Here is a 57,671-nt window from a genome sequence, read left to right as displayed (position 1 = left end):
CTCACCCAGGCCCTGGTCGCCGACCGCGACGAGTCGGGCGCCATCCGCCTGGCCCTCGGTGCGGGCTCCGCGCCGACCATGCACGACACCCATCTCCTCGCCGCGGTCGACGGACTCGAACTCGCCGGCGCGATGAAGACGCGGACCAGACTCGCCGAGCAGCCGTCGGTCGTCGCCGGCAAGGTCACCGACCTGGTGGGTGAGTGGCTGGGCGAGATCGAGATCGACGCCGACCGCGCCACCCTCTCACTCGACATGCGACCGGCGATCGTCCTCCGACGCCGCAGTGTCGAGAACTCCCTGGCCTTTTACGACGCGATCATCGACGACCTGCGCGACGAGGATGCGAGCGTGCCCGTCGGCCTGGCCCAGCTGGTCAAACCGATCGACGCCGAGGATCGTCTGGCCGCGCTCGACGGCCCCGACGTGCTCTCACCCGAACGTCTCATCGCCGACGCACTCTTCCCGCTTCCCTCGAACGTCGAACAACGAGACGTGCTCGTACGGCTGGGCCACGACACCGGCGTCGTGGTCGAGGGGCCGCCCGGTACGGGCAAGACGCACACCATCGCGAACGTCACGTCCGCGCTGCTCGCCAAGGGGCAACGCGTGCTGGTCGTCAGCGAGAAGGCACACGCCCTCCACGTGCTGCGCGACATGCTCCCGCCCGCGCTGCGCGAACTCACGGTGTCCATCGCCGACATCTCCCAGGACCATGCCGAGACGATCGTGTCCGTGGTGGAGAACCTCGCCGCGCGCAAGGCGGCGTTCTCCGTGTCCGTCGCCGACGCCGAGATCGCCGATCTCGAGGCCCGCCGCGACCACGCCCTCACCCGGCGCGACCAGCTCATGCGCGAGCTGTGGGACCTGCGCGCAGGCGAGACCGAGGTCCACGAGTGGGTGGCGGGGGACTATCGGGGTACCCCGGCGGAGATCGTGCGTCAGGTCAAGCGCGACGCCGAGCGCTTCGACTGGATGCCGCCCGGACTCGAGGGTGCCGTCCCGCCTCTGGACTCCTCGGAGTTCGCCCGGCTCGTCGAACTCCTGCAGGTGACCGGTGGCGACCGTGGCCGTCTCACCCAGCGGTTCCCCGATCTCGCCGACCATCTGCCGGAGCCCGCGGCCATGGACACGATCTGTGCCCGGATCGCCGCGCGGCCCGAGGAAACCCATGGCGCCACCGGAGCGCTGCTCCCGTCGCTCGATGGCGTCGACAGCGAACGTCTCCTCGCCATCAAGGGCATCTGCGAACAGCTGGGCGTGGCCGCAGGCGAGGTGTCGTCCTTCCCGGCCCCGATGGTCGCCATGGCCGACCGGTTGCTGGCGGGCCACGACTCCCATCTGTGGTCGCGCGTGACGACCCTGTCCCCGGTGATCGCCGAGGCCGCCCGACGCGACCGCGACCTGGGTGCCCACACGGTTCTCGTCGAGGGCGACCGCCCGGGCGATGCGGCGCTGTTCGACGCGGCCGCCGACCATCTGGCCGAGGGCGGTCAGTGGCGTGGCCGGTTGCGGCGGTCCCCGCAACAGCGTGCGGTCGAGGAGTCTCCGGTACGGGCGACCGTCGACGGTCGGGTCCCGACCGACGAGGCGTCGTTGCGACGGGTGGCCGACCACCTGACGGTCGTCGACGCCGTCCATCAGGTCCATCGCATCCTGGCCGACCTCCATGTTCCGATCGACGCCTCCGGATCCCGTTCCGCGCAAGTCGATCAGCTCGTCCGCCTCGACGCGCAACTCGCGTGGATCTCGCGGCTGGTCACCGGGCGCGACCACCTCCTCCACGAACTCGAGGCCATCAGCCCCGGCGGCCCGCGTCCGCGCAGCGTCGCCGAGATCGCCGAGGTCGCCCAGCAGGCGGGTTCGATCGCCGCCGCCAACGACGCGGCCCTCGCCGAACGTGAACTGGCCGAGTGCACCTACGGGCTGGCCGCCGAACTCGAGAAGGGCCCGTCCCCCGAAGGCGATGCACTGCTGGACGCGCTCGGCACCGCCGACGCCGCCGCGATCCGCACGGCCCGCCGCGCCTTTCTCAGAGCCCAGGAACAGGCGAACGCGGAGAACGCACTCGACCTTCTCGAACTGCGGCTCAGAAGTCGCGCCCCGGAACTGGTCCGGACCATCTGGGCGACGCCGCGCGATCCGATCTGGTCCGAGCGCGCCCGGGAGATGACCGCCGCCTGGGCCTGGCGGTACGCCAACACGTGGGTGTCCGAACGCAGCGACGTGCATTCGGAGACGCGGATCTCGGCCGACCTCGATGCCATCGAGGTCGACGTCGCGCAGGTGACCACCCGTCTCGCCTCTGCCCGTGCCTGGCGAGAGTTGTTGGTGCGCACCACGACCGGCGAGATCCAGGCGCTGCAGTCCTACCGCGACCACATGATCAACCTCGGCAAGGGTTCGGGTAAGCACGCCAACCGGTTCCGCCGTGCCGCGCGCGAGGCGATGGCCGTGGCGCAGAACGCGATCCCGGCATGGATCATGTCGATCAGCCAGGTCGCCGAGACGCTCCCGCCCCGCCGGCACTCCTTCGACGTAGTCATCGTCGACGAGGCGTCGCAGGCGGACATCACCAGTTCCTTCCTGCTGTGGCTCGCGCCCCGGATCATCGTCGTGGGCGACGACAAGCAGTGTGCGCCTATCGGACTCGCCGGGACCACGCTCGACGACGCCTTCGCCGAGCTCGACGCCGCACTGCCGGACCTCCCGACCTACCTTCGCGACGGACTGACCCCGCGGTCGAGTCTGTTCTCGTTGCTGCGCAGCAGGTTCGGCAATGTCGTCGGGCTGCGTGAGCATTTCCGGTCGATGCCGGAGATCATCGAGTTCTCGTCGCGGCAGTTCTACGGCAAGGCGCCGCTGATCCCGGTGCGGCAGTACGGCTCCGATCGCCTCGAACCGTTGCGGACGGTGGCGGTCGACGGCGAGGCGACCGGCAGTGGGTCGGGTCTCGTCAACGACGCCGAGGTGGAGGCCATCCTCGGGGCCCTGCGCGACTGTCTCGCCGATCCCGCCTACGAGGGACGCGATTTCGGCGTGATCGCGCTACAGGGCACCAAGCAGGCGGAGACGCTGGAACGAGCCCTGCTCGACGGGCTCGACGCCGAGGTGTGGCGCACCCGTCGTATCCGGGTGGGCACCCCGCCGGATTTCCAGGGCGACGAACGCCGCGTCGTCTTCCTGTCGATGGTCGTCTCCGATCCGACAGCCATCTCGGCTCTGACCCGTGCGGAATCGCAACGGCGGATCAACGTCGCGGCCACCCGCGCGATGGATCAGGTCTGGCTGTTCCATTCGATCGGTCTGGAAGACTTGCGGCACAACGATCTCCGGTATTCGTTGCTGTCGTACTTCACCGCCAACGAGGGCATCACGATCAGCCCGATGCCGACCGACGTGCCCGACGACCGCCGCGTCGAACCGTTCGACAACCTGCTCGAACAGCGGGTGTTCAACCGTCTCGCGGCACTCGGTTACCACGTGACCCCGAAGGTCACCGTCAACAACCGGGTCATCGACCTGGTGGTCCTCGGTGCCGATGCCCGGATGGCCGTTGAATGCGACCCCGACGCGTTCCCCGGAACCGGCCGCCAGGCCCGCTCCGACCTCGAGCGCGAGCGCGAATTGCGCCGTTGCGGTTGGGAGTTCGCCCGGGTCCGGGAGTCGGAGTTCGAACTCGACCCGGATCGCGTGATCGACGCGGTCGCCGCCGCGCTCGAAGCGCGCGGCTGCAAGGCCGGGTCGATCACGGCACGTCCGGCCGCAGAGGACGCCCCCGCGTGGATGCCGATCGACCTGACGGCCGGGGAGTGACGCACGGGGTAGTGGCGAGTGGGCGATCAGCCCAGCGCGCGGAGCAGGGCCGGTAGCCCCTCGGCGGCCGGCACCCGCAGGCTGTGGGTAGCGAAGTCGGTCACCGACGACTCGGCAGGGTTGAACTCGATCACCGGAATGCCTTCGCGCACAGCGCGTTCGGGTAGTGATGCGGCTGGGTACACGATGCCGCTGGTGCCGACGACGATGACCACCTCGCCGGCGCGGAACGCCTGATCGGCCCGCTGCCAATCGTCGGCGGGCAGCGCCTCACCGAACCAGACGACGCCGGGACGGACGTCCCCGCCGCACCTCGGGCAGGTCGGGGGAGTGACCCGTGTCTCGACATGTTCGGTGTCCGGATCGGTGGCCGAGGGTCGCGCATCGGGACCGTCGTACGGGGTGTCGCACACCGAGCAGCGCGGCGCGAAGAGGCTGCCGTGGAGGTGGCTGACCACGTCACTGCCGGCACGCTCGTGCAGGTCGTCGACGTTCTGGGTGACCACCATGACGGTGCGCGAGGCGCCGAGTTCGGCCAGTGCGCGGTGTCCGGCGTTCGGTTCGGCGGCGAGCACCTCGCGGGCGCGCCACCGGTACCAGCCCCAGACCAGGGCGGGGTCGCGTTCCCACGCCTCAGGGGTGGCGAGTTCCGCGGGATCGAATGTCTCCCACAGCCCGGTCTGGGCGTCGCGGAAGGTCGCTATACCGCTCTCGGCCGACATGCCGGCCCCGCTGAAGACGGTGATCCAGTCCGCGTCTCGGACGAGGTCGATCACGGCCTCGGGGATGGTCGGCCCGGTCACCCCGCGGCCTCGAGGGAAGCGCGGACCAGGTCGGCGGTCTCGTCGGGGTCAGGATCGCGACGCACGACCAGGCCCTTGGCAAAACTGAGCTTGTCGCCTGCGTGGCGGGGCACGACGTGCAGATGGGTGTGGAAGACGGTCTGGAACGCGGCGCGGCCGTCGTTGAGGGCGAGGTTGACCCCGTCCGCGGCCATCGGTCCGGCCTTCAGCGCCGATCCGACACGCTGTCCGGCGGCGAAGAGGGCCGCACCGACGGCCGGGTCGAGGTCGTCGAGACCGGATGAGTGGACGCGGGGGACGAGCAAGGTGTGCCCGCGGGTGACCGGTCGGATGTCGAGGAAGCCGACGACGTCGTCGTCGGAGTAGACGATCCGGCCCGGAGCGGTGCCCGCGACGATGGCGCAGAAGATGCAACTGCTCATGGGCCCGACTCTAGGGCACGGACGGGGTTCATCCGGGCATCACGCGACCGACGCGAATCGCCGCCGGGTCGGGGCGTGGCCCGGATCACATCACGGTTTCATAACGGTTGACCGAGCGCGTGATCGGGGGTCGACATACCTTCGGGTACGTTGCCTGGCCAGCGCGTTTCGCAACCCTTCGGATGGTCGTTGACATGGTCTTTCAAGTTACCCGCGGGGTTACTGGTCGGTATACCGACAGGTCACCCAGAAACATGAGGAATCCCTCACTTTCGTGTGTCATCATGGGTGTCACGTTCACGTCGTAGGCGACTCCTCCATGAACTGGGGAGCGTCAATGTCCTTGTGTGGCAGGCGTGTTCACCAGTTGTACCAGTCAGTTCGAATCAGGCAGGGCGGCCGCCCTCGTTTTCGCCTGCGATGCCCCGGGCGTCGTGGACGACCCCCGTTCTCATCGACGAGGAATCGCCGGCGCCCGCGCCTGCACCCGAGACACGTCGCCGACGCCCGCGCCGGCACCAAGACACTCCGCCGACCACCGAGACCGACCACCACAGAGGAGTACTCGTGACCGTCGACCAGTTCCGCACCGGCTCGCAGGGCGCCGCCAACGCAGAGCGCCCCACAGCCACGCTCATCGACCGCCTCGCCCAGGGGGAGCCCTACGCGATCAGTTTCGGCGGTCAGGGCGGCGCGTGGCTGCCGACGCTGGCCGAGCTGGTCGTCGACGCCGACCTCGAACACCGCATCGCCGGGATCGTGGAGGCCGCGGAGCGGCTCGTCGCACCCGTCGCCGACGACCTCGTCGTCGCGCGCGCCGACGGCTTTCACCCGCTCGCATGGGTCCACGCGCACGACGCGGGCGAAGAGGTGCCCACCGAGACCGCGCTCGCCGACTTCACCCTCTCGGGTCCCGGGGTCCTGCTGACCCAGCTGGCCGCCGTCGAGGCGCTGCGCAAGCAAGGGCTCGACACCGCGAGCATCCCGCCGAGTGCCGTCATCGGACATTCGCAGGGCTCGCTGGCCACCGACGCGGTAGGAGCCGAGGGCAACGCCGCGGAGGCCGGTCAGGGTCTGCTGCTCGCCGTCGCCCATCTCATCGGTGCCGCCGGTTCGCTCATCGCGCGTCGCCGCGGCCTCGGGATCACCACCGACGGCACGCCGATGCTGGCCGTCAACAACGTCACCCCGGCACGGGTGGACGAGGTCCTCGCCCAGTACCGCGCGAGCCTTCCCGAGAGCGACCTGGCCACCGCGCCGGTGGTCTCGATCAAGAACAGCCGCAACGCCCTCGTGCTCTCCGGCGCCCCGCGTCACCTCGCCGGCTTCGTCGCGCTCTGCGAGCGGATCGCCGCCGCCGAGGCCGACGAGCGCAAACGCAAGCTGACCGGCGGCGCACCGTTCGCCCCGAAGTTCGACCACCTCCAGGTGTCCGTCGCCTTCCATCACCCCAACATGGCCGAGGCCGTCGAACTCGTCGGCGAGTGGGCCGACCGGTGCGGCATCGACCGTGAGCTCGCGACCCGCCACGCCCATGACATCCTCGTCGCACACGTCGACTGGGTCTCCTCGGTCGACGAGGTCGTCGCCGGTGGCGCCAGGTGGATCCTCGACTTCGGTCCCGGCGACATCGCCACCCGTCTCTCCGCATCGCTCGTCCGCGGCCAGGGGGTGGGCCTCGTCCCCGCCGCACTGCGCGTCGGTCAGCGCAACCTCTTCAGCCCGGGCGGCGTGCCGGAGGTCGGCACCCCGTGGTCCCAGTTCGCCCCGACCCTCGTCGAGTTGCCCGACGGCCGGACCGTTGTCGAGACCGCGTTCACACGTCTCACCGGACGTTCGCCGATGCTGCTCGCGGGCATGACCCCGACCACCGTCGACCCGGCGATCGTCGCCGCCGCGGCCAACGCAGGCCACTGGGCCGAGCTCGCCGGCGGTGGCCAGGTCACCGAGGACATCTTCGCCCGTAACATCGCCACCCTCACCGACCTGCTCGAGCCGGGTCGCGAGGCGCAGTTCAACGCGCTGTTCCTCGACCCCTACCTGTGGAAGCTGCAGCTCGGCGGCAAGCGCCTCGTGCAGAAGGCCCGCGCCCAGGGTGCGCCGCTCGACGGCGTGATCGTCTCGGCCGGAATCCCCGAACTCGAGGACGCGGTCGCACTGGTCGACGAGTTCGTCGAGGCCGGGCTCCGCTTCGTCGCCTTCAAGCCGGGCACCGTCGAGCAGATCCGCTCGGTCGTACGGATCGCCAACGAGGTCCCGCAGCATCCGATCATCGTCCAGATCGAGGGCGGCCGCGCCGGTGGCCACCACTCGTGGGAGGACCTCGACGACCTGCTGCTCGCCACCTACGGCGAACTCCGCGCCCGACCCAACGTGGTCATCTGCGTCGGCGGCGGTGTCGGCACCCCGGAGCGTGCCAGCGAGTACCTGACCGGCGTCTGGTCGACCGGCTACGGCTACCCGATGATGCCGCTCGACGGCATCCTCATCGGCACCGCGGCGATGGCCACCAAGGAGGCCACCACCACCCCCGAGGTCAAGCAGCTCCTCGTCGACACCGCCGGTATCGACGAGTGGATCGGTGCGGGTCACGCGACCGCCGGAATGGCTTCGGGCCGTTCGCAGCTCGGCGCCGACATCCACGAGGTCGACAACACCGCGTCCCGCTGCGGCCGTCTGCTCGACGAGGTCGCCGGTGACGCCGAGGCCGTCGCCGCACGTCGCGACGAGATCATCGCGGCGATGGCGAACACCGCCAAGCCGTACTTCGGCGACGTCGCCGAGATGACCTACCGCGAATGGCTCGACCGTTACGCGACCCTCGCCGTCGGCGACGCCAACGGCGATCAGCACCCGTGGGCCGACATCACCTGGCAGCAGCGTTTCGTGGAGATGCTGCAGCGCACCGAGGCCCGCATGCACCCGCAGGACTCGGGCCCCATCCCGACGATGTTCGCCGAGCTGTCGGCCACCGACGACCCGCACGCCGCGATCGACGCGCTGGGCAGCGTCTACCGCGAGATCGACACCGACATCCTGCATCCCGCGGACGTCGCGTTCTTCCTCGAGCTGTGCCGCACCCCGGGCAAGCCGGTCAACTTCGTGCCGGTCATCGACAAGGACGTGCGCCGCTGGTGGCGCAGTGACTCCCTGTGGCAGGCCCATGACGCGCGCTACGGCGCCGACGCCGTCTGCGTCATCCCCGGCCCGGTCGCCGTGGCCGGCATCACCCGCGTCGACGAGCCGGTCGGCGAGCTGCTGGACCGCTTCGAGGCGCAGGTCGTCACCGACCTGCTCACCGCCGGTGTGCGCTCGGTCGAGGTCGCCTCGCGCCATCGTGCCGGACTCGTCGAGGACGCCGGCGTCCTGTCCGCCGTCCTGGAATCCGACGACGTGAGCTGGGCGGGACGCATCGTCCCGAGCCCGGTCGCCCTCCTCGGCGACCGCGCCGCCTGGTCGGTCGTCGCACCCGAGCGTGCCGAGCACAAGCCCACCGGCGCCGTCATCGAGCAGGTCGGCAGCGAGAACGGCGTGGCCCGTTTCGATCTCGTCGTCCCGATCTCCGGTGCGGCCGTGCGTATCCCGCTCCTCGCCGGTCTCGGTGTGCGCGACGGTGGATCGCCGGTCGTCGGACTCGACGAGGCCGCCGGGGCGATGACCGAGATCCTCACGGTCGCCGCGGGCGGCGCGCTCGCCGAGGTGACCGACGGCACCGCGACCACCAACATCACCTGGCAGCCCGACTCGGTGGCCGACCACGCGTCGGTGACCGGCTTCTCCCTGCCCGCGCACCTGCGTCCGACCACCCCGACCGAGCCTTTCGGCCTCGCCGTCCCCGACACCCTGGTCGGCGCCTGCTGGCCCAGCGTGTTCAGTGTCATCGGTGCCGCCCGTACCGAGACCGGTGCGCCGGTCGTCGAGGGTCTGCTCGACCTGGTCCACCTCGACCACGCGATCGCCCTCACCGGTGAGATCCCCACGGAGACCGCCGAACTGACGGTGACCGCCCGTACCGGTGCGGTGCGCGACTCCGACGTGGGCCGTGTCGTCGAGGTCTCGGTCGAGATCGCCGGACCCGCCGGACCGATCGCCACCCTCGAGGAGCGCTTCGCGATCCGCGGACGCCTCGGTGCCGCCGAGCTCACCGACCCGCTCCGTGCGGGCGGCGCCCCGAAGGACGAGCAGTCGGCCACCCGCAAGCTGCTCCGTTCGGCCACCATCACCGCGCCGAACCGGATGCACGGCTTCGCCGTCGTCTCCGGAGACCGCAACCCGATCCACACCGACGCCTCGGCGGCCAAGCTCGCCGGACTCGGTGACCCGATCGTGCACGGCATGTGGCTGTCGGCCGCCGCGCAGCAGGTCGTCACCGCGACCGACTCGAAGAACCCGACCCCGTCGCCGCGACCGCTGATCGGCTGGACCGCACGCTATCTGGGCATGGTCCGCCTCGGCGAGGCCATCACCGTGCGCGTCGACCGCGTCGGCCTCGACAACGGTCGCGAGGTCGTCGAGGTGAGCGCCAAGGTCGGCGACAACCTCGTCATGAGCGCCACCGGCCTCCTGGCCGCCCCGCGCACCGTCTACGCGTTCCCGGGCCAGGGCATCCAGTCCAAGGGCATGGGCCTCGACGCCCGGTCGCGCTCCAAGGCCGCCCGCAAGATCTGGGACCGCGCCGACAAGCACACCCGCAAGGCGCTCGGCTTCTCGATCCTGGCCGTCGTGCGGGACAACCCGACGACCCTCGTCGCCAACGGCACCACCTACAACCACCCCGACGGCGTGCTCTACCTGACGCAGTTCACCCAGGTCGCCATGGCGACCCTCGGTGTCGCGCAGATCGCCGAACTCAAGGAGGCCGGCGGTTTCGTCGAGGGCGCCATCACCTGTGGCCACTCGGTCGGTGAGTACAACGCCCTCGCCGCCTGCGCCGGTGTCCTGCCGCTCGAGGCCGTCCTCGAGGTCGTGTTCCAGCGCGGCGAGGCCATGCACCACCTGGTCCCGCGAGATGAGCTGGGCCGCAGCGACTACCGCATGGCCGCGATTCGGCCGAGCCAATTCGGTCTCGCCGACGCCGACGTCACCGGGTTCGTCGCCGACCTCGGTGCGGAGATCGGCGAGTTCCTCGAAGTCGTCAACCTCAACCTGCTCGGCTCGCAGTACGCGATCGCCGGCACGGTCCGCGGCCTGGAGCACCTCGAGGCCGAGATCGACCGCCGCCGTGCCGAGTTCGGGGGCAAGCGGGCGTTCATCCTCATCCCGGGCATCGACGTCCCGTTCCACTCCAGCGTCCTGCGCGCCGGTGTGCCGGAGTTCCGCGGCAAGCTCGAGGAGCTGCTGCCCGCCGACATCGACATCGACATCCTGATCGGGCGGTACATCCCGAACCTGGTGCCGCGCCTGTTCAACCTCGGACGTGACTTCGTCGAGGAGATCGCGGCGCTCGTGCCGTCCGATCCGCTCAACGAGGTTCTCGCCGACTGGGACACCTGGACCGCCAAGCCGACCGAGCTGGCCCGCGTGCTCCTGATCGAGCTCCTCGCCTGGCAATTCGCGAGCCCGGTGCGCTGGATCGAGACCCAGGACCTGCTGTTCGGCGGCCCGGAGCGCGGCGGCCTCGCCGTGCAGCGCTTCGTCGAGATCGGTCTGAAGGGTGCCCCGACCCTGACCGGTCTGGCCAACAACACCCTCAAGCTCGACGACTACGCCTCGGCCACCACCGAGGTGGTGAACGTCGAACGCGATTCCGACGTGATTCTGGCCAAGGACGCCGGCCACGAGCCGGAAGAGGACGAGATCCCCGCTCCCGCAGAGTCGGCCGCCGCCCCGGCGGAGGCTGCTCCCGCGGCGGCACCGGCTCCGGCTGCCGCTCCGGCGGCTCCCGCGGGCGGCCCGCGTCCCGACGACATCGCGTTCACCCCGTCGGATGCGGTGAAGTCCGTTATCGCTCTGTGGACCAAGATGCGCGTCGACCAGATCGGCGCGGCCGACACCATCGAGGCGCTGTGTGACGGTGTGTCCTCACGCCGGAACCAGCTGCTGCTCGACATCGGCGGCGAGCTCGGACTCGGCGCCATCGACGGTGCGGCGGAGGCCGACATGGTCGCGCTGTCGTCGACGGTCGAGACCCTCGCCCGCGGCTACCGTCCGCTGGGTGCGGTGCTCACCGACGCGGTCAGCGACCAGGTCCGCAAGGTCCTCGGCCCGCTGGGCAAGCGCCAGAACTACATCACCGACCGCGTCAGCTCCGTCTGGCAGCTCGGCCCCGGCTGGGGACTTCACACGACCGTCGCGCTCGCCCTGGGTACCCGGGACGGTGCCTCGGTCCGCGGTGAGGCATTGGGCAACCTGCTCGACGGCCCGGTCGCCAACGCCGACGCGCTCGACGCGCTGATCGACAAGGCGGTCACCGCCGTGGGTGCCGAGAAGGGCATCGCGGTCGGCAAGCCCGCCGCCGAATCCGGCGGTGGCGCAACGGTCGACGCGGCTGCCCTCGGTGAGTTCACCGAACAGATCACCGGCCGGTCGGGTGCGCTCGCCTCGGCGGCGTACACCGTGCTGGAGAAGCTGGGACTCAGCGAGGTCGCCGACCTCGCCGAGGCCGCGGCCGACCCCAACGCCGAGCTGGCCGAACTGGTCAGCGCCGAACTCGGATCGGACTGGGCGCGCACCGTCGCACCGGCGTTCGACGACGCCAAGGTCGTCCTCATCGACGACCGGTGGGCAACCGCCCGTGAGGATCTCGTCCGTCTCTGGCTGACCGACGAGGACGAGCTCGACGCCGGCTTCGAGAAGCTCGTCGGCGGGTTCGCCGGCGCAGGGGACACCGTCGCCGAGCACGCCACCTGGTGGCAGGGCAAGGCCCTCGCGAACGGCAACGCCGTGCACGGCCGCGTCTTCGGCGCGATCGCACACGCCGCCGAGAACCCCGAGAAGGGGATCTACAGCCGCGAGATCGCCGTCGTCACCGGCGCTTCGAAGGGCTCGATCGCCGCAGGTGTGGTGGCCGGACTCCTCGCCGGCGGTGCGACCGTCATCGCGACCACCTCGCGCCTGAACTCCGAGCGCCTCGCCTTCTACAAGAAGCTCTACCGCGAGAACGCGCGCACCGGAGCCGCGCTGTGGATCGCCCCGGCGAACATGGCGTCGTACACCGACGTCGACGACCTGGTCGAATGGGTGGCCACGGAGCAGACCGAGAACCTCGGCGGCACAACGGCGGTGGTGAAGCCGGCCATGAAGCCGACGATGCTGTTCCCGTTCGCAGCACCGCGGGTGGCCGGTGACCTCACCGACGCCGGCGCTCGCGCCGAGCTGGAGATGAAGGTCCTGCTCTGGTCGGTCGAGAGACTGATCGCCGGTCTGGCGGAGGTCCACTCCGACCACGACATCGCGGCCCGCCTGCACGTCGTCCTGCCGGGTTCCCCCAACCGCGGCATGTTCGGTGGCGACGGCGCCTACGGCGAGAGCAAGGCCGCCCTCGACGCGCTCGTGACCCGCTGGTCGGCCGAGGAGTCGTGGGGTTCGAAGACCACGCTGGCCCACGCCCTCATCGGCTGGGTGCGAGGCACCGGACTGATGGGCCACAACGACGGCATGGTCGATGCGGTCGAGGCCGCGGGTGTCCGCACCTGGAGCACCGAGGAGATGGCCGCCAACCTGCTGACGCTCTGTACCCCCGAGCAGCGTGTGTCCGCGGCGACCGCTCCGGTCCTGGCCGACTTCACCGGCGGGCTCGACGCCTCGACCGACCTCAAGGCGCTCGCGGCCACCGCCGCAGCGGCTGCCGAGGCCGCCGAGGAGGCCGACGAGGCATCGGAGACGACCACCGTGGCCGCACTCCCGGCGCCCGCCCGCGCACCGCGCAGCATGCGTCCGGAATGGCCGTCGATCGACGCGCGTCCCGAGGACCTGGTGGTCATCGTGGGTGCCGGCGAGCTCGGCCCCTACGGTTCGGCGCGTACCCGCTTCGAGATGGAGGTCGACGAGAAGCTCTCGGCGGCAGGCGTTCTCGAGCTGGCCTGGAACACCGGTCTGATCCATTGGGATTCGGCCCCGAAGCCGGGCTGGTACGACACCGAGTCCGGTGATCCGGTGCCGGAGAGCGAGATCGCCGAGCGCTACCACGACGAGGTCGTGTCGCGGTGCGGCATCCGTCGCTACGCCGACGACGGCGCGATGGTCGACAACACCTCGCCGCTGCTCACCTCGGTGTTCCTCGACGAGGACCTGACCTTCACGGTCAACTCCGAGGCCGAGGCCCGTGCCTTCGCAAGTGCCAACCCCGAGAAGACGCGGGTGACGCAGAACCCCGACGGCGACTGGCAGGTCACGCGCCTGGCCGGCACGGAGATCCGTGTGCCGCGCAAGTTCTCGCTGACCCGCACCGTCGGCGGCCAGATCCCGACCGGCTTCGACCCGACCCGCTGGGGTGTCAGCCCCGACATGGTCGAGGCGATCGACCGGGTCGCACTGTGGAACCTGGTCGCGACCGTCGACGCGTTCCTGTCGTCCGGCTTCACGCCGAGCGAACTGATGCGTTGGGTGCATCCGGGCCTCGTCGCCAACACCCAGGGCACCGGTATGGGTGGCATGGCCTCGATGCGAGACCTGTACATCAACACCCTGCTCGGTGAGGCCAACGCCAACGACATCCTGCAGGAGGCCCTGCCGAACATCGTTGCCGCACACGTCGTCCAGTCGTACGTGGGCTCCTACGGTGCGATGATCCACCCGGTCGCGGCCTGCGCCACGGCAGCGGTGTCGGTCGAGGAGGGCGTCGACAAGATCCGTCTCGGCAAGGCGCTCTTCGCGGTGGCCGGCGGCTTCGACGACCTCGGCATCGAGGGCATCGTCGGCTTCGGCGCGATGTCGGCGACCGCGGACTCGGCGAAGATGACCGCACGCGGCATCGACGACCGCCGGTTCTCGCGGGCCAACGACCGTCGACGCGGCGGGTTCGTCGAGTCGGCCGGCGGTGGCACGATCCTCCTCGCCCGCGGCGACGTCGCGGCGGAGATGGGTCTGCCGGTCCTCGGTGTGGTGGCGTGGGCGCAGAGCTTCGGCGACGGCGTGCACACCTCGATCCCGGCTCCGGGTCTCGGCGCCCTGGGCGCAGCCCGCGGTGCGCTGTACTCGCCGCTGGCCAACGCTCTGAACTCGCTCGGTGTCACCGCCGACGACGTCGCGCTGGTGTCCAAGCACGACACGTCGACGAAGGCCAACGACCCCAACGAGTCCGAGCTGCACGAGCGCCTCGCGGAGGCGATCGGACGCAACACGGGCGCCCCGCTGTTCGTGGTGTCGCAGAAGTCGCTCACCGGTCACGCCAAGGGTGGTGCCGCGGCCTTCCAGCTGATCGGCCTGTGCCAGATGCTCCGCGACGGCGTCATCCCGCCGAACCGCAGCCTCGACTGCGTCGACGAAAAGATGAAGGAGTACCCGCACCTGGTGTGGCCGCGCGAGACGCTGCAGCTGGGGGAGCGGTTCCCGCTCAAGGCCGGCCTGCTGACCAGCCTCGGCTTCGGTCACGTCTCCGGTCTCATCGCGGTCGTCCACCCGGAGGCCTTCATCGCCTCCCTGGCGCCCGAGGAGCGAGCGACCTACCGCAAGCGTGCCGACGAGCGTGCGCGTCTGGGCAGCCAGCGCTACCTGCAGTCGATCTGCGGTGGCGAACCGGCCTACCAGCGTCCGCCGAACCGTCGCTTCGACGAGTCGGTCGACGAGCACGACGCCGAGGCGGGCATGCTCCTCGATCCGTCGGTGCGCCTCGACGAAGCGGACGTGTACGGCTCCGCGCCGGTTCCGGGAACCCGGTGACGGCAGCGGATTCGAGCGGTGAGGCGAAACCGGAAGAGATGAGCGTTCTCGGAGTGGGCATCGACATCGTGTCGATCCCGGAGTTCGCCGAGCAGCTCCGGCAGCCGGGTACGACGTTCGCCGACCGGTTCACGGTCGGCGAACGGCGGGACTCGGCTGCCGGAACCGGCGACGACGCACGGCATCTCGCTGCGCGCTGGGCGGCGAAGGAAGCCGTCGTGAAAGCGTGGTCGGTGAGCCGGTTCTCACGTTCCCCGCTGCTGCCGCTGATCCGGCACAGCGACATCGAGGTCGTTACCGACAACTGGGGCAGGCCGGCGATCCGGCTGTCCGGTGAGATCGGTGACCACCTGCGCGACACCGTCGTCCACGTGTCCCTGACGCACGATGGGGACACCGCGGCGGCGGTCGCGATCCTCGAGGGCCGATAACCCCTCAGGGCCTCTCAGGCCGCCATGACCCTCGAACCGCCACGGCCCTCAGACCGTCGTCGACTCCTCTAGCAGCAGATAGCCCGCGAGCATCCGCTTGAGTTCGGCGACGGTCTCGTCGTGGTCGTGGCCGTCCTGCACCGAGAAACTGAGCAACGAGTACGCCGTGTGCACCAGCACCTGCGACATCATCTCGCGCCGTTCACGTTGAGAAGGCGTGAGCGGCGCGATGATCCGTGCGACCTGCTCGGCGAGGACGCGTTCGTTCTCCGATGCCGTCGCACGCGTGGCGGGTGTCGACTGCACCGCCAGCCACACCGCACGACGCGACGGGTCGGTGCGCCACAGTGCTGCGAGATGGTCGAGGAACTTCTCGAGCAGGCTGGGCCATTCGAGGGACGGCACCTCGGTGGCGAACGCGGTCAGCTCCTCGCGGACGTCGACGGTGTCCTGGCGGTCGAGTTCGCAGACGATGACGTACTTGTTCGCGAAGTACTGGTACAGCGTCCCGATTGGGACCTCGGCGCGCGCCGCGATCTCCTCACACGTCAGCGATTCGAAACCGACGTCGATCAACAGCTCGCGGGCCGCCTCGAGCATCGCCTGGAACTTGCGCTTGCTTCGTTCCTGCGTGGGCCGCTTGCGCGGCATCAGCGGTTCGGCGGACTCGGCCATCGGCGGGAGATCTCAGACGGACAGGTCGCGGCGCAGCTTGGCCACGTGACCGGTGGCGCGGACGTTGTACTGCGCGAGCGCGATGGTCCCGTCGGTGTCGACGAGGAACGTGGAGCGGATGACGCCGGTGACGGTCTTGCCGTACATCTTCTTCTCGCCGAAGGCGCCCCACTCGGTGAGCACCTTCTTCTCGGGGTCGCTCAGCAGCGGGAAGGTGAGCCCTTCCTTCTCGACGAACTTGGCCAGCTTGGCCGGCTTGTCGGGTGAGATGCCCAGCACCGTCAGGCCGGCGTCGTTCAGCTCGGCGAGATTGTCGCGAAAATCACACGCCTGCTTGGTGCAGCCGGGCGTCGACGCCGCCGGGTAGAAGTAGACGATGACCTTCTGGCCGGCGTAGTCGGACAATGACACCGGATTCTCGTTCGCGTCGGGCAGGGTGAACGCTGGTGCGCGATCACCGACGGACAAACGCTGTGCCTCCACCGAGGGAGTGACCTCTGCCATGAGAGCAAGGCTAGTGCATGGTCACCTGCCGCGAGGCGAGGATGTCGTAGCATCGAACCGCCGCCGTCTGGCGGTGATCTGACAGTCGATGACTACGCGTGAGCAGTGACGACGCGTAACCAGAGCGAGAAGCGCCGGAAGGATGCAACGTGGCCGGAGACACCGAACGTATCGAGCAGGAGATCGCCAAGGCCCGTGAGGACCTTGCCAGCACGCTCGACGCGCTCGCCGAACGTGCCAACCCGCAGCGCCTCGCCGACGACGCGAAGTCCAAGGCACTGGCGACGCTGCAGAAACCTCCGGTCATGTACTCCATCGCCGGCGTGGGGGCACTCGTGCTGGTCCTCGTGGTTCGCAAGATCACCAGCTGACCCACGCCGCTGCCGGCACCGGCGGGACGCAACGGCTCACAAACCCGCGCAAACCCGCTCCGACCAGGCGATTTCACAACTGGCGATGGTGTCGGGTAATGTTCCTTCTCGCCGCCGGGAGGTACTCCGGAGGCGACAAAGGCAAGCGCCATTAGCTCAATTGGCAGAGCAGCTGACTCTTAATCAGCGGGTTCGGGGTTCGAGTCCCTGATGGCGCACAACAGCTCACAAGACGTCTCGCAAAAAGCGAGGCGTCTTGTGGCATATCAGGGTTTGTGACGAAGAGGCATTCAGGCCGGTGTGCGGGCGGTGCAGCGGACACGCCGCCGAACGGACGACACACAGCGGAACTCACAGACCGAGTTCTCGTACACTGGTGCGAGATTCGGGGAGGCATTCGGCCGACCAGTCATCAGAGTCGGTCGGGACAGGTGGGAGAGAGATGGGGATCGGTCGTTCTTCACGACGGATGTCACTGATCATCAGTGGTGTGTTGCTCGCGATCATCGCGCTCGTGACGTCGTGCTCGCAGGCGCCGTCGTACTCCGACAACGTGACGAGCTCGAGTCTGTTCGACGATCTGCTCAAGCCCGCGGTCGACATCACCGAGCTGAACGATCAGCCGCTGAGCGACAACACGGTCGGCGTGCAGCCGGGTGCCCCCATCAAGGTCACGACGAGCGAGGGCACGCTGAGCCGGGTCCTTATCACCAAGTCGGACGGGACCCCACTCAAGGGCACCTTCTCCGACAACGACACCGTCTGGGTCAGCAACGAGGCGCTCGGCTACAACCGCACCTACACGCTGGAGACCGACGCGGTCGGCATCGGCGGCGCGGTCACCAAGAAGGTCACCTTCACGACCAGCAGCCCCAACAACCTGACGCAGGCCTACCTGACCCCCAACTCGGGTGAGACCGTCGGCGTCGGACAGCCGATCGCGGTGAAGTTCGACGAGCCGATCCCGAACCGTCGGGCCGCGCAGAAGGCCATCCGGGTCGTCACCGATCCGCCGGTCGAGGGCGCGTTCTACTGGATCAGCGACAGCGAGGTCCGGTGGCGTCCCAAGGAGTACTGGAAGCCCGGCACCAAGGTCCGGGTCGCCGTCAACACCTACGGCATCGACCTCGGCGACGGTCTATTCGGCCAGGAGAATGTCCGCACCAACTTCACGGTCGGCCGCCGGATGGTGATCACCGCCGACGACAACACCAAGCAGGTGGTCTTCGAGCGTGACGGCAAGGTCATCAAGACCATGCCGACGTCGATGGGCAAGCCGGGCGACGAGACCGACAACGGCATCTACCTGATCGCCGACAAGCATGACCACATCATCATGGACTCGTCGACGTACGGCGTCCCGATCAACTCGTCCAACGGTTACCGCACACCTGTCGATTACGCGACGCGGATGTCCTACAGCGGTATCTTCTTCCATTCGGCGCCGTGGTCGGTATGGGCACAGGGCAACACCAACACCAGCCACGGCTGCCTCAACCTCAGCCCGGAGAACGCGCTCTGGGTCATGAACAACACGCTGCGAGGCGACCCGGTGGTCGTCAAGAACACCACGGGCGGCACGCTCTCCGGCACCGACGGCCTCGGTGACTGGAACATCCCGTGGTCGGAGTGGCGCAAGGGCAACGCGGACAACTCCTGATCCATGAACCGTCCGTCCGAGAGTCGAAGATCTGGTTCTCGTACGGACTCGTCCCGGATCGGCGGGCTGCGCTGGTTCGTCCCGGTCTGCGCGATCGTGGTCGCCGGCACCGCACTCGGGGGCTCCGCCGCGGTGGTGCACGCAGCACCGTCGGTCGTGTTGCCGAGTTCGGGGTGTGAGACGGATCTGCCGCCGAAACCGAAGAAGGGTCCGGTCGACCCGCGAGACCTGATCCCCCGGCTGCCCGACCGCTTCAGCATCCCGCTGCCGTATCCGCGGATCCTGCCGGTGCCCGAACCGGCTCCGGAGAAGCCGGTGGTCCGCATCCCGTCGGAGAAGCCGCCGAAGGACCCGTGCTCGGACCCGTGCCCGGACATCACCGACCCGCCCAAGACGAAACCCGACGCCGGCGGTCCCGCGTTGAGCATCGAGTTCCCGAAGATCACCTTCGATCCGGCTCCCAAGAACATCCCTGTTCCGGTGCCCAACCCGAACCCGCCGGAGCTTCCACCGCCACCTGCGGCCGTCGCCCCGGGTGTCGACGCCGGACCGGTGGCATCCAAGCCGACGCGTCCGCGGGTGTCGGGCGTCGACCTCGTCAGCACACTCACCGGCAAGGGGTCGACGAGCCGCACCGACAAGCGCTGGCAGATCCACGGCACCGACCTCGGGATCATGTGGGAGTCCTCGCCCGGGAAGGTCGCGGTCGTCTTCGGCGACACCTTCGGCAAGGGGTTCCGCCCGCCGGGAGCCAACGGTCGGGATTGGCGTTCCAACGTGCTCGGGTTCTCGAGCGATGCGAAGCTGTCCGACGGCATGAGCATCGACACGATGATCCAGGACAGCCGTTGCCACGCCGCGGAGTTGTTGAGCGCACGCCGCGTCGACCACTACGAGATCACCGTCATCCCGACCTCCGGTTTCGCGATCGGGGACCGGCAGTTCATGACGTACATGTCGGTGCGGACCTGGGGCAAGATCCCCGGCACGTGGTTGACCAACCACGGTGGGCTCGCGTACTCCGACGACGGCGGGTCGACGTGGACTAAGGACCCGTACGCCCGGTGGGACAACATCTTCGGTGTCAGCCAGTTCCAGGTGTCGTCGATGGTGCCGCACGGCGAGTACGTCTACATGTTCGGCACACCCAACTCCCGGATCGGCTCGGTCGGCCTTGCGCGAGTTCACCGCGACCACGTCCTGAACAAGACCGCCTACCAGTACTGGCGCGACGGTCGATGGGTGCCGGCCCGCGACGGCAACGTCGCGTCGGTGATCTTCGCCGGGCCTGCCGGCGAGGTGTCGGCCCGCTACGACGAGAAGTCGAAACGCTGGCAGCTGACCTACCTCGACGCCCTCCGCGGCGGGATCGTGATCCGCAAGGCCCGCGAACCTCAAGGACTCTGGTCCGAGCCCAGCGAACTCGTCCACTCGTCGAAGTACAACCAGCTCTACGGCGGCTTCATGCACCCCTGGTCCAGCGGTGAGGACCTGTACTTCACCATGTCGACCTGGACCGACTACAACGTCTCACTCATGCGGGCACGGATCCGCTGAGCTGCTGCCCCTCGCTGCCTGAGGAGCGAAAGCGACGAGGCCTGGTGACCGGTCGACGTCAACTCGACTGCCAGACTTCGATCGAAGTCTGCAAGTCGGATCGAGGTTCGCCGGTCGGGAGCGTTTTTCATCGATGCCCGAGCGCAGCCGTAGACAGCGCCTCTGCGCCCTGGACACCCCTCTGTCCAGGGCGCAGAGGGCGGCTCAGCGCACCTCGAACGTTCTCGAGGTTCCGCTGATCGGCCGGATCTTGCCGCTGCTGTCGCGGCTGTTGCCGTTGTACTTGATCCGGTAGGTTCCCGACGTCCCGGCGGGTGGGCGCCAGGTGACCGTGATGCGTGAGGTGTCGGTGCTGCCCGGCGGACGTGCCCAGCGGAATTCGGTGGACCAGTCGTTGTCGTCGGCGACCGTCGTCCATGAACTGCCCTCGCGGCGCTGGACCTCGAGATACGTTCCGCCATGGCGGAAGTCGTTGTTGGGGTGCGCCCCGACGAAGTCGACGGTCACGGTCTGCCCGGTACGGTACGACCCGCCCGGTTGTCGCAGGACGTCGCCGTAGGCGTGCCCCGGGATGGGGCTGTCGGCGGGGACCGGCGGGAGCAGGTCCGGCTGGAAACCGGACTTGTCGACGGGCGCCGGACCGCGACCCGGGTTGCGCCCCGATGCCATCGCGGCGGCGAGCTTCGCGAACTCCTGCATGTACGCGGGCAATGTGTAACGCCCGTACTGGGTTTCTCCGCCCTCATACTGCTGGAGGTCGTACTCCTCCGGGGTGGTGACGTACTGGGTGTACGAGTTCGCGTAACCCTGGATGAGCACGTTGTCGATGTCGACGCGCAGTTCGTCGGCGACGACCTGACGGAGTCGGAGTCCGGCGACGACGGTCACCTCGGCCGGCACCGCCACAAGCACCAGCTCACCGATCCGCATGATCTGCAGCGGCACCACCGACGGAATCCAACCCGACGGCGGCATGAGCCCGAGCGGGAAGAGAATCAGCTTGGGCGCCTGCATGTCCCGCATCCACGGGGCGATCGGCGGCTTCTTGTTGCCTCCGAGTGCCTCGAACAGCGGGTTGGTCATACCCTCGACGAGCAGGGGGAGCGGTTGTTCGTAGTTGTCCTCGCTGCTTGTCGCGGCCGCGGCGGCACCCATCATCGCCGGCGTCGTCGACGCCGGTTTCCCGTCAGGCGTGTAAGTTCCGGCGACCCGCACCGCGGACATGTCGACGTAGCGCGTGATCGAGTCCACCCCACCGCGAGTCATCGGGCGGGTGGCGTCGAACGCGCGTCGTCCGGCGACGTACTGGCGTTCGCCGATGAGTTCGCAGTTGCGCTTGTTGTCCGTGGTCGGCCCACTCGGTTCGAACCACTTCAGGGAGAGGTTGGGGGGTCATGTCGCCGGCGTTGGTCTGCGGGAAGGCGGCGACGAAGCCCGGTTGGGTGCGCTCCCAGAGATAGCTGGCGTACCCCTTGTTGTCGCCGGCGATCAGGACGTTGTGGTCGGCGAGTGACGTCCCGTGGGTCGAGAACCAGGTGATGGCCCCGACATCCCTGCCGCCGGCGTGCCGTAGGCGGAGGACGGTGACCTGCGGATCGATCGCGTTGGGGAACAGCTTCTTCTCCGACGACGGGTTGGCGTCGAAGGCGACCCTGGAGCGGTTCGCGCTGGCGTTGTGCAGTTCCTCGCGGCCGATGGTGATCGTGCCGGGTGCCAGGTTCTCGTGTGCCCGCACGATGGCGGCGAACATGCCGTCGACCTCGGCGTCGTAGGAATTCTTCTTGAAGCCGAACGCGGCGAGCGAATACGCGTAGTCCCAGGCGGTTCCGCCGCAGGACGCGTGCGAGTGCTGCGCGTTGAGGTTGACGTTCGACTCCGTGTACAGCGAGCCGAAACGCCTGCGCAGCTTCTCCATCAGTCCCATGTGGTGCGAGGAGAACAGGCACGCGATGTCGGCCGTCAAGAAGACCACGCGCTTGCCGGTCGCCCGGTCGACGACGATGTAGGCACGCGCCCAGCATCGTTGCAGCAATCCGGCCGCGACCTGCTCGGGGTTGGAGTAGCCCATCATGCCCTGTCCGGCAACGGCTCCCGTGACATCACCGATGCCGCAACCGACGAGGTAGTCCGTCGAGTCGCCGGGCGCGGCCGATGCCCGGCCGGCCTGGCTCGTGCCGAGCGCCAGCCCGGCACCTGCCGCGGTCACCGCCGCACCGGCGATCAGTTGTCTCCGTGTCACGTCCACGTGGTGTGTCCCTTTCAGACTTTCTCTGGGGTGTTCTCGGGGCGATCGGTGTCCTCGGCGTCGACGATGTGCGTCGACAGGGTGGTCACCACGGCGTCGGCTATGAGGTCGCAGACGGCGCGGTCCCCGATGTTGAGGTACGACAGGGTGATTCCGTCGGTGGCCGCGAGGACGAGCGGTGCCAGTTCGGTGGTCGGTCGGTTCCAGCCGGTGCCGGTGGCCGCGGCGACACCGTCGAGTGCTTCGGCGATCGCCGCGTAGTAGCGGAGGTACATCTGGGCGCCGAGGTCGCTGAGTCCGTCTGTCTGCCTTGCGTATTGGTTGAGCGAGATCATCGCCTGCTCGCGGTCGGGGTCGGCCTCGACCCCGTCGATGTAGGCGGAGAGCGCGGTCCGCAGGATCGTCACCACACCGGTTCGTCCGTGCGAGATGTTCTGGGTGCCCTCGCCGAGCGCGGCTCCCACCGCGGTCAGTTCCTTCTCGGTTCCGCGTTCGACGAGTGCGGCGAGGAGTTCGTCGCGGGTGGCGAACACGTAATGGAAGGTCGACAGGGTCACCCCGGCCTCCGCGCAGATCGCGCGCGTGGTCGCGCCGTCGACCCCGTGTCGGGCTATCACCCGAAATGCGGACTCCAACAACAGTTCTCGACGTTCTTCGACGGGCATCCTGGATCTCATGGTCGTGCCGCTCACCTCAGATCGCCGAGGATCTCGCCCGCGGCACGACGCCCCGAGCGCACCGCGCCGTCCATGTAGCCGGTCCAGTGGTCCGAGGTCTCCGTGCCGGCCCAGTGGATGGGGCCGACGGGCTCGCGAAGGGCGGTGCCGTACCTGGTGAGAGTTCCCGGCCTGCTGACGGCGACGGGACCGCCGCGCGACCACGGTTCGAGGTCCCACTTGAACACGCCGTGGTCGATGAAGTCCCGCGCCTCGGGTCCGAAGTACTCGACGAAGTTGGCGATGCACTCCTTGACCAGCGTCGACTCGGGGGCGTGGTCGAGGCGGCGCATGGCGTCGGCCGAGATGAAGCCCATCAGGATGTGGTTGCCTTCCGCGTAGCTCTCGAAGGTGACGTCGATGGGTCGTCCGGCGCCGTACACCTGCCCGGACAGGCCGTTGTCGCGCCAGAACGGCCGCTTGTAGAGCGCTGCGAACTTGCTGACCGCACCCATGCGGTAGCCGCGATGGATGCCGGTGCGCGCGGCGGGAAGCCCTGGCCGGTAGTCGATCTGGCCGGCGATGGCGGGGGACATGGCGACGATGACGCGGCGTGCGCGGTGGGTCCCGGCGTCGCTGGTGACGGTCGCGATGCCGTCGGCGTACGAGATCGCCCGGACGGGCGCGTTGTAGACCATGTCGGCGGAGAGCTCACGCGCCATCCGGAGTGGGATGAGTGCGGCGCCGCCCTCGAAGAGCCGCTCCTGCGCCCCGTCGTCGGTGCTCAGGAGGCGGATGAGGGTTCCGGGGTTCTGTTCGTCGCCCGACGCCGCGATGTAGTTGAGGTAGTAGAGGGCGGACACCTCGTCGGGGCGGACGGACAGCGGCGCCGACATCGCTATCTGGACGAGGTCGCGCGCAGTCGGGGAGTCGGCGATCTGGTGGGTGTACTGCCCCCACGTGATCGAGTCCAGGTAGGCGGCGTTGGGATGCTTCCACGGCTCGCCGACGGGGAAGCCCGCCAGGGCGTCGGCTTGGGCACGTACCAGCGCGGCACCCGCCTGCCCGAGGTCGGCGACGGCGGGTATCGGCAGGGCCGCGGGTACGCGAGTGGTGCCGGTCCGGCCGACGAAGATGCTGTCGCCGGCGTTATAGGTGCGCAGCGTCCGTACGTCGTACTCGCGGGCGAGCCCGGCGATGTGACCCTGTGTGGGACCGATGAATTCGGCTCCGGCGTCGAGTGTCGCGCCCAGCTTGGGCGAGGTGATGTTGTGGACGCGGCCACCCGCGCGCTCGCGGGCTTCGAGCACCGTCACCGATGCGCCCGCCGCCTTGAGTGCCTTCGCCGCCGCCAGCCCGGACAGTCCTCCTCCGACGATCACGACATCGACGATCCCCGACGGTGCGGCCGACGCCCGTCCTGCACCGATGAGCGAAGCCCCTGCAGCGGCTCCCGCCGCGGCAAGTGTCCCGCCCAGGAAGTGCCTGCGTGAAAGGTGTGTGCCCATGTGATCCCCCGTTCTCGTGGTGATGCGAGGCTATCGACCACATGTTCAGGTCAGATGACCTGAAGTATCGAGAGAGTAACAGGGGAGTGTGAGGCGCAACACCCCCTCCGACGACGCAAATCGCCACTCGGGTACTCAAACGCCGGCTGGAAGTGGCGCTCGAGTGCCCGGGTGGCGATCCTGAGGAAGCTGGGGGCGCGGTAGAGAATCGCGGCTCGCACTCGGTGCGGCCGCGGTGGGTGGGACCGGAGATCAGTCCTTGTTGCCGGGGATACCGACGATGAACCCGATCCCGATGATGATGCACGAGATCAGCGCGACGACGAACATGACCCAATAGGCTGGCATGGGTGTCACGTTACTGCGGGAACCATACGCCCGCAGCCACTTCGGGATCATTGAGGTCCTTGGACCCGCAGGGCTTGAGGCCCAAGGAATTAGGTGCGGTGGGCGGTGGTTCCCGGGCCCACGCGGCATCGGGAAACAGATCAGTCCGCGGCGTCGGCCTTGGCCATGGCGCCGGCGAATGCGGAGACGTCGATCTCCTCGGACATGACGGTCTTGGTGCCGTTGTAGACGTCGCGGTCGATGTCGTCGTCGGCGTTGGCGACGAGCATGGCGACGAAGGTGTCGCCGTTGACGTTCAGGAATGTGCGGAAGATGCCGGCGAACCAGTCGACGGCGATGAGCAGGCCGACGGCCTCGAGGGGGAGGTCGAGCGAGGTGGCGAGGAAGGTCGCGACCACCGGGAAGCCTCCGGGCACGGTGATGGTGCCCATGTTCAGCAGGATCGCGAGGGCCATGCCGAGTGCGATGTCGCCGAGTGTGAGATCCACTCCGCCCGCCTGGGCCAGGAACATCACGACGATCATGTAGTTGAGGACGGCCCCGTACGACCCCATCGTGAGGCCGATCGACAGCGTGAAGTTCGCGACCTTCTGACTGACGCCCACCTTCTCGACGGTGTTCTTGAGGACGGTCGGGAAGGTGACCGCGGAACTGGTGGTGGTGATCGCGATGGCGGTCTGTTCGACGAGTTTGCCGGGCAGCTTCCACGGGTTCAGGCGGGTACGCGCCGTGACCACGACGACGAACAGCACGAACAGGATCGCGACACCGAGCGCAGTGGTGCCCAGATACTTCAGTGCGGTGGTGATGACGGAGAACCCGACGTCGCCGGCCAGCGGGGCCAGCAGGCAGAAGACGCCGATCGGCGCGATGTACATGACCAGCCGGATCATGGTGAGCACGATCTGCTGGATCTGATCGATGAAGGTGAGGACCCGGTCGTCGCCGGTCTTGTTGATCTGCATCCGCAGTGCGACGCCGAACAGCAGGGCGAAGATGATGATCGGCACCATCGTGGCCGTCGACATCGCTTCGAAGACGTTCTTGGACACGAAGTTCAGGAGTGTGTCCTGCCAGCCGGTCGTCTCGGCGGCCTCCTCCTCGAGAGTGGGGTCGACGGCGCCGTCGAAGACCATTCCGTTGCCCGGTTCGAGCAGCACGCTGAGTCCCCACGCGAGGACCGCGGCCACCACGGAGAACCCGATCATCCACTTGAACGTGCGGAACGCGATCTTGCCTGTCCCGGCTCCCGACATCGACGCCGTCGCCACGATCACCGACGCGAGAACCAAAGGCACGACGGACATCTGGATGAGGCGGATGAACATGTCGCCGATGAACTTCAGGTTCGCCGACCATTCGCCGACGATGAGACCGAAGACCAGTCCGGCGATCGCGCCGATGCCGATCTGCAGTGCGGGATGCTTCAGCGCCTTCAAGGCGTCCTCCTGGGGTCGGATACGCCGCGACCCTAGGCGGCACGGACTACCCGCAGATGTCACAGATTTGACGTTGAGATTTCGTCGCAGGTGACGCTGTGGATCCGTATGACGTTGTGCCCGGAATCCGGGCACAACGTCATACGCTCTGCTGCGCGTGGATATGCCGCGGCGAGGACCATCGAGGCGGACACCCGAAGGCGGACGTCACCGACCGGCGAGGTCAGACCCCGGTTTCCAGCATCCGTTGACCGGGGTGGGCGCGTTGCCATGCGGCGATCGCGGCGTCCCACTGGTCGCCGTCGAGGGTGGTGACCGACGCCGGGAACAGGGCGTCCTCTTCCTTCGAGATGTGGCGGTGCAGGGCGAACACCTCGCGTCGAAAGCGGTCCTGGTCTTCCGGGGCCGACAGATCCATCGAATCCAGGAAGGCGCCGAGTACGAGATGCTCGTCGACGAGTGGGTCGATGTACTCGGCGAAGAGGTCGTGGTCGCAGTCGAGCAGTTGAGCGAACAGACCGTCCTCCTCGCCATGCCAATGCGACCGTAGTTCGACGGTGAGTCGGCCGGCGAGATCACGGGCTCGGTCCACGTCACCCGCATCGAGTGCGCGGACCGCGTCGCCGCCCAGGTTCACGACCCGTTCGTGCTCGGCGGTGTAATCCCGTAGGAGGGGCATGTCGCGGCAACCGCAGTACTGACACACTCTGTCACCTCTCTGTCCACCCGCCCTCCGTCCCACGGTAGGAGGAATGACGGGGTCCTGCACCCGAGTCCGTCCATGGTGTCTCCTCACGGCCCGGGAAGGTCGGGAACGACGCGTGCGCGGGACGTCGACACACCCTCACCACCCGCACCAGAAACCCGCTGGCCACCGACCCGTATCCTGGATGGGTAAATTCCCGCACCGACCAGGAGAGATCATGCTCGCCCGAATTGACCTGCGCGGTAGCACGCCGACGCTCGCCGAATTGCGTCGTGCGCTGCCCCGCGGGGGCACCGACGTCAATGCCGTACTCGACACGGTGACGCCGGTGGTGCATGCGGTGGCCGAGACCGGCACGCCCGCGGCGCTGGATTTCGGGGAGAAGTTCGACGGTGTGCGGCCGGCCTCGGTGCGGGTCCCCGCGCAGGTCATCGCCGACGCGCTCGCCGGTCTGGACGATCAGGTCGCCGATGCGCTGCGCGAGTCGATCAACCGCGCGCGCAAGGTCCACTCCGATCAGCGTCGCGAGACCACCCGCACCCAGGTCGTCGACGGTGGCGTCGTCAGCGAGAAGTGGATCCCGGTCCGTCGCGTGGGCCTCTATGTGCCGGGCGGCAACGCGGTCTACCCGTCGTCGGTGATCATGAACGTCGTCCCCGCCCAGGAAGCCGGCGTCGGTTCGCTGGTCGTCGCGTCGCCTCCGCAGAAGGACTTCGGCGGCTGGCCGCACCCGACCATCCTCGCCGCCTGCGCGCTCCTCGGCGTCGACGAGGTGTGGGCCGTCGGCGGTGCGCAGGGCGTCGCGCTGCTGGCCTACGGCGGCACCGATACGGATGCGGCCGACCAGCCGGGCGCCGTCCTCGACCCCGTCGACCTCATCACCGGCCCGGGCAACATCTACGTCACCGCCGCCAAGCGGCTGTGCCGCAGCGTCGTCGGGATCGACTCCGAGGCCGGTCCCACCGAGATCGCCATCCTCGCCGACGACTCGGCCGACGCGGGCATCCTCGCGTCCGACCTCATCAGCCAGGCCGAACACGACGTCCTCGCCGCGTCGGTGCTCGTCACCGACAGCATCGAACTCGCCGACGCCGTCGACGCAGCACTCGAGCAGCAGGTCGCCGCGACCAAGCACCGCGAGCGCGTGACCACCGCGCTGTCGGGGGAGCAGTCCGGCATCGTCCTCGTCGACGACGTCGAAGCCGGGCTCGCCGTAGTCGATGCGTATGCCGCCGAACACCTCGAGATCCAGACCCGCGACGCCGCCGCGGTCGCCGACCGCGTGCACAACGCCGGCGCGATCTTCGTCGGCCCGTACGCCCCGGTCAGCCTCGGCGACTACTGCGCCGGCTCCAATCACGTTCTGCCGACGTCGGGTTCGGCGCGCTTCGCGTCGGGCCTGTCGGTGCAGACCTTCCTGAAGGGCGTCCACGTCATCGATTACGACGAGGCCGCGCTCCGTGAGGTCGCCGACAAGGTCGTCACCCTCGCCGACGCCGAGGACCTGCCCGGTCACGGCGACGCGGTCAAGCAGCGTTTCGCCGGAAGCGCGCGCTCGTGACGGCGTCGGACGCGGCAACCAGCAATGTCCCGGGCTCCCGGATCACCGTCGACGACCTGCCGCTGCGCGAGAACCTGCGCGGCAAGTCCGCCTATGGCGCGCCGCAACTCAAGGTGCCGGTGATCCTCAACACCAACGAGAACCCGCACCCGCCGTCGCAGGCCCTGATCGACGACGTCGCGGCGTCGGCGCGTGAGGCCGCCGCGGAGCTGCACCGCTACCCGGATCGGGACGCGGTCGCGTTGCGCACCGACCTGGCCGCCTACCTGAGCCGCGCCACCGGCGTGCAGCTCGGTGCCGAGAACCTCTGGGCGGCAAACGGTTCCAACGAGATCCTGCAGCAGCTGCTGCAGGCCTTCGGCGGCCCCGGGCGGTCTGCGCTCGGCTTCGTGCCGTCGTACTCGATGCACCCGATCATCTCCGACGGCACGGACACCACCTGGCTGGTGGCAGCACGGTCGCCCGACTTCGGTCTCGACATCGACTACGCGGTCGCCGAGGTGACCAACCGCGAACCCGACGTGGTCTTCGTGACCTCGCCCAACAACCCGACCGGCGGCTCGCTCCCGCTCGCCGATCTGCGGCGCATCATCGAGGCGGCACCCGGCATCGTGATCGTCGACGAGGCCTACGCCGAGTTCTCGGCCGCACCGAGTGCGACCGAGCTCATCGACGAGTTCCCGACCAAGGTCGTCGTCAGCCGCACCATGTCCAAGGCGTTCGCCTTCGCGGGCGGACGTCTGGGCTACCTCGCCGCCGCACCCGCCGTCGTCGATGCCATCGCGCTCGTCCGCCTGCCGTACCACCTGTCGACGCTGACGCAGGCCGCCGCGCGCGCCGCCCTGCGCCACAGCGACGACACCCTCGCCGGCGTCGCCGCGATCATCGCCGAACGCGAACGCGTGGAGGCCGCGCTCACCGGGTTCGGCTACCGAGTCGTCGACTCCGACGCCAACTTCGTGCTGTTCGGCGGTTTCCGGGATGCCCCGGCGTCGTGGCAGCGTTACCTCGATGCCGGTGTCCTCATCCGGGACGTCGGGATCACCGGCCACCTGCGGGTGACCATCGGACTCGCCCACGAGAACGATGCGTTCCTCGACGTCAGCCGCACGCTCGCAACAACAGATCTGGAGAACTCTCAGTGAGCACCCCCGCGCCTCGCATCGCGAAGGTCGAACGCACCACCAGGGAATCGTCGATCTCGGTCGAACTCAACCTCGACGGGACCGGTATCACCGACATCTCCACCGGTATCGCGTTCTACGACCACATGCTGACGGCGTTCGGTCAGCACGGCAGCTTCGACCTCACCGTCAAGGCCGAGGGCGACATCGAGGTCGAGGGACACCACACCATCGAGGACACCGCCATCGTCCTCGGCCAGGCGCTCGGTCAGGCCCTCGGCGACAAGCGGGGCATCCGCCGCTTCGGCGACGCCTGGATCCCCATGGACGAGACCCTCGCGCAGGCCGTCGTCGACGTCTCCGGTCGCCCGTACTGCGTGCACACCGGCGAACCGGAACACCTGCTCACCGCCGTGATCGGCGGGTATCCGGGGGTGCCGTACTCGACGATCATCAACCGGCACGTGTTCGAGTCGATCGCGCTCAACGCCCGCATCGCCCTACACGTGCGGGTGCTCTACGGCCGCGACCAGCACCACATCACCGAGGCCGAGTTCAAGGCCGTGGCGCGCGCACTGCGCACCGCCACCGAATACGACGCCCGCGTCAGCGGCGTCCCGTCGACGAAGGGAGCCCTGTGAGCGCAACCGACGTCACGATCCTCGACTACGGTTCGGGCAATCTACGCTCGGCGCAGCGGGCGCTCGAACGCACCGGCGCCCAGGTGACGGTGACCTCCGACTTCAACACCGCGCTGGAGGCGACCGGCCTGGTCGTCCCCGGTGTGGGTGCGTTCGCCGCGTGTATGGAAGGCCTCCGTGCGGTGAAGGGCGACCGGATCATCGGCCGTCGTCTCGCCGGCGGGCGTCCGGTCCTGGGCATCTGCGTCGGCATGCAGATCCTCTTCGAACGCGGCGTGGAGTTCGGGGTCGAGGCCGACGGCTGCGGTGAGTGGCCCGGCAGCGTCACCCAGCTGCCCGCGCCGGTCCTGCCGCACATGGGCTGGAACACCGTGGAGGCCCCGGAGGGGTCGTTGCTGTTCGACGGCCTCGACGCCGACACCCGCTTCTACTTCGTGCACTCCTACGCCGCACAGAACTGGGAGATGGACAACGTCGGTTCGCCGCTCACGGCGCCGAAGCTGACCTGGGCCGAGCACGGCGGACGCTTCCTGGCCGCCGTGGAGAACGGACCGCTCTCGGCCACGCAGTTCCACCCGGAGAAATCCGGGGACGCCGGCGCCCAACTCCTGGAGAACTGGGTGAAGGGCCTCTCATGACCGACGGCACACCGGCCGGCGACGCAGACGGGAACCTCTCCGACACCCCGTCTGCGGGCGGCGGTTTCTCGATCGCCAAGCTCGCGTTCTACGCTCTCGGCGCCGGTGTGCTGGTCCTGGCGGTGTGCATACCGCTGATCCTCCTGCTGGCGAACTGGTCACCGGTCGCCGGCCTGATCGCCGCGCTGGCCGCAGTGGTCGCGATGATCGCGGCCATCGGTACCGTGGCAAACCGCATGGTCAACCGCGCGCGGGCGGACCTGATCGCCGCCCGCGACGGACACCCGCCCGCCTGACCCCGCCCGACACACAACAGCCCGACCCGAGAACAGACAGGAACACTCCACCCATGGGTAGCACCCTCGAACTCCTTCCCGCCGTCGACGTCGCCGACGGGCAGGCGGTCCGCCTCGTCCAGGGCGCGGCCGGCACCGAGACCTCCTACGGCTCGCCGCGCGATGCGGCGCTGGCGTGGCAGAACGACGGTGCGGAGTGGATCCATCTCGTCGACCTCGACGCGGCCTTCGGTCGCGGCGACAACCGTGAGCTCCTCGCCGGTGTCGTCGGCGAACTCGACGTGAAGGTCGAGCTGTCAGGCGGTATCCGCGACGACGAATCTCTCGCCGCCGCACTCGCGACCGGTTGCACCCGCGTCAACCTGGGCACCGCCGCCCTCGAGAACCCGGAATGGTGCGCCCGTGCGATAGCCGAGCACGGTGACCGCATCGCCGTCGGCCTCGACGTCATCCGCGACGGCGACTCCTACCGGCTGCGCGGCCGCGGCTGGGTCACCGACGGCGGAGACCTGTGGGAGGTCCTCGAGCGCCTCAACCGCGACGGCTGCTCGCGCTACGTCGTGACCGACGTGTCCAAGGACGGCACCCTCAAGGGCCCGAACCTCGAACTGCTCGCCGAGGTCGCCGCGGCCACCGACGCCCCGATCGTCGCCTCCGGCGGTGTCTCGGCCATCGACGACCTCGTCGCCATCGCCGGTCTCGTCGACCAGGGTGTCGAGGGCGCGATCGTCGGCAAGGCCCTCTACGCCGGCCGCTTCACCCTGCCCGAGGCACTCACGGCCGTCGCCGGGGTCTGATGAGCGCAACCGAGAGTTCGCTCGACCTCCCGCGGTTGCTCGACACCGCGGGATCGGTCCTCGACGCCGCCGTCGACACCTTCGTCGAGGGTCTGGGTGCGCCGAGTGCGGTGCACAAGGGCGGTACGGACTTCGCCACCCAGGTGGACCTCGACCTCGAACGGCGGATCTCGGCCGAGCTCGAGGACCGGACACAGATCCCGGTCCACGGTGAGGAATTCGGCGGCGCCGATCCGGCCGACGGCCCGGTGTGGGTGCTCGACCCGGTCGACGGCACCTTCAACTACTCGGCGGGCATGCCGCTCACCGGCATCCTGCTCGGCCTCGTCGTCGACGGCGAGGCGACACTCGGCCTCACGTGGCTGCCGCTGCTGAACCGGAAGTACGCCGCCCACGCCGACGGTCCGCTGATGATCAACGGCGAGGTCGCCGATCCGCTGCCGGACATGCCGCTGGAGGAGGCCGCGATCGCCTTCGGTCCGTTCAACGCGGCCGGGCGCGGTCGCTATGCGGGCGATCGTCGCGCAGATCTGTTGCGCGCGTTGAGTTCCCGCGTCGCCCGCATCCGGATGACGGGGAGCACGGGCGTCGACATGGCGTTCACCGCCTCGGGCGTCTTCGGCGGGGCCGTCGCGTTCGGCCGGCATCCGTGGGACAACGCGGCGGGTGCCGCGCTCGTCCGGGCGGCCGGCGGGGTCGCCACCGACATCGCGGGCGAGCGCTGGACGGTCGCCTCCCCGTCACTCGTCGCGGGTACGCCGACCGTGCACGCGGGTCTGATGGCAGTGATCGAGGAAACGGTCGGGGAGTGGTCGGAATGAGCACCCCGGCAACCGATGAGACAGGCGCATCCCATGAAGAACGAGCACGCGAAGGAGACACGACGATGACGCTGGCGACCCGGGTCATCCCGTGCCTCGACGTCGACGACGGTCGGGTCGTGAAGGGCGTCAACTTCGAGAACCTCCGCGACGCGGGGGATCCCGTGGAGCTGGCCGAGCGCTATGACCGCGAGGGTGCCGACGAACTGACCTTCCTCGACGTCACCGCGTCGAGTTCGGGACGCTCCACGATGATCGAGGTCGTCAAGCGGACCGCCGACCAGGTGTTCATCCCGCTGACCGTGGGCGGCGGCATCCGCACCGTCGAGGACGTCGACATGATGCTGCGCGCGGGCGCGGACAAGGTCAGCGTCAACACCGCCGCGATCGCACGCCCCGAGGTCCTCGGCGAGATGAGCCGACGATTCGGCTCGCAGTGCATCGTCCTGTCGGTCGACGCGCGGACCGTGCCGGAGGGCTCGGAGCCGACGCCGTCCGGCTGGGAGGTCACCACGCACGGCGGTCGCAAGGGCACCGGCATCGACGCCGTCGAGTGGGCCCGGCGCGGCCAGGATCTCGGAGTGGGCGAGATCCTGCTGAACTCGATGGACGCCGACGGCACCAAGCAGGGCTTCGACCTGCGCATGCTCAAGGCGGTACGCGCGGCCGTGCAGGTCCCCGTCATCGCCAGCGGCGGTGCGGGCAAGGTCGAGGACTTCGCACCCGCCGTCCAGGCAGGTGCCGACGCAGTGCTCGCCGCCTCGGTCTTCCACTTCGGCGAACTCACCATCCACGAGGTGAAGGCGGCCATGGCCGAGGCCGGGATCACCGTCCGATGACACAGGTAGGAGAACGCTGATGGCACTCGATCCGGAGCTCGCCGCACGTCTCAAGCGCAACGCCGACGGACTGTTCAGCGCGGTCGCGCAGGAACGCTCCACCGGCGACGTGCTCATGGTCGCGTGGATGGACGACGCCGCTCTCGAGCGGACCCTCGCCACGCGCAAGGCGACCTACTACTCGCGCTCGCGCCAGGAGTACTGGGTCAAGGGCGAGACGAGCGGCCACACCCAGTACGTGCACGACGCACGCCTCGACTGCGACGGCGACACCGTGTTGCTCGTCGTCGACCAGGTCGGTGCGGCCTGCCACACCGGGAACCACTCGTGCTTTGACACCGAATCGCTGGCCTTCGGTGTCGACGCGCCTCCGGCGCCAAGCGGCGTAGAAGCCCGGCCGGTCGACTCCGCACAGTAGATTTCCATCGTGATCACACCCGAAAGGCGGTGACGCTGCATGCCCCTCATCCAGATCTCGCAGACCCCCGGACTCTCCGACCGCGTCAAGCGCGAGACCATCGCGGCGGTGACCGAGGCGTACGCCAAGGCGACCGGCAAGAACCCGGATTCGGTCTGGGTGACGATCACCGAGGTGCCGCGCACCCAGTGGGGCGTCGGCGGCGAGCCTCTCGGATGAGCGGCGTGAACGCGGCGGCCGGGGCGCACACGACGTCCCTCGCGGAATTCCTCGACCTCGCCCGTGACCATCGCGTGGTGCCGGTGACCCGCAAGGTGCTCGCCGACTCGGAGACCCCGCTGTCGGCGTACCGCAAGCTCGCCGGCGACCGACCCGGGACCTTCCTGCTCGAGTCCGCGGAGAACGGCCGGTCCTGGTCGCGCTGGTCCTTCATCGGGGCCGGGGCCCCCTCGGCACTGACCGTCGTCGACGGCCAGGCGCACTGGTGGGGCTCGGTGCCGGTGGGCGCTCCCGAGGGTGGCGACGCCCTCGAGGTGCTGGCCGAGTCGCTGCGCGTGCTCAAGACCGATCCGCTGCCGGGCATGCCGCCGCTGACCGGCGGATTCGTCGGCTTCATGGCCTACGACATGGTCCGACGCCTCGAACGACTCCCGGAGACCACGGTCGACGACCTCGGCCTGCCGGACCTGATGATGGTGCTGGCCACCGACCTCGCGGCCGTCGACCACCACGAGGGCACGATCACGCTGATCGCCAACGCGGTCAACTGGGACGGTTCCGACGAGCGCGTCGAGGAGGCCTACGCCGACGCCGTGGCCCGTCTGGACCGGATGACCGAGGCGCTCGCCGCACCCGCGTCGTCGACCGTCTCGACCTTCGACCGGCCCAAGCCGGACTTCACCGCGCAGCGCACGCTCGAGGAGTACAGCGAGATCGTCACGAGTCTCGTCGGCGAGATCGAGGCGGGCGAGGCCTTCCAGGTCGTTCCTTCGATGCGATTCGAGATGGACACCGACGCCGATCCGCTCGACGTCTACCGCGTGCTCCGCGCCTCCAATCCCAGCCCGTACATGTACCTGCTGCGGATGCCGGGAACCGAGGCCGACAGCGACACCGCGGCCCCCGACGCGATCGCCCGCAAGCCGTTCACGATCGTTGGCAGCAGCCCGGAGGCCCTGGTCACCGTCGCCGACCGCATCGCCACCACGCACCCCATCGCGGGTACGCGCTGGCGTGGCGCCACTGAGGAAGAGGATCAGCTGCTCGGCAAGGGCCTTCTCGAGGACGAGAAGGAGAACGCCGAACACCTCATGCTCGTCGACCTCGGCCGCAACGATCTCGGCCGCGTGTGCGTCCCCGGCACCGTGAAGGTCAGCGACTACCGCCACATCGAGCGGTACAGCCACGTCATGCACCTGGTGTCGACGGTGTCGGGCACCCTGCGCGAGGACAAGCATGCGCTCGACGCGGTGACCGCCTGCTTCCCGGCCGGCACCCTCACCGGCGCACCCAAGGTGCGCGCGATGGAGCTCATCGACGAACACGAGAAGACACGGCGCGGCCTCTACGGCGGCATCGTCGGCTACCTCGATTTCGCCGGCAACGCCGACACCGCGATCGCCATCCGCACCGCGCTCCTCGCGCGTGGCCAGGCCTACGTGCAGGCCGGTGGCGGCGTGGTCGCCGACAGCGAGCCCGAATACGAGTACAACGAGGCGCGCAACAAGGCGACCGCGGTGCTCAACGCCGTCGCCGCCGCGTCGACGATGAACAGGGTCGGGGAGACCCCGTCAGGAGACAACGCGTGACACCCGCGGAGCACGAGGCATCCCAGACCAAGCCGAAGTCCTCGCGACGGCCGCAGATGATCGCGGCGGTCCTGATGCTGGCCACCGCTGCCGCATTCTGGGGTGCGAGCCGACTGACCTGGGCGACCGTCTCCGCCGAAGACGGCCTCTCACCTCAGCGCGCCTTCGACGTCAAGGGTGCGGACTGGAGTCCGTGGCTCACGCCGCTCGCCCTGGTCTACCTCGCCGGCATCGCCGCGGTGCTGTCGGTGCGCGGTTGGGGGCTGCGCCTGGTCGCGCTGCTTGTCGCCGCCGGTGGCGTGCTCGCCGCTTTCCCGGCGATCTCCCTGATCGCCGGCGGCGCCGACTCCGAGTACGCCGCCGACGCCGGGGACATCCCGGACCGGTACATCGTCCTCTACACCGACACCCAATGGCTGCCCGCCGCACTGGTCCTGCTGGGCACGGTGTGTGCCGTCGCCGCCGCGGTTGTGCTGCTCCGGGTCGCCAAAGGTGCGACGATGTCGTCGAAGTACAAGACTCCCGCAGCCCGGCGCGAGGAGCTCGAGACCGAGATCTTCGCCGACTACGAGCGGCGGAAGAAGGCGGCCGCGGCCGACGCCACGAACGCCGGGGACACCCCGGCCGCCGGCGGCGCCGCGACCGGCGGAAAGGACGGGCGGTCCGCCGACGACCCGGACGCCAACGAGCGCATGATGTGGGACGCGCTCGACACGGGCATCGACCCCACCGATTCGTCCGATCCGGACGACCGCTGACCCTCCGGGCGAGCAGTGACCCGGCCCGACGTCTCGCCGAGACGCGCACGACAGGCTGAGATATGCGCCATAGTCCAGGACCGTTCCCGTTTCGGGGAGAATCGGCCAACCCGGCGACAGGTCGCCGGGACTGTCGGTCTACCCTGAGACCACACGACGAGCGGAAGGGAGCGGAGTCGCTGTGAGCATGCCCAACGTTCTCGAGTCGATCATCGAGGGAGTCAAAGCCGACGTCGCCGCACGTGAAGCGGTGACCGATTTCGCTGCCGTCAAGGCCGCCTCGGCGAAGGCTCCCGCTCCCCGGGACGCCATGGCCGCACTCCGTCAACCCGGTATCGGTGTGATCGCCGAGGTGAAGCGCGCGAGCCCGTCGAAGGGGGAGCTGGCCGCGATCGGCGACCCTGCCGACCTGGCCAAGGCCTACGAAGACGGCGGCGCCCGCATCATCAGCGTGCTGACCGAGGAGCGTCGCTTCCACGGCTCGCTCGCCGACCTCGACGCCGTTCGCGCCGCGGTCGACATCCCGGTCCTGCGCAAGGACTTCATCGTCGGTCCGTACCAGATCCACGAGGCCCGCGCCCACGGCGCCGACGTCATCCTGCTGATCGTCGCAGCCCTCGAACAGAACGTCCTCGCCTCCTTGCTCGACCGCACCGAGAGCCTCGGCATGACCGCCCTCGTGGAGGTCCACACCGAAGAAGAGGCCGACCGTGCCCTCGAGGCCGGCGCCTCGGTCGTCGGCGTGAACGCCCGCAATCTCAAGACCCTCCAGGTCGAGCGGGACACCTTCTCGCGGATCGCCCCCGGCCTGCCGACCGAGATCATCCGCATCGCGGAGTCGGGCGTGCGCGGCACCGCCGACCTGCTGGCCTATGCCGGCGCAGGCGCCGACGCCGTCCTGGTGGGTGAGGGACTCGTGACAAGTGGTGACCCCCGCGCCGCCGTGCGTGAGCTGGTCACCGCGGGTACCCACCCGTCGTGCCCGAAACCAGTTCGCTGACATACGTCTTCGGGCCGTGTTCGGTCCATGTCGTCGTCGGCCCGATCGACTGTGAGATGTAGTGACCGCCCAACCTGATTCGGCCCATCCCGACTCCTCCGCGACCGTGCTCCCGCCGGCCAGCACCGGCCTGACGACGCGTACGTCGATCGAACCCGACGAGGGCGGCCACTTCGGCGTCTACGGCGGACGGCATGTGCCCGAAGCACTGATGGCGGTCATCGACGAGGTCACCACGACCTTCAACAAGATCCGCAACGACGACGACTTCCTGAACGAACTCGACCGTCTGCAGCGTGACTACGCCGGCCGGCCGTCACCGCTGTACGAGGCGAAGCGCCTCGCCGAGCACGCCGGGGGAGCACGGATCTTCCTCAAGCGTGAGGACCTCAACCACACCGGTTCACACAAGATCAACAACGTACTCGGACAGGCGCTTCTGGCCCAGCGCATGGGCAAGAACCGCATCATCGCAGAGACCGGCGCCGGTCAGCACGGCGTGGCCACCGCCACCGCATGTGCGCTCCTGGGCCTCGAGTGCGTGATCTACATGGGTCGCGTCGACACCGACCGCCAGGCGCTCAACGTGGCCCGGATGCGTCTGCTCGGCGCCGAGGTCATCGCCGTCGACAACGGTTCGGCCACCCTGAAGGACGCCATCAACGAGGCCATGCGTGACTGGGTCACCAACGCGCACAACACCTATTACTGCTTCGGCACCGCCGCCGGCCCGCACCCGTTCCCGGTGATGGTCCGCGATCTCCAGCGCGTCGTCGGTCTCGAGGCCCGTGCCCAGATCCTCGACAAGGCCGGACGCCTGCCCGACGCGGTGACCGCCTGTGTCGGTGGCGGTTCCAACGCCATCGGTATCTTCCACCCCTTCATCGACGACGAGGGCGTCCGTCTCGTCGGTTTCGAGGCGGCCGGCGACGGCGTCGAAACCGGCCGTCACGCTGCGACTTTCACCGGCGGGACGCCGGGCGCGTTCCAGGGCGCCTACTCATACCTGCTGCAGGACGAGGACGGGCAGACGACCGAATCCCATTCGATCTCCGCCGGTCTCGACTACCCGGGCGTCGGACCCGAGCACGCCTACCTCAAGGACACCGGCCGGGCCGAGTACCGACCGATCACCGACACCGAGGCGATGGATGCGCTCGCGCTGCTGAGCCGTCGCGAGGGGATCATCCCCGCCATCGAATCCGCGCACGCGGTCGCCGGTGCACTCAAGCTCGGCAAGGAACTCGGCGAGGGTGCGATCATCGTCGTCAGCCTCTCCGGGCGCGGCGACAAGGACGTCGACACCGCTGCGCGTTGGTTCGGTCTCTTCGACCCGCCGCCGTCGCAGGACGAGGCAAAGGCCACCGACGGACAGCCGGGAGAGCAGGCATGAGCGCAGACACGATCTCGTCGAAGACCGGACCGGTTTTCGAGAAGTGCCGCGAGGAGAACCGCAGCGCCCTCATCGGATACCTCCCCGTGGGCTATCCGACGCTGGACGATTCGCTGACCTCGTTCCGGACGATGGTCGACGCCGGTTGCGACATCATCGAGGTGGGCGTGCCCTACTCCGATCCGGTGATGGACGGTCCGACGATCCAGGAGGCCGCCGACCTCGCCCTCACCAACGGCGTGCGGGTGCGCGACGTCTTCACCGCGGTCGAGGCGATCAGCTCGGCCGGCGGCACCGCAGTCGTCATGAGCTACTGGAACCCGGTGCTGCAGTACGGCGTCGAGAACTTCGCGCGGGACCTCGCCAACGCCGGCGGCGCCGGACTCATCACGCCTAACCTGATCCCCGAAGAGGGCGCCCAGTGGCACGCCGCCTCCGATGAGTACGAACTCGACCGCATCTACCTCGTCGCACCGTCGTCGACGACCGAGCGCATCGCGCTGACCGTCGACGCGTCCCGTGGATTCGTCTATGCAGCGTCCACGATGGGTGTCACCGGTGCGCGCGACGCGGTGTCGGACATGGCTCCCGAGCTGTGCGCCCGCGTCCGCGAGTACTCCGACATCCCGATCGGCGTCGGACTCGGTGTCCGCAACCGTGAGCAGGCCGCCCAGATCGCGTCCTACTCCGACGGCGTCATCGTCGGCTCGGCGCTGGTGACCGCCGCCAAGGCCGGTCAGGACCGCCTGGCCTCGCTCGTCGGCGAACTCGCCGAGGGTGTGCGTTCGCGCCACGCTGCTGTCTGACAGAGCTCAGCCGCCCGGCTGCTGGTCGAGTGGGGTCGGACTACCCGAGGTCCGTACGGACGCCAGGCGCGCCCCGGTAACCAGACGGCGCGGGAGTGAGTGCCGTGTCGGTTAGGGTTGCACCGTGAACGCGCCGACCACGACGATGCTCGCCTACATCCCCAGTCCGCCCCAGGGAGTGTGGGAAATCGGACCGTTCCCGCTGCGTGCGTACGCGCTGTGCATCATCGCGGGGATCATCATCGCGGTCTGGTGGGGCAATCGCCGTTGGGTCGCACGCGGGGGGCAGGAAGGCGAGGTCCTCGACGTCGCGATCTGGGCCGTCCCGTTCGGTCTCCTCGGTGGCCGTCTCTACCACCTGATCACCGACTGGAAGACCTACTTCGGCGCCGACGCCCCCAAGGACCCGCTCGACGCGCTGCGGATCTGGGACGGCGGTCTCGGAATCTGGGGCGCGGTGGCGCTCGGTGCGGTCGGTGCCTGGATCGGCGCCCGACGCCGCGGCATCCGACTGCCGGCCTTCGGCGATGCGATCGCCCCGCCGATCCTGTTGGCCCAGGCCATCGGTCGGCTCGGCAACTACTTCAACCAGGAGTTGTACGGCCGTGAGACGACCCTGCCGTGGGGCCTGGAGATCTACGAGCGGGTCAACAAGGCCGGGTATGCCAACGCGGGTCTGATCGACGGTAAGTCGAACGGTGTCGTGGTCGCCGTGGTCCAGCCGACGTTCCTCTACGAACTGCTGTGGAACGTCCTTATCGTGATCCTCCTCGTGGTCATCGACCGCCGGTTCCGCATCGGCCACGGCCGACTGTTCGCGCTGTACATCGCCGGCTACTGCCTCGGCCGGTTCTTCATCGAGATGCTGCGCGACGACCGTGCCGCCGTCGCCAACTACATCGCCGGCATCCGCCCGAACCTCTTCACCGCCGCCCTCGTGTTCGTGTGCGCGATCGTCTACTTCGTGGTCGCGCCCAAGGGTCGGGAACAGGGCCTGGAGATGTACCACCCCGAACGTGCCGCCGAACTCGAGGAACAGGGCGTCGCCGGATACGTTGACGACTGGTACGACGAGGACTTCGACGACCTCGACGCTGTCGAAGGCGAGCAGCCGCCGGCGGAGGTGGACACCTTGGACGCCCTCGACGCCGAGGCCGACAACATCGAGACCACTCGTGTCCCCGCCGCACCCGCGGCCGTGAAGACAGCGGACGACGAGCCCACGGTCGACGAGCCCGCGGACGAAGCCGCCGCCGATGAGTCGAGCCCCGAAGACGACTCGGCGGCCGACGCCGATGCTGTTGAGCCGGTGGTTCCGGTGGTCGACGATGCCGCGGTCGTGGAGACCGAAATTGCGGAACCTGAAGCCGAGGAAGCCGAAGTGGTGCCCGAAGCAGCCGAGTCCGAGGTGGCGGAGCCCGACGAAGCCGGATCCGCTGAGGTTGCTGAGCTCGAGGTCGCCGAACAAGAGATCACCGAATCCGAGACGGGGGACGATGAGCCCGCCGTCGCGGAAGCACCGGCAACCGAGGCCGCAGGCGGAGCGCCGGTTGAAGCAGCGGCGGACGAGGCGGGCAGCGTCGTCGAAACAGAGGACGCGGACGGTGGCGTCGCGGACCCCGGGGCCGCACCTGCCGACGTCGTCGAATCTGAGGACACTGCAAGCAGTGTCGTCGAGTCCGAGGACGAGGCAGCCGACGTCGCCGAAACCGAGGACGCGGACGGTGGCGTCGCGGATTCCGAGGCCGCGCCCGCCGAGGTCGTCGAATCCGTGGACACAGCAAGCAGTGTCGCGGAGTCGGAGGACACGGCATCCGTCGTCGTCGAGTCTGAGGATGAGGCAACCGGCTCCCCGGATTCCGAGGATGAGGCATCGGGCGTCGTAGAGTCTGAGGACGAGGGAACCGGCGTCGTAGAGTCTGAGGACACAGCAACCGGCATCGTCGAACCCGAGGACACAGCAACCGACGCCGCGAATTCTGAGGACGCTGCGACAGACGCGGCTGATGCCGACCCGGGACCGTCTGATGCTGCAACCGATGACGCTGCAACCGCTGACGTAGAAGCCGGTGACGTACACGGCGGCGATGCAGATTCGCCAGTTGCGGATCCGGCCGTCACAAGAGCCACCGACGTCGGCGGGACCGGCGCGGCAAGCAGTCTCCGCCGCCGGGTCGCCTCCCGGTTCGGTCGTCGTCGGCGTCGTTCCTGATCTACCCGGCGCTGGTAAACCGAGCCTGAAAACCGCCCCTGATCTGCGCCCTCCATGGGGCGACCGGCGACAATATGTCGTTGGTGCGTCTGTGCAGGGTTGTTTTCGGGGGCGGTTTTCAGTGGTGTGGTCGCGCTGCAGCTGTCCGACCGCTGGGCGCCGATCCTTGAGGCCGAAATCCGCCCCTGATCTGCGCCCTCCAGGGGGCGGCGGGCGACAATATGTCGCCGGCGCAGCTGTACAGGGCGGATTCCAGGGGCGGATTTCATCCGCGCCCCAGGAGACAGCCCGCGCCGAACCACCGCCGGCGCCTGGCTCCCGGTCGCGAGTATCACAGCCGTCGAGCACACGCGTCTGCCGTGGTGTTCGGATACGATCGAATTTCACGACGCGCGATCTCCGACCGCCCGGTACCGATCGCCTCGACCCTCGGGTCGCGACGGTTTCGACTCAGCCCGGTACCGATCTCGGCACGGTCATTCGCTCGCCGCGCAATACTCCTCGGGCCAGTGCTGTCCCAGTGGACACTCAGCAGCGATCCGTTCCGGATCGAGTGGAGGTAGTGATGCTGTTTTCTGCGCTCCCGGCCAAGCAGGGCCTGTACGACCCGGAGGCCGAGGTCGACTCGTGTGGCGTCGCGATGGTGACGGACATCCACGGCCGTCGTTCGCATTCGATCGTCGCCGACGGCCTGCTGGCGCTGGAGAATCTGGAACACCGCGGGGCTGCCGGCGCCGAGACCAACAGCGGTGACGGCGCAGGCATCTTGATCCAGCTGCCCGACGAATTGCTGCGTGCGACCGTCGACTTCGAACTCCCGGAGCCGGCCGCCGACGGTTCCCACACCTACGCCGCGGGTACCTGCTTCCTGCCGATGGACGAGGAACTGCGGCGGCAGGCGATTGCGCGGGTGGAGGCGCTCGCCGCCGACGAGGGCATCACGATCCTCGGCTGGCGCGACGTCCCGGTCGACCACGAGCACGCCGACATCGGTGGTACCGCCGTCGCCTGTATGCCGTACATGATGCAGCTGTTCGTCACCGTCGACCCCGAGCCGGGTGCCGAGCGCATCGGTGGCGTCGCCCTTGACCGCTTCATCTACCCGTTCCGCAAGCAGGCCGAGCGCGTCACCCCGGAGATCGAGGAGGCGGGCACCGGCGTCTACTTCCCGTCGCTGTCGAGCCGCACCATTGTCTACAAGGGCATGCTCACCACGATGCAGCTGCCGCTGTACTACGCGGACCTGCGCGACGACCGGTGTGAGAGCGCAATAGCGATCGTCCACTCGCGGTTCTCGACCAACACGTTCCCGTCGTGGCCGCTCGCGCACCCGTTCCGGTTCGTCGCCCACAACGGCGAGATCAACACGGTGCGCGGCAACCGCAACCGCATGCGCGCCCGCGAGGCCCTGCTCGAGACCGATCTCATCCCCGGCGACCTCAAGCGCGCCTTCCCGATCTGCACTCCCGAGGCGTCGGACTCGGCGTCGCTCGACGAGGTACTCGAGTTGCTGCACCTCGGTGGTCGGAGCGTGCCGCATGCGGTGATGATGATGGTCCCCGAGGCGTGGGAGAACGTCCCCGACATGGACCCGAAGCGCCGCGCGTTCCTGCAGTTCAACGCGTCGCTGATGGAGGCGTGGGACGGTCCGGCGTGCGTCACCTTCACCGACGGCACCGTCGTCGGCGCGGTCCTCGACCGCAACGGCCTGCGTCCCGGCCGCTGGTGGCAGACCCGCGACGGCCGCATCATCCTCGCCTCCGAGGCGGGGGTCCTCGACGTCCCGGTCGACGACGTCATCAGCAAGGGCCGCCTCGAACCGGGCCGCATGTTCCTCATCGACACCGCCCAGGGCCGGATCATCCCCGACGAGGAGATCAAGGGCGAGCTGATGAACGCCGAGGCGTACGACGAGTGGCTGCACGCCGGCCTCCTCGACATCGCCACGCTGCCCGAACGCCCAGTCTTCCAACCCAACCACGACACCGTGGTCCGCCGCCAGCTTTCGTTCGGGTACACCGAAGAGGATCTCCGAGTGTTGCTCACGCCGATGGCGGCGTCGGGATACGAGCCCCTCGGCTCGATGGGTACCGACACCCCCATCGCCGTGCTGTCGCGGCGTTCCCGGCTGCTGTACGACTACTTCGTCGAGCTGTTCGCACAGGTCACCAACCCGCCGCTGGATGCGATCCGCGAGGAGATCGTCACCTCGATGGGGCGTGTGATGGGTCCTGAGCAGAACCTGCTCGACCCCACCGCCGCGTCGTGCCGTCAGATCATGCTGCACTGGCCGGTTCTCGACAACGCCGACCTCGCCAAGCTGGTCCACATCAACGACGACGGTGACCACCCGGGCCTGTCGGCCAAGGTGCTGCGCGCGCTGTACGAGGTCGACGAAGGGGGAGAAGGCCTTCGGGCCGCCCTCGAGGACCTGCGCCGGCGGGCGAGCCAGGCGATCGCCGAGGGACACACCACCCTCGTCATCTCCGACCGTCTGACCGACAAGGATCACGCACCGATCCCGTCGTTGCTGGCCATCTCGGCCGTCCACCATCATCTGGTGCGCACCAAGGAACGCACCCGTGTCGCGCTGGTCGTCGAATCCGGCGACGCCCGCGAGGTCCACCACATCGCCACGCTCATCGGTTTCGGTGCGGCCGCGGTCAATCCGTACCTGGCGCTCGAGACGATCGAGGACCTCATCGCGGAGGGCGAGCTGATCGGCGTCACCCCGTCGAAGGCCATCCGCAACTATCTCGAGGCACTCGGCAAGGGGGTGCTGAAGGTGATGAGCAAGATGGGGATCTCGACCATCAGCTCCTACACCGCCGCACAGGCTTTCGAGGCCGTGGGTCTGTCGTCGGAGGTCGTGCGCGAATACTTCACCCGCACGGTGTCGCGCATCGAGGGCGTCGGTCTCGACGAGCTCGCCGAGGAAGTACGCATCCGGCATCATCGGGCGTTCCCGGAGAACCCGACCGAGCAGGTCTACCGGCGTCTGGACTCGGGTGGCGAATACCAGTACCGCCGGGAAGGCGAGCTGCATCTCTTCACCCCGGAGACCGTGTTCCTGCTGCAGCACGCCACCAAGACCGGGCAGGCCGAGATCTTCCAGAAGTACTCCGACGAGGTCAACCGGCTGTCGCGCAAGGGTGGCACGCTCCGCGGCCTGTTCGAGTTCGATCTCGATGCGCGCGAACCGATCCCGATCGAGGAGGTGGAACCGGTCGAGGAGATCATGAAGCGCTTCAACACCGGCGCCATGAGCTACGGCTCGATCTCCGCCGAGGCGCACGAGACGATCGCGATGGCGATGAACAAGATCGGCGGGCGGTCGAACTCGGGGGAGGGCGGCGAGGACGTCGACCGCCTCTACGACCCGGAACGACGCAGCGCGGTCAAGCAGGTCGCGTCCGGACGGTTCGGTGTCACCAGCGACTACCTGATCAACGCCACCGACATCCAGATCAAGATGGCGCAGGGTGCGAAACCCGGTGAGGGCGGCCAGCTTCCGGCGTACAAGGTGTACCCGTGGATCGCCAAGACCCGGCACTCGACGCCCGGTGTCGCGCTGATCTCGCCGCCTCCGCACCACGACATCTACTCGATCGAGGACCTCGCGCAGCTGATCCACGACCTGAAGAACGCCAACTCGCAGGCGCGCATCCACGTCAAGCTGGTCAGCGCGGTCGGCGTGGGCACAGTCGCGACCGGCGTCTCCAAGGCGCATGCCGACGTCGTGCTGATCTCCGGCCACGACGGCGGAACCGGTGCGTCGCCGTTGACCTCGCTGAAGCACGCGGGCACGCCGTGGGAGATCGGCCTGGCCGACGCCCAGCAGACGCTCATGCTCAACGGTCTGCGCGACCGCATCACCGTGCAGTGCGACGGTGCGCTGCGCACCGGCCGCGACGTCATCATGGCCGCCCTCCTCGGCGCCGAGGAGTACGGCTTCTCCACCGCACCGCTCATCGTGGCGGGTTGCATCATGATGCGCGTGTGTCACCTCGACACCTGCCCGGTCGGTGTGGCGACCCAGAACCCGCTGCTGCGTTCGCGTTTCACCGGCCAGGTCGACCACCTGGTCAACTTCTTCCGGTTCATCGCCGAGGACGTGCGGAAGTATCTGGCGCAGCTGGGCTACCGCACCCTCGACGAGGCGATCGGGCAGTCGCAGCGACTCCACACCGATTCCGCTGTCGCGCATTGGAAGTCGAAGGGCCTGGATCTGACGCCGATCTTCCGGAAAGTTGAGGGAAAGTGTCCTTCCCGGCGGGTGCGGGAGCAGTATCACGCCCTCGATCGTGCGCTCGACCAGACGCTCATCCAACTCGCCGAGGGGGCCTTGGAGGACGCCCACCCGGTGACGCTCGAACTGCCGGTGCGCAACGTCAACCGGACCGTCGGGACGTTGCTCGGCGCCGAGGTCACCCGTCGCTATGGTGCCGAGGGCCTGGCCGAGGACACGATCGTGGTGAAGCTGGAGGGTTCGGCCGGGCAGTCGCTCGGCGCGTTCCTCCCGCCGGGGGTGACGATCGAACTCAGCGGCGACACGAACGACTACGTCGGCAAGGGGCTGTGCGGCGGCAAGATCGTCGTGGCCCCGCATCCCGACTCCTGGTTCGTCGCCGAGGACCAGGTCATCGCGGGCAACACCATCCTCTACGGCGCGACGTCGGGTGAGGTGTTCCTCCGCGGCCGCGTCGGCGAGCGCTTCTCGGTGCGCAATTCGGGTGCGACAGCGGTCGTCGAGGGTGTGGGCGACCATGCCTGCGAATACATGACCGGCGGGCGTGTGGTGGTCCTCGGTCCGACGGGGCGCAATCTCGCGGCCGGGATGTCGGGTGGCATCGCCTTCGTGCACGACCTCGACCCCGACAAGGTCAACATGGCGATGGTCAAGCTCATGCGCCCCGACCCCGACGACCTCGCCTGGCTCAAGGAGACCATCACCAAGCACACCGAACTGACCGGCTCGGCGATCGGTGCGTCGATCCTCGCGGACTGGCCCCGACGCTGCCTGGCGTTCACGAAGGTCATGCCGACCGATTACAAGCGTGTTCTCGACGCGGCCCGGATGGCCGAGGCCGAGGGACGCGACGTCGATTCAGCGATCATGGAGGCGGCACGTGGCTGATCCGCGCGGGTTCCTGGAGGTCCCGAAGAAAGAAGCGAAGTACCGACCGGTCGTCGAGCGCGTCCAGGACTGGGACGACGTCTACGTGCACGCCGACGACCCGACGAAGGTGCTCGCGGAGGTCAGCACCCAGGCGCGCCGATGTATGGACTGCGGTATCCCGTTCTGTCACTCCGGAACCGCGGGTTGCCCGCTGGGCAACCTGATCCCGGAATGGAACGACCTGGTCCGCCGCGGCCGGTGGGACGCGGCGAGCAGCAGGCTGCACGCGACCAACAACTTCCCCGAGTTCACCGGGATGGTGTGCCCGGCGCCGTGCGAGGCCGCCTGCGTCCTGTCGATCTCCGAGCGCGCGACCGGTGGCAGCGTCACCATCAAGCGCATCGAGAAGACGATCGCCTACGAGTCGTGGGCCGAGGGCGTCATCGGCCCCGAGCCGCCGGAGTCCAAGACCGGCAAGTCGGTGGGCGTGGTCGGTTCCGGTCCGGCGGGACTCGCTGCGGCGCAACAGCTCACGCGCGCAGGCCATGACGTGACCGTCTACGAGCGGGACGACCGGCTCGGCGGGCTGCTGCGCTACGGCATCCCGGAGTACAAGCTGCAGAAGTCCGACATCGACCGACGCATCGCCCAGATGCGCGCCGAGGGAACGGAATTCGTCACCAACTGCGACGTCGGAACCGAACTGTCGGTCGAGGACCTCAAGGCCCGCCACGACGCCGTCGTCCTGGCCATCGGCGCGATGGAGGCCCGCGACAACCCGGTGCCCGGCCGCGAGCTCAACGGTGTCCATCTGGCGATGGAACATCTCGTACCCGCGAACCGCGAATGCGAGGGCGACGGCCCGTCGCCGATCACCGCGGCAGGCAAGCATGTCGTGATCATCGGCGGCGGCGACACCGGCGCGGACTGCCTGGGCACCGCCCACCGGCAGGGTGCGGCGTCGGTGGTGCAGCTCGACTACAACCCGGAACTGCCCGGTGAACGCGACGACGAACGGTCCCCGTGGCCGACCTGGCCGCTGGTCATGCGGACCTCGAGCGCCCATGCCGAGGGCGGCGAGCGCATGCATCAGGTCGCGGTACAGCGTTTCGTCGGAGACGACGATGGCAACGTCACCACCATGGTGCTCGCCGAGGTCGAGGTGCAGCGCGACGCCGACGGCCGACGCGAGATCAAACCCATCGGGGAGGAATTCGAGATCCCCTGTGAGCTGGCACTTTTCGCGATCGGCTTCGCCGGTGTCGAGCGTGGCGAGCTGCTGTCGGGTCTGGAGATCGAACCCAACAGGCGTGGGGCCATCTCCTGCGGAAGTGATTGGCAGACCGACGCTCCCGGCGTTTTCGTGTGCGGTGACGCCCACCGTGGCGCGTCGCTGGTGGTGTGGGCGATCGCCGAGGGCAGGTCGGCGGCCCGGGCCGTCGACGAGTTCCTCGTCGGCGAATCCGACCTCCCGTCACCGGTTCGTCCGGCAGCACTGCCACTGTCCGTGCGCTGACGGTCGCGCGGGTCGCGGATCCCTGGGCCGGCGAGCACGGGGAACACGCGCGGGCTGCCCGTGTGACGCGAAATCCGTACCGGAAAGTAGCGGGCTGTCACCAGCGACAACACCACATGGCCCCTGGGTGACGACTTCGGCGGCGCGTGGAGATGCTTCTCCGACGGGACTAAGGTGAGGTTGTGACTCGGCGAACCAAGATTGTCTGCACCATGGGTCCGGCCACTTCCAGCGACGAAAAGCTCAAGGAACTCGTCGCCAGCGGTATGGATGTGGCCCGGATGAACTTCAGCCACGGCAAGCATGAGGACCATGCTGCCGTCTACGCGCGCGTCCGCAAGGCCTCCGATGCTGCGGAGAAGGCCGTCGGCATCCTCGCCGACCTGCAGGGCCCCAAGATCCGGCTGGGCCGATTCGACGGCTGCGACGGCGCCACCGTCTGGGAGACGGGGGAGGAGGTCCGGATCACCGTCGACGATGTCGAGGGCACCCACGACCGCGTCTCCACCACGTACAAGCACCTGTCCGAGGACGCGAGCCCCGGCGACCGACTCCTCGTTGACGACGGCAAGGTCGGGCTCACGGTCGCCTCGATCGACGGCAACGACGTGGTCTGCACCGTCACCGAGGGCGGTCCGGTCAGCAACAACAAGGGTCTGTCGCTGCCGGGTATGAGCGTCTCGGTGCCGGCGATGTCGGAGAAGGACGTCGCCGACCTCGAATTCGCACTCGGCCTGGGCGTCGACCTGGTGGCCCTGTCGTTCGTGCGCAGCCCGTCCGACATCGAACTCGTCCACGAGGTCATGGACCGCGTGGGTCGCCGGGTGCCGGTCATCGCGAAGCTGGAGAAGCCGGAGGCCATCGAAAACCTCGAGGCGATCGTCCTGGCGTTCGACGCGATCATGGTCGCCCGCGGCGATCTGGGTGTCGAGCTGCCGCTCGAGGAGGTGCCGCTGGTCCAGAAGCGGGCCATCCAGATGGCCCGCGAGAACGCCAAGCCGGTGATCGTCGCGACCCAGATGCTCGACTCGATGATCGAGAACTCGCGCCCCACCCGCGCCGAGGCCTCCGACGTCGCGAACGCGGTGCTCGACGGCGCGGACGCGGTCATGCTGTCCGGCGAGACGTCGGTGGGCAAGTACCCGCTCGAGACCGTCCGCACGATGGACCGCATCTGTCGGGCCGTCGAGACCGGCCCGCGCGACGTGCCGCCGCTCTCGCATGTGCCCCGCACCAAGCGCGGCGTCATCTCCTACGCCGCCCGCGACATCGGTGAGCGTCTCGAGGTGAAGGCTCTCGTCGCGTTCACCCAGTCCGGCGACACCGTCCGACGCCTCGCCCGCCTGCACTCGCGCCTGCCGTTGCTGGCCTTCACACCGACGCAGGAGGTGCGTAGTCAGCTGGCCCTGAGCTGGGGCACGGAGACCTTCATCGTCGACCACGTCGACACCACCGATCACATGATCGATCAGGTCGACCATCAGCTGCTGCGCATCGGCCGTCTGTCCGAGGGCGACGTGGTGGTCATCGTGGCCGGTGCCCCGCCCGGCACCGTCGGCTCGACCAACATGATCCACGTGCACCGCATCGGCGAGCAGGACCACTGACGCCGGGGCGTTGAAGGAGACCACTGAGGCGGTGGGCCCCGGTCTGTCACTAGGGTGAAGGCCATGACCGTGGAACAGACCGGGGATCTCGGCAAGCTGCTGGCACTGCTCGACGTCGAACGTCGCGACGAGGACGTGTTCATCGGGCACCACCCGGAGCAGGTCACCGCTCGCACCTTCGGCGGGCAGCTCCTCGGGCAGGGCGTGGTGGCCGCTTCACGCAGCCTCACCCGCGGCAACCCGCCGATCCACGCTCTGCACGCGCACTTCATCCGCGGCGGCGACGTCACCAAGCCGATGGAGTACCACGTCGACCGGTTCCGCGACGGCAAGTCGTTCGCCAACCGGCAGGTCACCGCCAAGCAGGACGGCGAAGAGATCTTCACGATGCTGGTGGCCTTCCAGGACAACACCGCCGGGCTCGAGCACGCCGTCGAGATCCCACAGGTGCCCTACCCGGAGGAGTTGCCCCCTCTCGGTGAGCATTTCAAGGGTTACGAGGACCGCATCGCGACCTTCGTCAATGCTCTTCACCCGGTCGACATCCGCTTCGCCAACGATCCGAGCTGGAAGGCGAAGGAGGCAGGGCGCAAGCTCACCGATAACCGGGTGTGGATGAAGGCCGACGGCGTGATGCCCGACGATCCCGTGATGCACGTCGCCGCAATGTGTTACGCCTCGGACACCACGGTGCTCGACTCCATCATCACGACCCATGGATTGTCGTGGGGCATCGACCGGTTGTTCGCGGCGACCGTCAACCACTCGATGTGGTTCCACCGCGAGTTCCGCTTCGACGACTGGCTGCTGTACGCGACGCGTTCGCCGGTGGCGACCGGTTCGCGCGGCATGGGATCGGGACGATTCTGGAAGCGCGACGGCACGCTCGCGACCTCGGTGGTCCAAGAGGCACTGATCAAGTATTTCCCGCCGAAGAAGTGAAGCACCGGAAATGACCACCGGCCAGGAGATGTGGCTCGACCCGGGCCCTCCGCTGCCGCGCCGCACCTGGCAGCGCAAGACCCGGGTGCCGGTCATCGTGGGTACGGCGATCGCGATGGTGCTCTTCGCGGCCGTCGCGATCGGCGCACTGCTGCTGGGTGTACTCCGCACCCCCACCTTCACCGCGAAGGGCGGCGTCGTCGCCGACTGTGCGACGGAGCTCGCCTCACAGCCCGGCGGCGGACAGATCGCCCGTGGGGCACCGGTGTTCATCTACGACGCTGCGGGCGGCGAGGTGGCGAAGACCTCGCTGACCGGGTTCCTTCGCAGTGACACGGGCTGCCGGCTGACGTTCGAGGCCGACGGGGTGGAATACACCGACGCCGGCTACATCGTCCGTGTGGGCGCGAACTTCTCGCAACCGGTGTCGACGGCTGCCCTCCAAAAGGGTGCGGTACTCCGGCCGCTCGGCTGAAGTCACCGGAACTCCGTCGATCTCGGCTCGACATGGGTGGCGGTTGTCCGGACAGGCGGTGAACCCCGGGTTAAACTTCGCCCGATCAATGTAGGGCCCGGACCCGTTGTGTCGATGTCGTTTTCGACGAGCCGTAGTCGGCCGGGCGCGATGTCGCCCGGTTTCCGGCTGCGGCATCCGAGGCGTAGGAGCATGCGTGGAGTACAGCATCGACTGGGGTAACGAGGTCTGGGCCAGCCTGAAGTGGCTGGCCATCGCGTTCGGGATCTCCGCGGTCGCGATGCTCGTCATCGGGTTCCTGCTCGCACGCTTCAGCCGATGGGGCCGGCCCCTGTGGCGCGTGATCGGTGGGTTTTTCACCGAACCGGGCACCCGGCTCAAGGCCTGGGGACTGGCCGCCCTGCTCACGGTGCTCGCACTGCTCGGTGTGCGGATCACCGTGCTGTTCTCCTACTTCAGCAACGACCTGTTCACCGGTCTCCAGACCGCGGCCGAGGGACTGGGAGCCGGCGGCCCCCAGGGCGCCGAGATGCTGCAGCTGGGCAAGGACGCCTTCTGGCATTCGATGGCCGTGTTCGGAATCCTCGCGACGCTCCACGTCGTGCGGACGATGATCGAGATCTACGTCGGCGCCGCGTTCGAGATCAACCTCCGCCGCTGGATGACCGGCGGTGCCGCCGCGGACTGGATGAACGGGCGGGCCTTCTACCGCAATCGTTTCGTCGACCTCAGCTCGGGTCTCATGCGCCGGAAGTGGTTCCGTCGAACGTCGGAGCCATCGCAGAAACCGACCGACATCCATCCCGGTGTGGACAACCCCGACCAGCGCATCCAGGCCGACATCACCAACGTCGCCTCGGTCGGATCGTCGCTGCTCTGGGGTGGCGGTGGTTCGTCGACCAACGGCGTGCTGACCGCGGTCGCCTCGATCGTGTCGTTCTCGAAGATCCTGTGGGACCTGTCCGGGCCGGTGACGCTCCTCGGCGTCGAGATCCCGCGGATGATGATGTGGCTGGTCCTGGTGTACGTGCTCGTGACCAGCGTCGTGGCGTTCGCCATCGGGCGCCCGCTCATCCGACTCAACTTCTGGCAGGAACGCCTCACCGCGAACTTCCGCTACGCCCTCGTCCGAGTCCGCGACGGGGCCGAGAACATCGCGTTCTACCGGGGCGAACGCGTCGAGCACAACGGCCTGATGTCACGCTTCGCCGCGGTGATCAAGAACTACTGGCAGATCATCCACGTCCAGATGGCCTTCGTCGGCTGGAACTTCAGCATCAGCCAGCTCGCGGTGGTGTTTCCGTACCTGGTTCAGATCCCACGGTTCTTCGACGGCCAGATCAAACTCGGCGACATGCAGCAGACGGCGTCGGCCTTCGGTGAGATGCACGACGCGTTGTCGTTCTTCCGGACCGCGTACGACGACTTCACCGGTCTGCGCGCCTCGATCATCCGTCTCGACGGACTCGCCGATGCCGACGTCAAGTCGCGCGCCATGGCCGAGATCACCACCGTCGATCGCGACCGGGCCGTTCGTCTCGCCGACATCAACGTCAAGACCCCGACCGGCGACGAGCTGATCCGCGCGCTCAACATCTCCCTCGATCCGGGCGACGCACTCGTCGTCAAGGGCCGGTCCGGTTCGGGCAAGACGACCCTGCTCCGCGGGCTCGCCGGCCTGTGGCCGTTCATCGACGGCGAGTTCTCCCGTCCGCCGGACGCGCACACCTTGTTCCTGTCCCAGATGCCCTACATCCCGCTCGGTGACCTCCGCACAGCAGTCGCCTACCCGGCGCTGCCCGACGACGTCGGCGACGAGGCCATCAAGCAGGCTCTGGAGAAGGTCTTCCTGCCGCATCTGGTCGGACGCCTGTACGACGAGGAGGACTGGGCCAAGGTCCTGTCACCAGGTGAGCAGCAGCGCGTGGCCTTCGCCCGCATCCTGCTGACGAAGCCGCAGGCGGTGTTCATGGACGAGGCGACCTCGGCGGTCGACGAGGGCCTCGAGTACGCGCTGTACCAACTGGTCCGCACCGAACTCCCGGACACGATCCTGGTGTCGGTCAGCCACCGCAGCACCACCGATCAGCACCACACCGAAGTGCTCGAACTGACCGGTGACGGGGCATGGACGCTGTCGCCGATCGACTCGAGTCCTTCGCTTGGCAAACGGTCTTGACCTGCAGATTGTCGATCACGGACACGTTTGCCTGATCTGATCCTCGCCCCTGCAGCCAGTGGCTAGTGTGATGCGCACCACAACCATTGCGCTGGCAGGTAGGGGCCCAGATGACCACAGCAGACCTGATCACCTTTCCCCATGAAACCGGGGTCGACGTGTCGACCCTCCCGGCTGCGTTCCAGCAGACCGTCACCGTCCGTCCGGACGCCGTCGCGATCCGGACCGTCGGTGGCGTCCAGAAGATCACCTGGTCGCAGTACGCCACCCGTGTGGAGGCGATCGCCGGCGGTCTCGCTGCCCTTGGCGTGGGGCGCGGGGACACCGTCGGCATCATGCTCACCAACCGGCCGGAGTTCCACCTCGTCGACACCGCGGCGCTCCACCTCGGTGCGGTCCCGTTCTCGATCTACAACACCAGCGCCCCCGACCAGATCGAGTACCTGTTCGGCAACGCCGAGAACAAGGTCGTGATCACCGAGCAGGTGTTCCTGCCGGTGATCACCGCCGCGAACACCGGCGTCGAACGCATCGTGGTCGTCGACGGCGCGGCCGACGGCACCATCTCACTCGACGAGGTCGAACACACCCGTCCGCCGGCCGATTTCGACTTCGCCGCGTCGTGGCAGGCGGTGGAACCCGAGGACCTCGCGACACTGATCTACACGTCGGGCACCACCGGTCCGCCCAAGGGCGTCGAGATCACCCACCGCAACATCGTCGCGGAGATGGCCGCGCTGGCCGAGAAGCTCGAGGTCGGGTTCGACGATCGCGCCATCTCCTATCTCCCGGCCGCGCACATCGCCGATCGCGTGTCGTCGCATGCGGCGAACATGGTGCGCGGCATCCAGATCACCACCGTGCCCGATCCGCGGGAGATCGCCGCGGCGCTGCCCGATGTGCACCCGACGTTCTTCTTCGGGGTACCGCGCGTGTGGCAGAAGATCCGCGCCGGCATCGAGAACAAACTCGCCGAGGAGTCGAGTCCGGTCAAGAAGACTCTCGCCGGTTGGGCTTTCGGGGTCGGTGCGGCCAACGCGCAGGCTCGCATCGACGGCAAGGGGACGGGCCTCCTCGGCGGCGTCCAGCACGGACTGGCCGACAAGCTGGTCTTGCACAAGGTGCGCGCCGCCCTGGGGCTCGACGAGGTGTCGTTCGCCGGTTCGGGCGCTGCCGCCATCCCGCCGGAGGTGCTGAAGTTCTTCCTGGGCCTGGGGATTCCCGTGCTCGAGGTGTGGGGGATGTCGGAGACCACCGGCGTCTCGACGATGACCACCCCGGACAATCTGCGGGTCGGCACCGTGGGGTCCCCGGTGCGTGGCATGGAGGTCAAGCTCGCCGCCGACGGGGAGCTGCTCGTCCGCGGTCCGGTGGTCATGCGCGGTTATCGCAAACAACCGGAGAAGACGGCCGAGACGATCGACGCCGAGGGCTGGCTGTCCACCGGCGACATCGCGACCATCGACGACGACGGCAACGTCACGATCGTCGACCGCAAGAAGGAACTCATCATCAACGAGTCCGGAAAGAACATGTCGCCCACCAACATCGAGAACGCGATGAAGGCCGCGTCGTCGTTGATCAGCCAGGTCGTGGCCATCGGCGACGCGAAGCCGTATGTGTCGGCGCTGGTGGTCCTCGACCCGGAGGCGGTTGCGACGCGGGCGAAGAAGCTGGGCATGCCCGGCGCCGATCTCGCCGAACTGTCGGCGCATCCCGAGATCGTCGAGGAGGTCTCCGCGGCGATCCGGACCGGCAACGGGAAGTTGTCCCGGGTCGAGCAGGTGAAACGGTTCACCATCGTCCCGGCCGCGTGGGACCCGGGTGGCGACGAGCTGACCCCGACGATGAAGCTGCGCCGCAACCCGATCGCGACCAAGTACGCAGCCGAGATCGGCGCGCTGTACGAGTCCGCGCCGAGCGGGTCTGTCGTGGATCTGCGGTCATGACCGCCGGAGACGAGTCGGCGGATCGCGAACTCGGCCCGGTCGACTACGTCGTCGTCGAGTGGGCGGGGACCCAGCCGACGGGTGAGGCGTTGCCCTACCTGATGGACCTGATAGACCGCGGGATCGTGCGACTCATCGACATCGTCTTCCTGACCAAGGCGGACGACGGCACCATCGCCGAACTCGGGATCGGGGAGCTGGGCGCCGAATTCGCGATCTTCGACGGGGCGGCGACGTCGATCCTCGACGACACGGACATCGGCGAGGCCGCCGCTGCACTGGAACCCGGCTCCAGCGCAGCGATTCTCGTGTGGGAAAACTTGTGGGCGGCTCCGTTCGCCACCGCCCTGCGCAACAACGGCGGACGAGTGGTCGCGTCGGGCCGGATCCCGGTCGATGCGCTGCTCGCGACGCTCGACGCGATCGAAGGATGAAGGGACAGATGTCATGCCAGGTCTGATCCGCGGGGTCGCCCGCACGGCCGTCATCTCCGGAACCGCCACGGCGGTGAGCAATCGGGTGTCTCGACGCCAGGCGAGTCGCTGGGCACAACAGGGGACCGTCACCCAGCAGGACCCGACCGCTCAGCGGTACCCCGACCCGCAGTACGCGCCGACGCCGTACCCGGAATCGCCGCCTCCGCCACAGCCGCCGCAGCCGCCGGCGCAGTCGAGCGGCATGGACACGATCACGGCCCTGAAAGAACTCGGCGCGCTGTACCAGCAGGGCATTCTCACCGAAGCCGAGTTCGCCGCGCAGAAGGCCAAGATCCTCGGGATGTGATGGTGCCGACCGGGTGTCCGGTCAGGATGGCTCGACGGTGAGTTCGTTTGCGTCGTCGTTGTTCTCGAGGGCCGCCTGACGCGAGGTGTCCTTCAGGGCAACTCCCGACCGGCCGAGCTTGCGCGCGCCGTCGACCAGGGCTGCGGTGACCCGTGCGGCGACCTCATAGTTCAGTCCGTCCGGCGGGTGGATGTTGGAGATGCAGTTGCGATCGGCGTCGGTGCGCCCGGGACGGGGCAGGTGGGTCAGGTAGATGCCGAGGCTGTCGGCGACCGAGAGTCCCGGTCGCTCACCGATGATCACGATGAGGGTCGTAACGCCGAGCGCTTCACCGATGTGGTCGCCGAGCGCCACGCGCGCCTGGGTGGCGATCACCGGCGGGGCGATGGTGTAGCGGCCCTCGAAGGCGTCGAGGAGGGCGGCCACCAAGCCGTGGGCATGGTCGACGACCGCGCGTGGCGACAGCCCGTCGGCGATGACGATGCCGATCTCCGCGCCGGTTCCGGAGAGGGCGGACAGATCCTCGGGCATGCGCCCCAGGTCCGGGCGACGCAGATACTCGCCTCGGTCGGACGCTCGGCTCGTCACGACGACCGGATCGCCGAGGTCGAGATCGGCGAGTGACTCGGCGAAGGACTCCGCGTCGAGGGGGTCGTGGACGGCATCCCGCGCTGCCGCGTGCGCTGCCTGGAACTCCAGCACCCGACGCGATGGCAGTGAGTTCCCGGCGCGACCCAAACCGATGCGCGCCCGGGTGGTCCGCCGCATCGCGGCCCAGACGTCGTCACCGTCGCCGGGGGCCGGGGCCCGCTGGGACTCGTCGGGCGTGGTCATCGGCCGGCCGCCAGGGGCAGCAGCGGCGAGGAGGCCGGATCGACCGGCAGGATTCGGCCGTCGGCGTCGGACATGCCGAGTCGGGCGAGCCACGCCTCGAACTCCGGTGCAGGACGCAACCCCAGTGCCTGTCGGACGTACAGCGCGTCGTGGAAGGCCAGGCTCTGGTAGCCGAGCATGACGTCGTCGGCGCCG

41 protein-coding genes, 1 tRNA gene and 1 pseudogene (1 of these 43 running past the window's edge) are annotated in these 57,671 nt (G+C 68.6%); 32 read left to right on the top strand and 11 right to left on the bottom strand.

The window, feature by feature from the left end; all coding sequences use genetic code 11:
* Window positions 1–3,816, top strand: partial view of an AAA domain-containing protein gene (locus tag OK17_RS00280; RefSeq protein WP_461416336.1) — the 3' portion only. Its footprint begins 354 nt before the window's first position; only the last 3,816 of its 4,170 coding nucleotides appear in the window; its start codon lies off the left edge, out of view; it ends in the stop codon at window positions 3,814–3,816.
* A gap of 26 nt (window positions 3,817–3,842) precedes the next feature.
* On the opposite strand, the gene OK17_RS00275 is transcribed toward OK17_RS00280, so the two are convergent.
* On the bottom strand, window positions 3,843–4,619 hold the full coding sequence (locus OK17_RS00275; protein ID WP_308196036.1) for an SIR2 family NAD-dependent protein deacylase: 777 nt from the start codon (window positions 4,617–4,619) through the stop codon (window positions 3,843–3,845).
* The gene (locus tag OK17_RS00270) at window positions 4,616–5,041 is read right to left on the bottom strand and encodes an HIT family protein (RefSeq protein WP_006868102.1); all 426 of its coding nucleotides are present in this window, start codon (window positions 5,039–5,041) and stop codon (window positions 4,616–4,618) included. The genes OK17_RS00275 and OK17_RS00270 overlap by 4 nt, the downstream gene beginning before the upstream one ends.
* Window positions 5,042–5,608: 567 nt before the next feature.
* Here OK17_RS00270 and OK17_RS00265 point away from each other — a divergent pair.
* Both OK17_RS00265 and acpS read left to right on the top strand, forming a co-directional pair.
* Window positions 5,609–14,860 carry a fatty acid synthase subunit beta domain-containing protein gene (locus OK17_RS00265; protein WP_461416335.1) on the top strand — a complete coding sequence of 3,084 codons (9,252 nt, stop codon included), beginning with the start codon at window positions 5,609–5,611 and terminating at the stop codon, window positions 14,858–14,860.
* Window positions 14,861–14,898: 38 nt separating this feature from the next.
* Window positions 14,899–15,291 (top strand): holo-ACP synthase AcpS, encoded by a 393-nt coding sequence (gene acpS, locus OK17_RS00260; RefSeq protein ID WP_461416334.1) that lies wholly within the window; start codon window positions 14,899–14,901, stop codon window positions 15,289–15,291.
* A gap of 48 nt (window positions 15,292–15,339) precedes the next feature.
* On the opposite strand, the gene OK17_RS00255 is transcribed toward acpS, so the two are convergent.
* Together OK17_RS00255 and bcp are read right to left on the bottom strand one after the other, a co-directional pair.
* Window positions 15,340–15,966, bottom strand: coding sequence for a TetR family transcriptional regulator (locus OK17_RS00255; protein WP_005199862.1), 627 nt, complete (start codon window positions 15,964–15,966; stop codon window positions 15,340–15,342).
* A 12-nt stretch (window positions 15,967–15,978) separates the two neighbouring features.
* Window positions 15,979–16,470 (bottom strand): thioredoxin-dependent thiol peroxidase, encoded by a 492-nt coding sequence (gene bcp / locus OK17_RS00250; protein ID WP_232718145.1) that lies wholly within the window; start codon window positions 16,468–16,470, stop codon window positions 15,979–15,981.
* Window positions 16,471–16,619: 149 nt separating this feature from the next.
* Here bcp and OK17_RS00245 point away from each other — a divergent pair, with 149 nt between their 5' ends.
* The 4 genes from OK17_RS00245 to OK17_RS00230 all read left to right on the top strand — a co-directional run bounded on the left by OK17_RS00245 (window position 16,620) and on the right by OK17_RS00230 (window position 20,058).
* A complete protein-coding gene (locus OK17_RS00245) occupies window positions 16,620–16,841 on the top strand; it encodes a DUF3618 domain-containing protein (RefSeq protein ID WP_232718144.1) in 222 nt (73 codons plus the stop codon).
* A gap of 145 nt (window positions 16,842–16,986) precedes the next feature.
* Window positions 16,987–17,059 (top strand) — tRNA-Lys (locus OK17_RS00240).
* Between the two features lie 251 nt (window positions 17,060–17,310).
* Window positions 17,311–18,501, top strand: coding sequence for a L,D-transpeptidase (locus OK17_RS00235; RefSeq protein WP_461416333.1), 1,191 nt, complete (start codon window positions 17,311–17,313; stop codon window positions 18,499–18,501).
* A gap of 3 nt (window positions 18,502–18,504) precedes the next feature.
* On the top strand, window positions 18,505–20,058 hold the full coding sequence (locus OK17_RS00230; protein ID WP_461416332.1) for a DUF4185 domain-containing protein: 1,554 nt from the start codon (window positions 18,505–18,507) through the stop codon (window positions 20,056–20,058).
* A gap of 204 nt (window positions 20,059–20,262) precedes the next feature.
* Here OK17_RS00230 and OK17_RS00225 read toward each other — a convergent pair.
* The 5 genes and pseudogenes from OK17_RS00225 to OK17_RS00205 all read right to left on the bottom strand — a co-directional run bounded on the left by OK17_RS00225 (window position 20,263) and on the right by OK17_RS00205 (window position 26,933).
* Window positions 20,263–22,303 (bottom strand): annotated as a pseudogene (locus OK17_RS00225) (neutral/alkaline ceramidase).
* 14 nt (window positions 22,304–22,317) lie between these two features.
* Window positions 22,318–22,968, bottom strand: coding sequence for a TetR/AcrR family transcriptional regulator (locus OK17_RS00220; protein WP_232718141.1), 651 nt, complete (start codon window positions 22,966–22,968; stop codon window positions 22,318–22,320).
* 23 nt (window positions 22,969–22,991) lie between these two features.
* On the bottom strand, window positions 22,992–24,467 hold the full coding sequence (locus OK17_RS00215) for a flavin monoamine oxidase family protein (RefSeq protein WP_232718140.1): 1,476 nt from the start codon (window positions 24,465–24,467) through the stop codon (window positions 22,992–22,994).
* 488 nt (window positions 24,468–24,955) lie between these two features.
* Entirely contained in the window at window positions 24,956–26,254 is a 1,299-nt protein-coding gene (locus OK17_RS00210; protein WP_232718139.1) for a dicarboxylate/amino acid:cation symporter, read from the bottom strand.
* A 223-nt stretch (window positions 26,255–26,477) separates the two neighbouring features.
* Window positions 26,478–26,933, bottom strand: coding sequence for a hemerythrin domain-containing protein (locus OK17_RS00205; RefSeq protein WP_232718138.1), 456 nt, complete (start codon window positions 26,931–26,933; stop codon window positions 26,478–26,480).
* Between the two features lie 244 nt (window positions 26,934–27,177).
* On the opposite strand from OK17_RS00205, the gene hisD reads away from it, so the two are divergent.
* The 25 genes from hisD to OK17_RS00080 all read left to right on the top strand — a co-directional run bounded on the left by hisD (window position 27,178) and on the right by OK17_RS00080 (window position 56,642).
* Window positions 27,178–28,521, top strand: coding sequence for a histidinol dehydrogenase (hisD, locus tag OK17_RS00200; RefSeq protein ID WP_461416331.1), 1,344 nt, complete (start codon window positions 27,178–27,180; stop codon window positions 28,519–28,521).
* Entirely contained in the window at window positions 28,518–29,666 is a 1,149-nt protein-coding gene (locus OK17_RS00195; protein ID WP_461416330.1) for a histidinol-phosphate transaminase, read from the top strand. Before hisD ends, OK17_RS00195 begins: the two co-directional genes overlap by 4 nt.
* A complete protein-coding gene (gene hisB / locus OK17_RS00190) occupies window positions 29,663–30,286 on the top strand; it encodes an imidazoleglycerol-phosphate dehydratase HisB (protein ID WP_232718135.1) in 624 nt (207 codons plus the stop codon). The genes OK17_RS00195 and hisB overlap by 4 nt, the downstream gene beginning before the upstream one ends.
* Entirely contained in the window at window positions 30,283–30,924 is a 642-nt protein-coding gene (hisH, locus tag OK17_RS00185; protein ID WP_232718134.1) for an imidazole glycerol phosphate synthase subunit HisH, read from the top strand. Before hisB ends, hisH begins: the two co-directional genes overlap by 4 nt.
* A complete protein-coding gene (locus OK17_RS00180) occupies window positions 30,921–31,220 on the top strand; it encodes a hypothetical protein (protein WP_232718133.1) in 300 nt (99 codons plus the stop codon). Before hisH ends, OK17_RS00180 begins: the two co-directional genes overlap by 4 nt.
* Window positions 31,221–31,273: 53 nt before the next feature.
* Complete coding sequence (gene priA / locus OK17_RS00175) at window positions 31,274–32,017, top strand: bifunctional 1-(5-phosphoribosyl)-5-((5-phosphoribosylamino)methylideneamino)imidazole-4-carboxamide isomerase/phosphoribosylanthranilate isomerase PriA (protein ID WP_232718132.1); 744 nt, start codon at window positions 31,274–31,276, stop codon at window positions 32,015–32,017.
* Window positions 32,017–32,838, top strand: a complete 822-nt coding sequence (locus tag OK17_RS00170) for an inositol monophosphatase family protein (protein ID WP_461416329.1) — start codon at window positions 32,017–32,019, stop codon at window positions 32,836–32,838. The genes priA and OK17_RS00170 overlap by 1 nt, the downstream gene beginning before the upstream one ends.
* 65 nt (window positions 32,839–32,903) lie before the next feature.
* Entirely contained in the window at window positions 32,904–33,677 is a 774-nt protein-coding gene (hisF, locus tag OK17_RS00165) for an imidazole glycerol phosphate synthase subunit HisF (protein WP_232718130.1), read from the top strand.
* Window positions 33,678–33,696: 19 nt separating this feature from the next.
* A complete protein-coding gene (gene hisI, locus OK17_RS00160) occupies window positions 33,697–34,095 on the top strand; it encodes a phosphoribosyl-AMP cyclohydrolase (RefSeq protein WP_006867635.1) in 399 nt (132 codons plus the stop codon).
* A gap of 39 nt (window positions 34,096–34,134) precedes the next feature.
* Window positions 34,135–34,314: a tautomerase family protein gene (locus OK17_RS00155; protein ID WP_005196179.1), complete on the top strand. Its 180-nt coding sequence runs from the start codon at window positions 34,135–34,137 to the stop codon at window positions 34,312–34,314.
* Complete coding sequence (locus tag OK17_RS00150) at window positions 34,311–35,903, top strand: anthranilate synthase component I (RefSeq protein WP_461416328.1); 1,593 nt, start codon at window positions 34,311–34,313, stop codon at window positions 35,901–35,903. The genes OK17_RS00155 and OK17_RS00150 overlap by 4 nt, the downstream gene beginning before the upstream one ends.
* A complete protein-coding gene (locus OK17_RS00145) occupies window positions 35,900–36,661 on the top strand; it encodes a Trp biosynthesis-associated membrane protein (protein ID WP_406567039.1) in 762 nt (253 codons plus the stop codon). The genes OK17_RS00150 and OK17_RS00145 overlap by 4 nt, the downstream gene beginning before the upstream one ends.
* A 181-nt stretch (window positions 36,662–36,842) precedes the next feature.
* Complete coding sequence (trpC, locus tag OK17_RS00140; protein ID WP_232718128.1) at window positions 36,843–37,661, top strand: indole-3-glycerol phosphate synthase TrpC; 819 nt, start codon at window positions 36,843–36,845, stop codon at window positions 37,659–37,661.
* A gap of 61 nt (window positions 37,662–37,722) precedes the next feature.
* Window positions 37,723–39,054, top strand: coding sequence for a tryptophan synthase subunit beta (gene trpB, locus OK17_RS00135; protein ID WP_232718127.1), 1,332 nt, complete (start codon window positions 37,723–37,725; stop codon window positions 39,052–39,054).
* Window positions 39,051–39,860 (top strand): tryptophan synthase subunit alpha, encoded by an 810-nt coding sequence (gene trpA / locus OK17_RS00130; protein ID WP_232718126.1) that lies wholly within the window; start codon window positions 39,051–39,053, stop codon window positions 39,858–39,860. Before trpB ends, trpA begins: the two co-directional genes overlap by 4 nt.
* 124 nt (window positions 39,861–39,984) lie before the next feature.
* A complete protein-coding gene (gene lgt / locus OK17_RS00125; RefSeq protein WP_461416327.1) occupies window positions 39,985–42,072 on the top strand; it encodes a prolipoprotein diacylglyceryl transferase in 2,088 nt (695 codons plus the stop codon).
* A gap of 565 nt (window positions 42,073–42,637) precedes the next feature.
* Entirely contained in the window at window positions 42,638–47,209 is a 4,572-nt protein-coding gene (gltB, locus tag OK17_RS00120) for a glutamate synthase large subunit (protein ID WP_461416326.1), read from the top strand.
* Window positions 47,202–48,707: a glutamate synthase subunit beta gene (locus OK17_RS00115; RefSeq protein ID WP_232718123.1), complete on the top strand. Its 1,506-nt coding sequence runs from the start codon at window positions 47,202–47,204 to the stop codon at window positions 48,705–48,707. Before gltB ends, OK17_RS00115 begins: the two co-directional genes overlap by 8 nt.
* A gap of 182 nt (window positions 48,708–48,889) precedes the next feature.
* On the top strand, window positions 48,890–50,314 hold the full coding sequence (gene pyk / locus OK17_RS00110; RefSeq protein WP_232718122.1) for a pyruvate kinase: 1,425 nt from the start codon (window positions 48,890–48,892) through the stop codon (window positions 50,312–50,314).
* A gap of 63 nt (window positions 50,315–50,377) precedes the next feature.
* Window positions 50,378–51,256 (top strand): acyl-CoA thioesterase, encoded by an 879-nt coding sequence (locus OK17_RS00105; RefSeq protein ID WP_232718121.1) that lies wholly within the window; start codon window positions 50,378–50,380, stop codon window positions 51,254–51,256.
* Window positions 51,257–51,266: 10 nt separating this feature from the next.
* The gene (locus OK17_RS00100) at window positions 51,267–51,731 is read left to right on the top strand and encodes a hypothetical protein (protein ID WP_461416325.1); all 465 of its coding nucleotides are present in this window, start codon (window positions 51,267–51,269) and stop codon (window positions 51,729–51,731) included.
* Window positions 51,732–51,927: 196 nt separating this feature from the next.
* Window positions 51,928–53,910, top strand: a complete 1,983-nt coding sequence (locus OK17_RS00095) for an ABC transporter ATP-binding protein/permease (RefSeq protein WP_461416324.1) — start codon at window positions 51,928–51,930, stop codon at window positions 53,908–53,910.
* 110 nt (window positions 53,911–54,020) lie between these two features.
* A complete protein-coding gene (locus tag OK17_RS00090) occupies window positions 54,021–55,859 on the top strand; it encodes an AMP-dependent synthetase/ligase (RefSeq protein ID WP_461416323.1) in 1,839 nt (612 codons plus the stop codon).
* Window positions 55,856–56,293, top strand: a complete 438-nt coding sequence (locus OK17_RS00085) for a DUF6325 family protein (RefSeq protein WP_461416322.1) — start codon at window positions 55,856–55,858, stop codon at window positions 56,291–56,293. The genes OK17_RS00090 and OK17_RS00085 overlap by 4 nt, the downstream gene beginning before the upstream one ends.
* A gap of 13 nt (window positions 56,294–56,306) precedes the next feature.
* Window positions 56,307–56,642, top strand: a complete 336-nt coding sequence (locus OK17_RS00080; RefSeq protein WP_005196155.1) for an SHOCT domain-containing protein — start codon at window positions 56,307–56,309, stop codon at window positions 56,640–56,642.
* 21 nt (window positions 56,643–56,663) lie between these two features.
* On the opposite strand, the gene eutC is transcribed toward OK17_RS00080, so the two are convergent.
* Window positions 56,664–57,476, bottom strand: coding sequence for an ethanolamine ammonia-lyase subunit EutC (gene eutC / locus OK17_RS00075; RefSeq protein WP_461416321.1), 813 nt, complete (start codon window positions 57,474–57,476; stop codon window positions 56,664–56,666).
* A partial coding sequence (gene eutB, locus OK17_RS00070; RefSeq protein ID WP_461416320.1) for an ethanolamine ammonia-lyase subunit EutB occupies window positions 57,473–57,671 on the bottom strand: 199 nt, incomplete at its 5' end. The genes eutC and eutB, both read right to left, overlap by 4 nt.

The sequence above is a fragment of the Gordonia sp. GN26 genome, assembly GCF_054823965.1.
This window is presented reverse-complemented; position numbering and strand designations above follow the sequence as displayed.

Excerpts from the sequence above, each read along its gene's own strand:
- acpS (WP_461416334.1), top strand. The coding sequence starts at position 14,899 with ATGAGCGTTCTCGGAGTGGGCATCGACATCGTGTCGATCCCGGAGTTC.
- hisI (WP_006867635.1), top strand. The coding sequence starts at position 33,697 with ATGGCACTCGATCCGGAGCTCGCCGCACGTCTCAAGCGCAACGCCGAC.
- OK17_RS00150 (WP_461416328.1), top strand. The coding sequence starts at position 34,311 with ATGAGCGGCGTGAACGCGGCGGCCGGGGCGCACACGACGTCCCTCGCG.
- OK17_RS00170 (WP_461416329.1), top strand. The coding sequence starts at position 32,017 with ATGAGCGCAACCGAGAGTTCGCTCGACCTCCCGCGGTTGCTCGACACC.
- OK17_RS00155 (WP_005196179.1), top strand. The coding sequence starts at position 34,135 with ATGCCCCTCATCCAGATCTCGCAGACCCCCGGACTCTCCGACCGCGTC.
- eutC (WP_461416321.1), bottom strand. The coding sequence starts at position 57,476 with ATGACCACGCCCGACGAGTCCCAGCGGGCCCCGGCCCCCGGCGACGGT.
- OK17_RS00090 (WP_461416323.1), top strand. The coding sequence starts at position 54,021 with ATGACCACAGCAGACCTGATCACCTTTCCCCATGAAACCGGGGTCGAC.
- gltB (WP_461416326.1), top strand. The coding sequence starts at position 42,638 with ATGCTGTTTTCTGCGCTCCCGGCCAAGCAGGGCCTGTACGACCCGGAG.
- hisD (WP_461416331.1), top strand. The coding sequence starts at position 27,178 with ATGCTCGCCCGAATTGACCTGCGCGGTAGCACGCCGACGCTCGCCGAA.
- OK17_RS00255 (WP_005199862.1), bottom strand. The coding sequence starts at position 15,966 with ATGGCCGAGTCCGCCGAACCGCTGATGCCGCGCAAGCGGCCCACGCAG.
- OK17_RS00100 (WP_461416325.1), top strand. The coding sequence starts at position 51,267 with ATGACCACCGGCCAGGAGATGTGGCTCGACCCGGGCCCTCCGCTGCCG.
- trpA (WP_232718126.1), top strand. The coding sequence starts at position 39,051 with ATGAGCGCAGACACGATCTCGTCGAAGACCGGACCGGTTTTCGAGAAG.
- bcp (WP_232718145.1), bottom strand. The coding sequence starts at position 16,470 with ATGGCAGAGGTCACTCCCTCGGTGGAGGCACAGCGTTTGTCCGTCGGT.
- OK17_RS00180 (WP_232718133.1), top strand. The coding sequence starts at position 30,921 with ATGACCGACGGCACACCGGCCGGCGACGCAGACGGGAACCTCTCCGAC.
- hisF (WP_232718130.1), top strand. The coding sequence starts at position 32,904 with ATGACGCTGGCGACCCGGGTCATCCCGTGCCTCGACGTCGACGACGGT.
- OK17_RS00235 (WP_461416333.1), top strand. The coding sequence starts at position 17,311 with ATGTCACTGATCATCAGTGGTGTGTTGCTCGCGATCATCGCGCTCGTG.
- OK17_RS00215 (WP_232718140.1), bottom strand. The coding sequence starts at position 24,467 with ATGGGCACACACCTTTCACGCAGGCACTTCCTGGGCGGGACACTTGCC.
- OK17_RS00205 (WP_232718138.1), bottom strand. The coding sequence starts at position 26,933 with ATGCCCCTCCTACGGGATTACACCGCCGAGCACGAACGGGTCGTGAAC.
- OK17_RS00270 (WP_006868102.1), bottom strand. The coding sequence starts at position 5,041 with ATGAGCAGTTGCATCTTCTGCGCCATCGTCGCGGGCACCGCTCCGGGC.
- priA (WP_232718132.1), top strand. The coding sequence starts at position 31,274 with ATGGGTAGCACCCTCGAACTCCTTCCCGCCGTCGACGTCGCCGACGGG.
- OK17_RS00230 (WP_461416332.1), top strand. The coding sequence starts at position 18,505 with ATGAACCGTCCGTCCGAGAGTCGAAGATCTGGTTCTCGTACGGACTCG.
- OK17_RS00085 (WP_461416322.1), top strand. The coding sequence starts at position 55,856 with ATGACCGCCGGAGACGAGTCGGCGGATCGCGAACTCGGCCCGGTCGAC.
- OK17_RS00220 (WP_232718141.1), bottom strand. The coding sequence starts at position 22,968 with ATGCCCGTCGAAGAACGTCGAGAACTGTTGTTGGAGTCCGCATTTCGG.
- OK17_RS00105 (WP_232718121.1), top strand. The coding sequence starts at position 50,378 with ATGACCGTGGAACAGACCGGGGATCTCGGCAAGCTGCTGGCACTGCTC.
- OK17_RS00080 (WP_005196155.1), top strand. The coding sequence starts at position 56,307 with ATGCCAGGTCTGATCCGCGGGGTCGCCCGCACGGCCGTCATCTCCGGA.